Origin of the sequence: Nocardiopsis sp. YSL2, assembly GCF_030555055.1 — a bacterium.
GTDB lineage: Bacteria > Actinomycetota > Actinomycetes > Streptosporangiales > Streptosporangiaceae > Nocardiopsis.
The window spans coordinates 5,949,908-6,007,578 of record NZ_JAMOAO010000001.1 but is presented as its reverse complement, the minus strand read 5'-3'; the positions used below and the strand labels follow the sequence as shown (position 1 = coordinate 6,007,578).

Sequence of the window (57,671 nt, the reverse complement as noted above, 5' to 3'; positions counted from 1 at the left end):
TCGACCACGCAGTCCTCGATCACGCTCGACTCGGGGGAGGTGACCACCACGCCCGCCCCCGCAGTGCACGTCACCCGGCTCCCGCGCATCGCGAGCGCGCCGGTGTTGCGCACCGACACCGCCGTCCAGGCGTTGCCGTCGACCTCGCAGTCGGCCATCTCCACCTGTCCGGCCGGGATGTCGACGGCGGGGTGGTCCTTGTCCCTGCCCCGCAGGATGAGGCCGGAGAGCTTCACCGCCTCAGCACCGGAGACGACCGCGCTCTTGGCGTCCGAGCTGATCTCCACGCTGCCGCGGCCGTCGCGGGCCACCAGGGTGACCACCTTGAGCAGGATGAGGCTCTCCGCGTACCGCCCCGGCGCGATGCTGATGAGGGCTCCGCCCCGGGCCGCCTTGACCGCGTCGGTGATCGTCCTGTGCGCGTCCGGTCCCTCCGGTGCGACGGTGAGCAGTTGCCTGGCCATCGGTGACTTCCTCTTCTCGGATACCGGCCCCCGGGTGGCGGCCTGGTGGGGCGGGTCGGACCGCGGCGGCGGCCCGACCCGGTGTCGGTGCGGTCAGGAGCAGGTCGTGCGCACGGCCGAGGCGGCGACGTGGGCACTGGTGTGGTCCTGGTCGGCGAGCGGGTCCGTGCCGACGTTGGTGAGCTGGACGGTGAACTCCTCCGTCGGCGAGGTGAAACCGGTGACCTGGACCCAGGCGCCGCGCACGTCCGCCTGGGTCACCCCGAACACGGCGATCGCGTCGCCCTCGGGGCTGGAACCGGAGAAGATCTGGTAGACGGCCTCGGTCCCGGTGACCCAGAGCGGGCTCTCGTCGTCGGGCACGTGGACGTAGATCTCGCAGCGCGCGTCCGGGTAGCCGGGCGAGAACGACCAGAACGCGTACTGCCCGTCGCCGTGGTCAGGGCTACCGGAGACCGGGATCGCCTCGTAGCCGCCGTCGCACCCCTCCAGGGCGTAGCCGCCAAGGCGGGTGGCCCAGCTCGCGGTCCCCTGGGCGCTGTCCCAGCGGTTGACGCGGTCGTAGGAGGCTCCGGTGGACGCCAGGCAGCCGGGGCCGGCGAGCGCGGAGAACGGCGCGCGGGCGGTTCCGCCCGCGGCGGCGGTGGCGTCCTCCAGGATGGAACCGCCGCCCGTGTCGGCCCCGGCGCCGGGGCCGGCGCCCTCGGAGACCGTGCCCTCCTGACCGGTGGGGCCGCCGGGGGACTCCCCGGACGGTGGGCCGTCCTGCCCGCTCTGCCGGTCGCCCGTTGCGGTGCCCTGTTCCGTAGGAGGGGGCTGGTCCGCCTGTCCGTCCGATCCGGTACCGGATCCGTTCCCGGCCTCCGGGACGGTGCCGGGATCCTCCGCGGTGGCCGCGTCCGTCTCCGCGTCCGCGCCGGTCCCTGTGCCCGCCTCCGCGTCGGTGTCCGTCCCCGTGTCCGTCTCGGCACCAGTGCCCGCGTCCGCACCCGAATCCGCGTCGGTCGGGCCTTCGCCGCCGGCGTCCGCGTCGGTCCGGCCTCCCGCGTCGCGCCCCGCGTCCGCTCCCGCACCGGCTCCGGTCTCCTCGGGTCGGCCGGAACGGTCCGGTCCGGCCGAGTCGCCGTGGGCTTCGGACGTGTCGGTGCCGGCCCCGGTGTCGGCCCGGCCGTCGTCGGCCGCGGGCGGCGCGGCGGCGTCGGCCTCGCGGGGGAGTGCCTCGGGTATGTAGCCCGTCTCCTCACCGCCCTGGCCACCGGTCGTCCCGGTGCCGGGGCCCGCGCCCGCGTCGGTGGTGCCCGACCCGGACGAGCCCGCACCCGCGCTTTCGGCCGCGGAGCCGTCCGCCGACGCCTCAGCCGTGCCGGAGACCGCGCCATCGGCCGCGTTCTGGCCGGTCAGCCCCCCGGCCGAGATCGGGACGGACTGCAGGGTCAGTTCCTGGGTCCCGGCCACGAAGGCGAAGGGGGCGACCACGAGCAGAAGCCCGGCGATGGCCGCACCGGCCAGGGCGGGCTTGCCCGGCCGGTCCAGCGCGGGTTCGGCCGCGGCGGCCTCCGCGGTCGTCCCCTCGGTGACCAGGGAGTGCAGCGCGGCCCGGTGCGGAGGACGGTCCGGCGGCTCCGGGAGGGCATCGGGCACAGCGGATGCGGCCGGGGAAGCGGCCTGAGCGCCGGGCCGCGCCGCGGCAGGGGCCGCGTCAGGGGCACCGGTTCCTGCCGTGCCGGACAGGGCCGCCTGGAAGTCGGCGGCCGACACGGGGCCGGGCACGGCGGTCCCGTCGCGTCCCTGGGCAGCGTCGCTCATCGGGGATCCTTTCGGCGTGGCCGCACCGGCGCGGCGGCGATGCGGGGTCTCATCTGCGCCCCTGCGGGCCGCTCTGGGAGTCCGGGTCGCCCACGGTGGCGATCTCCTCGTTCACGTCCTCGGTCCCGCCGAGGTTCCTTGCCGTTGCGAGGAGGTTGTCGGCGGTGTCCCGGGTCGCCTTGACCAGAGCGTCCAGATAGAGGGCGAAGTTCTGCTCCATGGGGACGAAGACCTTGTCGTAGTCCTTCGCGAAGTCGTCGCCCTTGAGGGTCTTGTCGCCCCAGGGCGTGCCCAGGGGTTCCCTCGCCGCCACGAAGTCCTGTTTGAGCCTGCTGGTGAACTCGGCGGCCTCGTGGACGTTGGCGCTTCTGTGGGCCACACCCTCGGGTGAGGCGGAAAGATGGTCGTTGTCGTTCGGCACGGGTGCTGGCGCCTTTCAACCGAAGGGGTGGGGGAGGGATCGGTCCGGTCATTCCGGGGGGAGGGGCACGCCCATGCGCTCGAACATGGCGCGGGTGTCGAACCGGCCGTTCATCGCCTCGTTCGCGTCCAGACCCTCCGGCATGAAGGGCTTGTACAGCTCGGCGACGCGGTCGGACATCTTCTTCCGGGCGCGCGTGATCACGTCCAGAACCGCGTCCGCGAGTTCGGCGGGGGCCATCTCCCGGTAGTTCTGGTTGTAGAACTTCAGCTCAACGAGTTCCCCCTTCCCGTTCACCTTCGCTCCCACCAGCCTGTTCTTTGCCACGGCCTCCTCGGTTGCCGACTCCAGGCTTTCGCTTGCGCGATCGACCTCCGCCAGCGTCCTGTGAAGACGTGCCAACTCCTGTTCCGTCTCCTCCGGCATCCATGAGGTCATGGCGCACGGCTCCCTTCTTCGGCCCGCCTGGCACGGGCCGTCCGAGTACTGACTGCTTGTCGTTGCCGGTCGTCCCCCAGACGCGTTCGTCCTCGGAGAGCCACGTCGAGCGCTGGCGTTCCCGGTCGCCGCCCTGGCCGCCCGCCCCTCCCATGCCGCCGCCCATCATCGGCGGCATCATCGGCGGCATGCCGGTCTGGGCGGCGGATCCGGCCGCGCCCGCGGGTCCGCCGCCGGTCACGGCCGGTCCTGTGCCCGCTGACCCGACGGGGCCCAGGCCCGCGGTACCGCCGGGCCCTGCCCCCGCCTGCGCCTGGGGACCGCCCGCCGGGGCATCGAAGAGTGAGGAGCGGTCGGTCGTCCGGGGGTCCCCGCCTCCCGGGCCGTTCGTCCCGAGGCCGCCGTCCGGGCCGGAGCCGCCGTAGTTGAGACCGACGGGATCGGGACTCTGCAACGGCGGGATCTCGTAGGCGGGCCCGTCGGTGCCCGGACCGCCGTCGAACCCCCCGGTGATCGGTTCACCCGTGACGGGGTCGATCGGGAAGTTCAGGCCGAGGTCCGGTTCGACGGGATAGGGCTCCCCCGTGATCGGGTTGAGCGGGACGGAGGACCCGTCACCCGAGGGGTAGTCGGTGGACAGGCCCGGATCGGTCGGGCCACCGCTGCCGGTACCCGGGAGGTCGGTGAAGTCCTGCGGGGTGAGGGCTTGGCCGGTGACGGGGTCGATGGGCAGGGCCTGGCCGGTGTCGGGGTCGTAGTTGATCGGTAGGCCGGTGTCGGGGCTGTAGGGGAGTCCGGTGTCGGGGTCGACGGGGAAGGGCTGACCCGTGTCCGGGTTGATGGGCAGCCCCGTGGCCGGGTCGGATTCCAGCCGGGTGGCCTCCTGGCCGGGTGGGACGGGTTCTCCGGTGACGGGGTCGATGGGCAGGGCCTGGCCGGTGTCGGGGTCGTAGTTGATGGGCAGCCCGGTGTCGGGGTTGTAGGGGAGTCCGGTGTCGGGGTCGACGGGGAAGGGCTGACCCGTGTCCGGGTTGATGGGCAGCCCCGTGGCCGGGTCGGATTCCAGCCGGGTGGCCTCCTGGCCGGGTGGGACGGGTTCTCCGGTGACGGGGTCGATGGGCAGGGCCTGGCCGGTGTCGGGGTCGTAGTTGATGGGCAGCCCGGTGTCGGGGTTGTAGGGGAGTCCGGTGTCGGGGTCGACGGGGAAGGGCTGACCCGTCTCGGGGTCGATCGGTAGCCCCGTGGCCGGGTCGGTCTCCAGCCGGGTGGCCTCCTGGCCGGGTGGGACGGGTTCTCCGGTGACGGGGTCGATGGGCAGGGCCTGGCCGGTGTCGGGGTCGTAGTTGATGGGCAGCCCGGTGTCGGGGTTGTAGGGGAGTCCGGTGTCGGGGTCGACGGGGAAGGGCTGACCCGTGTCCGGGTCGATGGGCAGCCCCGTGGCCGGATCGAGGTCCAGGCCGCTGGACCCCGGGAAGTTCGTCCCCTGCCCCGACGGTCGCTGACGGGAGCCGCCGTCGGACCCCGTTCCCGCACCCGGCCCGTTCAGCAGGGGAGGAGGTACGAACCCGTTCCCCTGTCCGTCGCCGCCGGTACCGAAATCGGTATCCGACGGGGGAGGGACGGGGGCGCCCTGCCCGTTCGGCGGGCCGAATCCGGGGCCGTCGCCCGTACCGTCGCCGAAGGGATTCCCGAGTCCGTCGCCCCCGGCGCCGAAGTTGGTGTTCAGCGGCGGGCCGGAGCCCTCCGTACCCGGTGGGCCGTCGCCGAACAGGTTGTCGTTGCCGCCGCCCGTCTCGAAGTTGGTGTTCAGCGGGGGAGGTACGTACTCCTCGTTCCCACCCCCGGGACCGTCCCCGCCGCCGAACGGCTCCTCCATCCAGTCGGGGGTTCCGTCACCGTCGCTGTCGGTCCCGCCTTCGGGTCCGGGGCCGGGGCCGCCCTCGGGTCCGCCGCCTCCTGGGCCGTCGTCGCCGTAGAGGTCCTTCAACCAGTCGGGGACCTCGCCGTCGCCTCCACCGCCGGGGCCCTCGTCCTCGTAGAGGTCCTCCAGCCAGTCGGGGACGCCGTCGTTGTCCGCGTCGCCGCCGGTCGGTCCCCCGTTGTCGCCGGGGCCCGCGGGCGGGTCGAAGCCCGGGGGCAGACCCCCCACTGGTTCGCGGATCGGCAGCAGCCTCGTCGCGGTGCTCTGGTAGTGGCTCGACATGGTCGTGTACAGGTCGCTCGCCGCGGTGAACACCGGGTCGTAGGCGTTCTTCCAACGCAGTTTCAGCTCGGCGTTGATGTTGTTGTCGGTGATCGAGTCGCCGACGATTCCGCGCACCGGCGGGTCAGCGTGGTAGAGGATGGAGAACTGTCCGCGATCGGAGTTCCACTCCTCCGAACCGGCGGCCAGGTTGAAGTACCAGTTGTCGATCGTCTGCTTGATCGTGGCGTTGGGGCTCTGCCAGGCCTGGTTGACCGCCGTGACCAACGCGTTGATATGGGACAGGAGCGGCCCCCGCAGGTCGTTGACCCCGTTGTGGAACCGGTCGAGCTGCACGCTCAGGTCCGCCAGGCGCTGGGCCAGGTCGTAGATGCGTGCGGCGAAGACCCCGGCGGCCGATCCGCGCATCGCGCTGTCCGGGACGTCGATCCCGGCGTAGGCCTTGAGCAGGCCGGCGTCCTTGTCGCCGACGTAGTCCTGGAGGAAGTCGTCCAGGGACGCGGCATTCACGGAGACGTCCCAGATCGTGGACTGGTCGTAGGTCGTCGACGCGTTGGCTCCCGACGCCATCGCCGCCACGTCGGTCAGGCTCTTGAGGGCTTTCTGGAACTTGGCCTCGGGGGAGTCGTCGCCGGTCCAGAGCTGGTCCTGCATCTTGTAGCCCGCGTAGTCCCACCCACCGTAGGACCCGTACGACCCGTAGTAGCCCCCCGAGTACGACGTGCCCCCGTCGTAGTAGCGCCACCACCGGTCGACGTCCTTGAAGTCGAAGCCCTTGATGAAGTGGTCGTCCTGCCAGAAGTGGTATCGGCCGAGGTCGAGCCAGGGCGGGTCCAGGATCGTGTCCACCGACGGCATGGGAGGGTGGGCTCCCTCCGACCCCTCGGCATCGGCGAAGATGTTCATGATCTCGTGGAACTCCGGCACTGGCTTGTCACTCCTCCTCTGTGTCGGTCAACGTGCACTCGCGGCCCGGACGCGGCCCGGTCAGTCCTCGTCCCCGTCTTCGCCTGTGTCCTCGTCCTCGTCCGGAACGGGTCCCCCGTACGGGTTTCCGCTGCCCCCGCCTCCGGAGCCCGCAGACACCGAGGGTTCGCCGAGGATCGACAGCAGCTCCTGTGCGGTGAGGTCCTGGTCGTCCTCGAGGTTGATGAACACGTTGAGGTTCTCGTGCAGCCGGTCGGAGACCACGATGAGTTCCGACTCCAGGTCCGCCATGATCCCGTGCAGTGTGGTCAGGGACGTGTCGATCTCGGTGGCCAGGGTGTCGGAGATGGGCAGGTGGGCGCCGTTCCCGATGAGGATGAAGTGGCCTTCGGGTTCCCCCGCGTAGGCGGAGAAACGGGTGACCTCTTGGCTCACCCTCTCCTGGAGGGGCAGGAGGAAGTCCTTGTGGAACTGCTTGACCCGCTCGAAGTCGATCGCGGTGACGTCGTCGCCTCCGCCGCCGGTCCCGTCTCCGTTTCCGCCCCCGTTGCCTCCCTCGTCGTCCTCCGTGCCCTCGCCTCCGCCTTCCCCGTCGCCCGGAGCCCCGTCGTCGCCTTCGGTGTTGCCGCTGTCCTCGCCGTCGCCTTCCGGGTCTCCGCTGCCCTCGTTCTCGCCTTCGCCCTCCTCCGCTTCCTCGTCGCCTCCGTTCCCGGGCTCCTCCTCGTTCTCCTCGTCCCCACCGCCGTTTCCCTCGCCTTCGTCCTCCTCCCCCGAGCCGTCGGACTGCACGGGCGGGTTCCCGGCCCCCTGCGCGGGCCACGGTCCGGTCGTGACCCCGGACGGGTTGAGCGTCGTGGGTTCAAGGCGGTGGAACTGCTGATCGTCCTCCAGAGCCCCGCCGACGAGTGGGTCGTCGGGGCCGTCGGTCGTGGCCGCGAAGTGCGGCACCTCCGTCCGCTCCCCGGTTCGGTCGCCGCCCCCCGATTCGTGCGCTACCGGCTCCTCGCCGGTTCCCCCGCCACCGGACGAGACCGGCCCCGCGGTGACGGGAACCGATTCGACCGGAGTGGGGGTGGAGGCGGGTTCGGGGGCCGGTTCGTTCCTGGGACCGCTGCCCACCGGCCCCTCGGTGACGGGGACCGACTCGACGGGGGCGAGGGAGATGTCCGAGCCCGGCAGAGCGTCGTCCCCGGAGCCGCTGGCCGGATCCTCCTCGGTGGACTTCACCGCCTCGTGTCCCGTGGCGGGCTGGGAGGGCTGCACGGGCGTGAGCGGCTGGCCTGGCTGGAACGGTGCCGGGGTCTGGGCGGGCTGGCGCCCGGTGGGGTCGGACGAGCCGGGGCTCCAGGGCTCGGGACGCCCGTCGGGGTGGTTCGCGGACCGGTCGTCTTCGCCCGGGCGGTCCCTGTCCCCGTCGGAGGGGCTCTCCCCGCCGGGTGTCCCGTCACCGGCGTGCGCCGGGTCGCTCTCGTCGCCGGTCGGGTCGCCGACGGGCTCCTCGATCGTGATGACCCCGGTCTCGGGGTCGATCCCGACCACGCCGTCCCCGGGGTCGACGGTGATCGTGTCGGTCTGCGGGTCGATCTCGATCCGCAGGTCGCCGGCCTCGATGGTGATGACGCCGGTCTCGGGGTCCACGGTGATCTCCGCGGATCCTTCGCTCTCCGTGCCCTCCTCGGGCGACTCCTCGACCTCCGGGGTGTCGTCGGACTCCTCGTCCGGGGTCTGGGTGAGGACGGTGATGGATCCGGTCTCCGGATCGATCGTGACCGTGGCGGAGCCGTCGCTCTCGCTGTCCTCGCCGTTCCGATCGTCCCCCTCGGTCCGGCCGTCGCCCTCCGACTCGGTGCCGGCCGCCATGGGCGACTCGCTTCGCGCCACCGCCGGTTCGGCCGGGACGGTGGGCCGCAGGGCGGCCAGGTGCTCCGCCGGGACCGACGCCTCGGTGCGAACCCGTGCGTCCTCGTTGAGGCGGGCGAACACCGTGTCCCCGGAACCGTCCGGAGGGGAGGAGACGTCGCCTTCGGCGGGCGTCTGGACGCGGACGCGCTCGGCCACCACGGGCGGCTCCGCCGGGGCGTCGCGCTCCAGGACCGCGGACGACTCGGTGGGCACGTCCGAACCCCCGGTCCGGAGGGTGATCCGGCCGGTGCCCTCGTCCACGTCGACCTCGGTCCCCGCCGGGTCGATGACCACGTGTTCCGTTCGCGGATCGACCGTGACCGAGCCGTGGCGCGAACCGTTGAGGATGCTGATCAGGCCCGTCGCCGGGTCGATGGTGAGCGGTCCGCCCCCACCGTGCGGCGCCGTGCCCTCGGGCCGTCCCTGAGCGGCCAGGCGGAAGGCCTCCTCCTCCGCCTGCGCGGGCTGCTCCTCCCCGGAGGTGTACAGGACGGCGTCCCGCACGACGGCCGCGTCCTCCTCCTGAGGCGGCACGGAGCCCAGGAGGGCGGCGCGGAAGTCCAGGGGTTCGGACGGCTCGGACACGGGGGCTCCTCGGGCGCGTGCTGTCAGCGGGCTCGTTCGGTGTCACGGGACACAGGGAGGCGGGATTCGGGCGGCGACCGCGTCGTGCGGGGCCGGGGCGGGCGGAGGGGGACCGCCCGCCCCGGGGCTCGTCGCCACGGGGTGCGGCGGGCGCGGCTACATCAGCGACGCCCACTCCATCGCCTCGCGGCTGTCGGTGCCGGAGTAGTTGTTGCGGATGGTGTTCAGCGCGAACTCGGCCTTGCCCAGCAGGGTGCGCATGTCCTCGACGTTCATCCGCCAGCTGCGGACCTTGGCGTCGTAGTTGTCGGCCGTGGCGCCTTCGAGGTCGGCCTTGACGGGCTGCATCTGGGCGTCCAGGTTCTCGATGGCACGCGCGACGGTGTCGGTCTGGCGCCGCAGGGCCTGCGTCGCCTCGTCGACGTACCCGTAGCTGACGTCGAATCCGTCCATGGGGCTTCCCCTTCCGTGGGAGTCGGCTGGTGTGGTCGGCCCGGGCCGGCGGCCCGCGGGCCGCCGCCGGGTCTCAGTTCGCGCTGGTCTGGTTCGGGTTGAGGTCGGCCATCCACCGGGAGCCCTCCAGGAGGTTGGCGTCCTCGGTCGCGTGCATCGCGTTCACGGTGCCTCCGAACGTGCCGATCATCCGGTTCATGTCGTTGGTGATGAGCCGCAGCTCCTCCAGCCACCCGACCAGGGCCTCGCTGTACTTGTTGGCCGCGGCGCCGTGCCAGGAGGAGCGCAGGACGTCACGGGTGCCGTCGACCTGGGTGTAGACGTTGTTGCAGGTGGTGTGGGCCTCGTCCATCGCCTCCTTGGCGAGTCGGTTGGCCTCGTCTGTGTTGCGTGTCCTGGGATCCGGCATGGGCTGCTTCCTTCGCTCCTCGGTGTGGCGCGGCCGACCGCTTCGGCGGCGGGCGGCCCGGCGTTGGATTCACGTGGTGGTCAGGGGCACTCCGCGGTCTCGGCCCGTGCGGAGGGTGTGAGGGGACGGGCGGCGGCCTCGGGGTGCAGGACCGGCCCGGTGGGCATCAGACGGAGCAGCGGTGTGGGCACCTCCGCCGCCGCTCCGGCGGTCAGGCCGAGCCCGTCCAGGACGTCGGTGTCCGCCACGGGGAACTTGGCGGCGGCGTCGGTGACGAGGTAGTGGGTGGGGGTGTTCGTGGCGCCGTCGACCGGCCGGGCCCGCACCACGGACCCGCCTCCGGAGGGGATGCCGATCAGGTCGGGCGTCGGGCAGCCGGGGGCGATGGCGGGGACCTCCTGGACGGGCAGGGCCTGGACGGATCCGGGATCGTCCATGGTCAGGGACAGGTCACCGCCGTCGCCGAGCCGCAGGCAGGGGACCTCGCCGCCGGCCGGCCGGAGCTCGGGCGGGGCGTCGGGCGTGCGTGCGTTCCCGTCCGGGGCCGCCTCGCCGCCCGCCACCAGGTGGTCGTGCGCCTCCCCGGCGGGGATCGCGATCGGCTCCGGAGCGGTGTCGGGGTAGGCGGCCTCGCCGTGGCCGGGGTCGGCGAGCAGGAGCAGGGCCTGGGTGAGGGTCAGGGGGGCCAGGCCGTCCGGGGTCAGCAGGTAGTGCTGGTCCGGGCGGTCGGGGGTGGACACCGCGAACACCTGGCCGACCCGGCGCGGGGCGCCCGCCAGCGAGGGGCCGTCCGCTCCGGCCTGCGGCACCTCCTGGGCGGTGAGGTCGGGCGCGGTGGGTACGGCGTCCAGGAACGCGCCCGCGACCTCGTAGGCGGGGCTGGTTCCGTAGCCGAGCGCCTGGACGGCCCCGCCGTCCTCGTCCAGCCGCAGCCGGGTACCCCGCCAGAGCAGGTGGCGGTCGCCGTCGGGGCCCGCGACCAGGACCGCCTCGCCGTCGTCCGGGGGCGAGGGTTCGGGTGCCGTGCCGATGGTCAGTGCGGTCCGGGGCCGTTCGTCTGCCTGCGCGGGCAGCGCGCACAGGCGCCAGACCGCGGAGGCGAGCGCCTCGGCGCCGGGCAGTGCGTCGGGAGCCCCGGGAATGCCGACCGGCCCTCCCACGGGCACGCCCTCGAGGGAGCGCGCGGACACCAGCGAGACGTTCGCGTCCGGGCCCTGGATCAGGCGGGCGGAGGCGTAGTTGGCGACGGGTCGCAGCGTGCCGTCGGAGTACAGGTAGGAGGCGCCGCTCTCCTTGTCGATGACCAACCGGCCCTCCTGGCGCCAGGTACTGGCGCCTCCGGGGAAGATCAGGCCGAAGACGAGGAAGCCGACGCACACCAGCGCGGCGATGGCGATGCCGACGTAGGTGCCTGTCCGGGTGCGGCGCATGGGAGCGTCGACCGCGTCGGGGTCGGCCTCCAGCATCGCCGTGCCCAGGCGTCCCACGGTGAACGTGTGCGCCATGACACGGTCGCGACGTGACTGCATCTCACCCGCCGATCGAGCGCAGGGCACCGAAGGCGCCGAAGCCCGCCAGGACGAGGGAGAAGACCGCCACGCACAGCAGGAGCTGGATGATCTCGGCGGCCCTGCCCCAGTGCGGCAGCTGCCGGCGCCCGGGTACCGACCACGAGACGAGCGCCAGGACCGTGGTGACGGCCAGGAGCGCGAGCAGGGTCAGCGAGCGCGTCAGGGGGGAGGACGCCAGGGCGCCGTCCAGGGCGAGCGCGGTCAGGCCGATCCAGGCCGGCGCGACCATGGACACGCGCTGCCAGGCGCTCGCGAGGCCGCGTGTCTGCAGCAGCATGACCAGGGACACGATGACGCACATCGTCGCCGCGACCCAGCCGGTCGACACGGCCAGCGTGACCAGGCACACGGTGAGCACCGCGCCCGTCGACGCGTACAGGGCGGTCTGGAATCGGTCGGCCAGGTGCGCGCGGTCCAGGACGGCGCGCGCCGGGAAGGGCTCGATGCCCTCCTGGAGCTGTTCGGGGTTGGCGGGCAGCGGGGGCAGCCGCAGCCCGGCCATGCGGAACGCCAACTGCGGGGCGAACGTACCGGTGAGCAGGGCGAGCAGCGCGATCAGGCCCGCCACGGCGGCCACGGAGGCGCCCGGCAGGAACATCAGCGAGAGGGCACCCAGCACGACGTGCACCTCGACGGTGAACAGCCCGGTGAAGAACGGCACCGATCCGGCCACGGCCGCCAGGCCCAGCACCGTCGCCCCGGCCGCGCACATCGCCGCGGTGAGCAGGACCGCACCGAGCAGCGCCAGTCCCGGCTCGCCCGTGGGGACGGCGGCCCCGGCCACGGCCATGTACAGGGTCGCCATCGCGGCGAGTCCGGTGGCCGCCGGCAGGTCGCCCATCGCGCGGGAGGCCGCCCACGCCGACAGCAGCATCAGGACCGCCGAGGACGCGGCTGTCAGCGCGGTCAGCCCGCCGGGGCCGCCGGTGGCCAGGACCACCAGGCAGGTGAGCAGGACCAGCAGGCCCAGGCACTGCAGCAGGCCCCGGGTGAAGGCGGGGCGCCAGCGGTCGGGGCGCTCGGACATGCCCGTGGCGACCCCGTCGGTGAGGTCGTCGAAGTGGATGGGCGGGAGCTGGTCCCGGCGGGGGCGCAGGTAGAGCGTCTCCCCGTGGCACAGGCCGAGCGACCTGATGGTCTCGTCCTCCTCGAACGGCTCGTCGCCGAGCTGTTGCAGCACCCAGCCGTCGTGTTCGAGCCCGCTCTCGTCGAGGTCCTCGCCGTTGTCGCCCTCGGCGTAGAGCACGAAGGTCGGCAGCAGCTCGGACAGGGGCACCTCCGACGGTGCGGCGATCTCGAAGGACCTGCTGGGGGCGCGGATGAGGAGGCGGCACAGGTCCGCGGCGGCAGGATCGTTCATCGGATTCCCACCCATTCGGGCGACTTGTTCTGGAGTGTGAGTGACCGTAACACCGAGTGACATCCTATTGGAAGTGTGTGTGTTACGGCTCCTGCAGTTGTGATCTCGTGTGGCAACGATAGCGTTTGCTTGGCATTATGGGAACGGGTGGCCCCCGAGGGCCCATTCCGGTCACCGCGTCCAAAGGAGGCACCCGCTCCGTGAGCACGATCCTCGTCCGCCGACCGCCCCGCCGCCCCGGCCCCGACCTGCCCCAGGGCGAGATCACCCTCCAGGAGCCGCCCGAGCTGGCCGAACCGCAGTCGAGCATGTCGTCGATCTTCATGTACCTGCCGATGGCCCTGACCTCGATGGCGATGATGATGCTCTTCATCCGCCCCGGCGGCGGTGGCGGAGGCTCGTTCATGCCCTACGTCGCGGGCGGCATGATGCTCGTCGGCGCCGTGGCGATGCTCGGGGGCCAGTACCTGCGCACCCAACTGGAGCGCAGGCGCAGACTCAACGACGACCGGCGCGACTACCTGCGCTACCTCGGGCAGATGCGCTCGCGGCTGCGCGAGGTGGTCACCGAGCAGCGCGACGCCATGCTCTGGCGGGCGCCGCAGCCCGACGCCCTGTGGTCGGTCGTGCGGACCTCCCGGTTGTGGGAGCGTCGGGCCGAGGACCCCGACTTCGCCGAGGTGCGGATCGGCGTGGGAGAGCAGGCGATGGCCATGACCATCTCCCCGGTCGCCTCCAAACCGGTGGAGGACCTCGAACCCCTCACCGCGCACGCGCTGCGCCGGTTCATCCGCGCCTACGGCACCGTGGAGGACCAGCCCGTCCAGGTCTACCTGCGGGGTTACGCCCGGGTCTCGCTGCGCGGCGACACCGAGGCCTGCCGCGCCCTGGTCCGCGCCCTCGTCGGCCAGCTCACCGTCTTCCACGCCCACGACGAGATGCGCGTGGCCGTGTGCGCCTCGGACGAGACCCGCTCCGCCTGGGCGTGGACGAAGTGGCTGCCGCACACCCAGCACCACTCCGCGCGCGACGGCGCCGGATCCGCGCGCCTGCTCGGCGCCAACGCACTGGAACTGGAACGGCTCATCGGCGACGACATGGCCGATCGCCCGCGCTACGATCCCGCGGCCGTCCCGAACCGGGAGGAGCCCTACACCGTCATCGTCGTCGACGGCGGCGAGGTGCCCGTCGGCTCGCGCCTGCTCGGCGGCGGCTACCGCAACGCCGTCGTCATCGACGTGGCCGACCCCATGCCGCCCGACGACGACCCCTACACCCTCTCCCTGCGCGTCGAGGAGGACCGGCTCGTGGCCCTCTCCCAGGACCACAGCGGACGCGCCGTCGAGACCGGTCTCGGCAGGCCCGACGCCCTCAGCCCCACCCGTGCCACGAGCCTGGCCCGGCTCCTGGCCCCCTACCGGGTCAGCATGCAGGTCGAGGTCACCGAGCCGTTGACCACGGACTTCGAGCTCACCACCCTGGTCGGCGTCCCCGACCTGCACGCCCACGACACCGAGCGCATGTGGAGCGAGCTGCACCCCAAGAACCGGCTGCGCGTGCCCATCGGCATCACCGCGGAGGGCGCGCCGCTGGAGCTGGACCTCAAGGAATCCGCACTGGGCGGCATGGGGCCGCACGGCATGCTGATCGGCGCCACCGGTTCCGGCAAGAGCGAACTGCTGCGGACGCTCGTCCTTGCGCTCGCGATGACCCACTCCTCCGAGACGCTCAACTTCGTCCTCGTCGACTTCAAGGGGGGCGCCACCTTCATCGGCCTGGACGGGCTGCGGCACACCTCGGCCCTGATCACCAACCTGGCCGACGAGGCGATCCTCGTCGACCGCATGCAGGACGCCCTGCACGGCGAGCTGATCCGCCGCCAGGAACTGCTGCGCGCCGCCGGGAACTTCAGCTCCGTGCACGAGTACGAGCGGGCCCGCGAGGCCGACCCCTCCATGGACCCGCTGCCGACGCTGTTCGTGGTCGTCGACGAGTTCAGCGAGCTGCTGGCCGCCCACCGCGACTTCATGGACCTCTTCGTCATGATCGGCCGCCTGGGCCGCAGCCTGGGCGTGCACCTGCTGCTCGCCTCGCAGCGCCTGGACGAGGGCCGCACGCACCAGCTGGAGGGGCACCTGTCCTACCGGATCGCGCTGCGCACCTTCTCCGCCATCGAGAGCCGCGGCGTGCTGGGCGTCCCCGACGCCCACCAGCTCCCGTCCTCACCCGGCAACGGCTATCTCAAGACCGACACCGAGACGCTCATCCGCTTCAAGGCCGCCTACGTCTCGGGGGCCTACCGGGCGCGTCCGCGAACGGCGCGGCGCCACACCGTGGGCGGCGAGGTCGTGCCGTTCGCGGACGCGTACGTGCCCCTGACCGCCCCCGAACCCGAGGCGCCCGTCGAGGAGGAGACCGAGGAGAATCCGGACACGCTCCTGGCGGTGGCCCTGGACCGGCTGCACGGCCGCGGCCCCGCGGCCCGGGAGGTCTGGCTGCCGCCCCTGGACGTGCCGCCCCTCCTCGACGAACTGCTGCGCATGGTGGGTGTCCGCCTGCCCGAGGGCGGCCTGGCCTGGACCGACACCGGACGGCTGAAGGTCCCGCTCGGGATGGTCGACCGGCCCTTCGAGCACACCCGGCTGCCCCTCACCGCCGACCTGACGGGAGCGGGCGGCCACGTGGGCATCGCGGGCGGCCCGCAGAGCGGGAAGAGCACGCTGCTCGCCTCGCTCATCCTCGGGCTGTCCGTCCTCAACACCCCCGCCCAGGTGCAGTTCTACGGCATCGACTGCGGCGGCGGCGTGCTCCAGACACTCGGTTCCCTGCCGCACGTGGGCAGCGTCGCCGCGCGCACCGACGAGCGGCGCATCAACCGCACGATCATGGAGATGCACGAGCTGATCACCACGCGGGAGACGTTCTTCGCGGAGAACGGCATCGACTCGATGGCGACCTACCGGCGCCGCCGCGCCGCGGGCGAGTTCGCCGACCAGCCCCACGGCGACGTCTTCCTCGTCATCGACGGATGGGGCACCATCCGCCAGGACCTCACCGACCTGGTCGCCCCCATCGTCCAGCTCGTCCAGCGCGGCCTCAACTACGGGTTGCACGTCGTGGTGGCGTCCCCCCGCTGGGCCGACTTCAACACCGGCGTGCGCGACCTGATGGGCACCAGGATCGAGCTGCGGCTGGGCGATCCGGTCGACTCCATGGTGCACATGCGCGTGGCCCAGACCGTCCCCCGCGTGCCGGGCCGCGGGATCACCGACGACAAGTACCACTTCCTCACCGGCCTGCCCCGGGCCGACGGCGACGCCGACCCGGTCACGCTCTCGGTGGGGGTGGCCGAGCTCATCGAGCGGGTCCGCGACGCCTGGGACGGTCCCGAGGCGCCGCCCGTGCGCACACTGCCCAGGGTGCTGCACGCGGCGGACCTGCCCGCGCCCGAGCTGACCCCCGGCGGGGGGCTGAAGGTCGCGCTGGGCCTGGAGAGCCGTCGGATGCAGCCGTTCTGGCACGACTTCTCCGCCACGCCGCACCTGATCGTGGTCGGCGACACCGAGACCGGCAAGACCACCCTGCTCCGCCACATCACGAACGCGATCCGCGAGCACTACGGCGCCAGTACCGCCCGCGTGGTCCTGGCCGACCAGCGGCGCCAGCTCTTCGACGCCGTTCCCAAGGAGATGCAGCTCGGCTACGCGGTCTCGGCCGACAACGTCAAGGAGATGATGATCGCCGCCGCCCAGGCGATGAAGGCCCGGTTGCCCGGACCCGACATCGAACCCGAGCGCATCCGCAAGCGCGACTGGTGGACGGGGCCGGAGCTGTTCCTGGTCATCGACGACTTCGAGATGGTCTCCGGGAGCGGGCCGAGCCCGCTCTCACCGCTGCTGCCACTGCTCGCCCAGGGCGCCGAGATCGGCATGCACGTCATCCTGGTGCACGCGGCGGGCGGCTTCGCCCGGGCCTCCTCCGACCCCGTCATCCGCTCGCTCATCGACTTCAACACACCGAGCATCATGCTGTCGTGCCCGCCGTCGGAGGGCATGCTGTTCGGCAATATCCGGGCGCGCAAGATGCCCCCGGGGCGCGCGCTGTGGATCTCCCGGCGCGACCCCGTCGAGGTCCAGCTCGCCATCGCCGAAGGAGCTTCGGAGTAGGGCGGCCCGGGGCCCGGACCGGGCCGCCCACCGTTTCAGATGAGCGGGCGCGGGTCCTCCTCGGGGGTCACCCGCTCACCCGCGGAGGCCGGGCGCCAGCCCCGGGTCCGGCCGTTGCGCAGCACCGCCCCCGCGAGCGAGCACAGCACCACGACCAGCCCGGCCCCGCCCACCGCCGCCACGGTCGGGGGGACCCGCACCGATCCGCGGGGGGAGGGGTCCGGGACGAAGGGCTCGCCCGCGCCCACCGCCGCCCCCGCCTCGGCGGCGGCGACCGGATCCCCGGACAGCGCGCCCGGCGGGTCGATCCGCCCGCTGCCCACGACCGGGTCGCGCGGGCCCAGGGGAGAGCCGTAGGCGGTCGCCGTCAACCGCTCCCGGATCTCCTCCGGGCCCGCGTCCGGTTCGCGCGAGGCCAGCAGCACGGCGGTGCCCGCGGCGAAGGCGGCGGCCACACCGTCGCCTCCGGCCGTGACGTGGCCCTCCCCGCCCGGGCCCACGCTCAGAACGCGGTCCCCGGGCGCGGTGACGTCGACCCGTGCCAGCTCGCCGTCGAACCTGACCAGCGGTTCGGCCAGGACCGGCGCCCCGTCGGCGTCGTGTGCGGCCACGCTCAGCACGGCGGGGTCCTGAGCCGGGTGGCCGGGGGCCGGGCCCTCCGACGTGAGCACCGTGGCCGGGGCGACCACGAGCACGCCCGCCTCCGCCGCCGCGGCGACCGCCTCGTCCAGGGCGTCGGAGCCCTCGACGGCCGCCGTGCCCACCAGGACCACCCGCGCTTCCGCGTCGACGGCCGCGCCGAGGCCCGAGGCGAGGTCGTCCGGGGAGGCGATCCCCGTGTCCGCGTCACCGGTCGGGACGGGGACCACGGCCGCCTGGGGAGCCACCCCCACGAATCCGCTCCCCGGCACGGGCCGGGCGGCCACCACCCCTGCCAGGAAGGTCCCGTACCCGAGGCAGTCCTCGGATCCGCCGCCTGCGACGGCGCCGGCCAGCGCGGGCACCCGTCCGTCCACGCCGGTGGCCAGGACCGCGACGGACACGCCGCCGCCCCGGCTCAGCTCGTGGGCGCTGGCCAGCCCCAGGGCGGGGAAGGTCCACGGGACCCGTTCCACGACGTCGGCCCCGGGCTCGGCGCACGCGTCGTCGGCGCCCTTGAACTGGGTCACCTGGGGCAGGGCGGCGGGTTCGTCCGCCCACGCCGGGGCCGGGACGGCGGCCGGGGCCAGGAGCGGCCCGAACGCGAGCAGTGAGGCCGCGATCCCTCGCAGGCGCCGGTGAAGGCGCGCCGGGGCCGCCGCCCGCCGGGGTCGTCGTCCGCGCGGGGATCGGTGCTGGTCGGGACGCTGCTGGTCCATGCGGGATGTCTCTCCGTGGGATGTCATCGTGGTGGGGTCGTGAGGTGGTGTCCGGCTCAGGAGCGGGCGATCAGCTCCAGCGTCGCCAGGTCGGGGGCGGTCGAGGCGGCCGAGCCGGGGACGGGCGCTCCGCCGCCGGTGTCCACCGGTTCCGCCGCCGCCCGCTCCAGGGCTCGCAGCGGGCTCAGCCCCTCGCTCCTGCGCTCGACGAGCCACGAGATCCAGTGGCTCCTGACCGCCGCCCCCGCCGCCCCCGCCGCACCCGCGCGCCCGGCGGCGACGAAGGACGCGGCGTCGTCGGCCTCGGCGGCCCACAGGTACCCCAGCACGCCGCCGTAGCCGCCGTCTCGGCCGCCTCCGGCTCGACGGATCGGCAGGTAGCGCACCGGGCCCGTGGTCACCGGCGGGTAGGTGCGCCGGTCCGCGGTGAAGGGGCCCAGCGGCCCCCACGTGCGGGCGCGATCCTCTTCCGGGCGTCCCCCGTGCTCAGCCATGTGCTCGTCCCCCCTCGTCGGTTCCGGTGTCCGTTCCGGGGAACGCGACCGCCCCGCCACCGCCGGTGGCCGTCGGAACCGGCGGCGATGGCGGCAGCACCTCGGCGAAGATGTCCAGGGTCCCGTCCGGGCGCCGCTGGACGGCGGTGATGAGGTAGTCCGTGTCCCGAGCCAGGATCAGCTCCCGCTGGGTGGGGAACCGGCTGTTGCGGCCCACCCACAGGGCCCGAGTCCCCGGGGGGAGGGTGAAGTGGATCTGGACCGGATCGACATAGCCGCCCGCGTACCCGAAGACGCCCGCACCCAGAGAGGTGGAGAGGTACCCGGGCTCGTGCTGGACGGTCCCGACCAGGGTCCCGGGGTCGTCGGTGAACCCGGTGAGGAAGTCGGCGCGGCTGAGGCCGCGGTGCGTGACGATCGCCTCGGGCAGCGGACTGGAGCCGATGGCGGCGTCCAGGACACCGATCCGCGCGTGGAGGTCGGCGAGGGTGGGGAGGCGGCCGAAGAGGTCGACGAGGTAGCCGGGCAGGCCCGCCCAACCCCGCCACATCGCGAGTTCGGCGCCCGGGTCCGGCGCGGCCGTGATCTCCTCGACGACCGACCGCAGCACGGGCGGCAGGGTGTCCATCCGTGCGGCGGCGGCGAGGACGTCCTCCATGGTCGGCGTGCGGCCGCCCGCCAGCACGTACAGCTCCCACGCGTCGCCGCCCCGCCCCATCCAGTCGCGTAGGAGGGCGGGCCGCTCGCCCTCGGGGGTGCGCAGGAACTCGTTGTAGGGGCTCGACCGCCGCGTGTAGGCCACGATGGCGTCCCGCTGGTGGGGCGGCAAGTGGCCGAACGCGCCGGGATCGCGTTCGGGGTGCGAGAGGTGGACCTCGCCGTAGGCCTCCCCCTCCGCGTCGGTGCGGAAGTGGCGTACCCCGTTCTGGGCGAGGACGCCGGGCAGGGGAGGCACCGGGTGCTCGCGGTAGCCGGCGTCGGCGTCCATCGCCGGGCTCGGCCGCCAGCCGGGAGGCGGCCGCCATCCGTCCGGCACGAACTCGGCCTCGACGAACCAGAGCGGTCCGACGGGGCCGCCCTCCGCGCGCCTGCCGGGCCGCCGGTAGACGCCGTGGACGACGAAGGAGCTGTTGCGGGGGATCAGGATCTCGCGCTCACCGGAGGCGTGGGACAGCGGCGCGGCGTTGAGGCCGGGGAACCCCTGGGGGACCCGGAACATGAGGTAGAGCGGGCGGTCGTAGGGCGTGCGCGAGCCTACGGAGGTGGAGACGTAGCTCGGCTCGGTGTGGACGGTTCCGACCAGGCCGGTGAGGGTGGCGGGGTCGTTCAGGTCGATGCCGAGGTTGTCGGTGAACGCGCTGTCGACGCCCTTGTGCACGATGAGCGGGACGGGGAGCGGTGAGTCGGCGATGGCGCGGTCCACGCCTCGCACCAGTGAGGTGAAGTCGTCGCGCCGGTACACGCCGACGTTGCCGTGGCGCAGGCCCGCGTGGGCCAGGGTGTAGTCGGCTCCGGTGTAGTCGGAGACGGCTTCGGCGGAGGCGGGATCGGAGACCCTGGGCAGGTGGGTGTCCGCCCAGTGTGCGGCTTCGTCGTCATCGGCGAAGCGCAGGGCGTGGGCCATGCCGACGCCTCCGGGTTCGTGCGGCCCGCCGTGCCAGACGGGCGCCGGGTCGAGGTCGTGGCGGACGTCGTCGTCGCCGGTCAGGACCTCGCCGTCGCCGCTGTCCTCACTGGAGCCGTCATCGGCGTCGTCGCCCATGTCCGACGTGTCATCCGAGTCCGTGTCATGGCCGGTGTGCCAGGGTCCGGGCCGGGGCGTGAAGGCCGACATGACCATGAGGTCGTCGGTCGTGGCCGGGTGCGGCCGTGCGAGGGGCGGGGCCTGGTTCCCGCCGCCGGTCTCGGTGGCGGGTGCGGGTGCGGGTGGGAGCCCTCCCTCGCCGTCGCGGGGGACCGTGCGCCACTCGGGGGGCGGGGTCCAGCCGTCCGGCACGATCTCGGCCTCGACCACCCAGTGGTCGTTGTCGTAGAGGTCGTCGAGAACGTGACGGACGTCGTGGACGACGAACGTGGACCCGCGCCGCAGGACCACGTCAGGGCCGTCGCCGGGCCGTCGGCCCGCGGTGTTGAGCGCGGGATGGCCCTGGGGCACCTTGACGATGACATCGATCGGATGGCGGAAGTCGAGGGGCTGTTCCCCGGTGGTGGCGGCGACGTATCCGGGGTCGGTGTAGGTCCGCCCGATCAGGGCGCGCATCGTGTCCGGGTCGGCGGGGGAGACGCCCAGGCGTTCGGCGAACCCGGTGTCCGCTCGGTGGTGCAGGATCAGCGGGTCGGGTGTCGTCGAGCGGTCGATCAGGGCGTCGAGGGTGTCGACGGCCTCGCGCGTGCGCGCGGGAGCGTGCTCGGGCGGGGTCCCGTTGCGCAGCGCGTCGTTCACGGCGGTCTCGCCGCCGCCCCCGGCGACGTCGCGGACGACGGCTGCTTCCGCCCCGGTCATCGCGGGCGGCTGCATCAGGAGCGACAGGTATATCGTGCCCTGGTCGTGTCCGTCGAGGGTCTGGCCGTCGCGCATGCCCTGGGGGTGGGCGCCCTCGCCCCAGGCCGGGGGCGGCGGCCAGGCGGAGGCGGATCGGGACGGGCTGGTGCCGGTCGTCGGAGACCGGTCGGTGGCCTCCTGCCCCCGCGCGTCCCGCTCCACGTGCCGACTGGTCGCTGCCTGGTCCGGAGTCTCGGTGGCCGGGTGCTCCTCGGTCGTGCTCGTGGTCGGGACGTACTCGGGGAAGGGCAGGTCCGGGAGCACGTTGGGGTCGTAGGGCCGTTTGGGGTCCAGGTCGAACGGCCATGGGGAGGACTTCGGCCCGAAGGGGAGGTTCGGTGTGAAGGGCGGGGAGAGGCCGTCCAAGGAGGGGAAGGCGTCGTCGCTCTGAGCGGGGGCGGCGTCGCGGAGCGACCGGCCGGTGCCGTCGTGCCGCGTGTCGGGGGGCGGTGGAGCGCCCTGACCGGGTCCGCCCCCCGGGCCGGCGCCGCCGCCCGTCCCGCGCGCGGATCCACCGCTGCCGCCGCTCCTGTCGTCCCGGTCGTTGGAGTCGTCGGTGGAGTCGTCCGCCGACTCCGTGGGCGGGGTCCAGCCGTCGGGAACGATCTCGACGTCGACGGACCACGTCTTGAGGCCGTACTGGTCGTCGGGCAGCCGGGTGACGTCGTGGACGAGGTACGTCGCGTCGCGCCGGATCATCACCTCGTGCTCGTTGCGGTTGGTCACGCCCGGGACGTCCATCACGTTGAGCGCGGGATACCCCTGGGGCACCCTGATGGACAGTTGGATCCGCCGCTCGGGATAGAGCGGCTGGTGCGCCATGGCGGCGGACCCGTAGCCGGGGTCGTTGAACGTGCGTCCGACGAGCGACACCATGCCGTCGACGGAGTTCGGCGACGCGTCCAACTGCGCGGGAAGCGTGTCGACGCTCCGGTAGAGCAGGATCGGCTCGGGGGCGCGGGACCGGTCCAACGCCCCGTCCAGGTTCCGCACGGCGTCCCGCATGCTCGGCGTGGCGCGCTCCTGGGTGACCCCCGAACGCAGCTCGGAGTTGATCACGTAACTGCCCTCGGCCGTGTAGTACCGGACGTAGGCGCTCTCCGTCCCGTTCAACGCGGGCGGGGGCATCCGCCGCGTCAGGTACGTCGCGGAGCCCTCGTAGGTGTCGAAGGTCCGCGCTCCCGGCATGCCCTCGGGGCCCCTGCCCCCACCCCAGGCGGGCGGTGGCGGCCATCCCCGGGCGGGCTCGGACCGGCCGGCCGAGGACCCCGACGCGTCCCCGTGCCCCGTCGTCTCCGTCGACCCGGAGGGTCCGTCGGGGTTCGGGGTGAAGGCGGACATGACGATCGGGTGGGTCAGGTGTGACACGTCGGCGCGCGGTGGACCCGTCCGGGGGCCGACGTTGCCGGCGTTCGGGCCGGCGCCGTCGCCCGCCGCTTGCTCGCTTCCGTCCGGGATCCGGGGCCCTGAGCCGGAGTCGTGGGGATCCCACTCGGTCGAGGGGTCCAGAAGCCGCTCCCACCGCTCCGAGAGCCGGTCGGCGTCCTGCCGCGCCCGCTCGGCCCGCTGTTCGAGGCCCTCCGCGTCGGTGCGAATCCTGGTGGCCTCGTCGCGCGCGTCGTTCAGGGCCGTCCGGCTCGCGGCGAGGCCGCTCTCGGCGGTCCTGAGCTGCTGGGCCAGCGCGTCGAGCTTCTGCTGCGCGGCGGTGAGGTCCCTCTCGGCGCCTCCCAGCCGGGTGTCGAGGCCACGGGCCTTCTCCTGGAGCCCGGCTGCGTGCCCGGCGGCCGACTCGGCGTTCTTCTCGGCGGTGTCGAGCAGGTCGCGCAGCTCGTCGGCGCGGGTCTGCGCGGAGGCCGCGGCCTCCTCCGCCCGGGTGGCCGACGTCCGGAGGTCGTCGGCACGCTCGCGGAGTTCCTGGACCGTGTCCTCGGTCCCGGTGTCCCCGCCCTGGCGGAGGGCGAGCTCGGCTGTGCGCCGGTCGAGTTCGGCCCGGGTGTCCGCGAGGTTCCGGGCGGCGGCTTCGGAGACCTCCCGGGCACGGTCGGCGGCGTCCTGGAGGTCGCGCGCGGACCGGTCGGGGCGGGTGGCCTCCTGTGGCCAGGCGCTGACGGAGTCGGCGTTCGCGGCGTCCTCGACCCCCTCCTCCTGACGGGTGTCGTAGCGGTCGCGTTCGGCCCGGGCTTTCTCGACGGCCCTTCCGTGCTCGTCGTGGGCGTCCTGGGCTGCGGTCTCCAACGACCGGATCCGGTCACGGAGTTCGCGGACCGTCTGTGCGAGCTCGGCGGTCTCCGCCGCGTATCGGGCCTGCTCGGCCCGGGTCCGGGCGTCGTCGGCGGCGGACCGCTGCTCCGCGTGCTGTGTGCCGAGGGCGGCGGCGGTGCCGGCGGCGTCCCGGGCGGCCGTCGCGGCGGCATCGGCGGCTTCGTGGGCGCGCGTGACCTGGGGCTTGAGCTGGGCCCGCTTCAGCTCGGCGGTGTCGCGCTCCTCCCGGGCGGGCGGGAGGTCCCGTTCCTCCAGGCGCTGGACGTCCCGTTCCAGCCGGGCCACGTCCGCCTCGGCCCGTCGCTCCTGTTCCAGGACGTTCGGGAGTGCCGATCTGAGGTCCCGGGCCTCGGCGCGCAGGTCGGCGGAGAGCTTCTGCAGGCGCCGCGACTCGTCCGACGCGCGCTCCGCCTCGGCCCGGCGCTCCGGTGACAGGTCGTCCTGTGTGCCGGGGGAGCGGTGCTGACGGCTGCCGGGCTCCACATTGAGCAGAGAGCGGAAGGTGTCCGCGAGGGGCCCGCCGCCGCGTGGTCCGATGCCCGTCGTGTCGACGGGTTCGGCGGACTCGGTGATCGTGGGGAGGGCGCGGACGTGCGCCTTCCCCTTCCCCTTGCCGTCCCTCGGAGCCGGGACGGTGATGTCGCGGGGGTCCTCGACGAGCTTCCGGGTCCGGTCGAGGGTGGCCGTCCAGCGGTCGATGCCGGCGTTGAACTCGGTCAGGGCCTGGTCGTACCCGGCCTTCTGCGCGTCGTAGCGCTGCCGGGCGGCGTCGGCGTCGGTGCCGTTGACGGCCTCGTCGGCGAGCTGTTCCAGGGGGCCGCGCGCGTCCGCGTAGGCCTTCTCGGCGTCGGCGAAGGCCTGACGCGCCTCGTGCAGCGCGTCGAACGACGGCCGGAGCTGGTCGGCCTGGGCGCGGGTGATGACGCCCATCTCGATCGCGTCGGCCTCGGACACCCATCCGGAGAGCCGGGTGGAGGTGTCCCCGAGCTGCCAGCGCGCGGGCCGGTTCCCCGACGGTCCCGTCTCGGCGCCGGTGCCGCGGACCTTGTTCATCCAGGACGTGGACCGCGGAAGTTTCGACGCGGCTCCGACGGCCCACGTGGTGTCGAACTCGACCAGGTAGGCGGGGCCCTGCCGGAGGCGGTCGGACCGCGGGTAGCGCTTGACCGGCTGGTCGGAGCCGTGGCTCGAGCCGTCCGTGCGGGAGGAGGCGTGGCCCGGGGCGCCGCCGGTGTAGATGCCCTCGTGGCCGTCGTAGTCGTGCGCCGCCTCGGTGCTCAGCCCCACCGGGCGGAGCACGTCCGCGCTGCCGCCGGTGGTGGAGGACCGTCCGCGGTTGCGGCCGTCGGCACCGCCGTGGGTGAGGTTGTCGCTGATCCGGGTGCCGGGGACGACGTCCAGGATGGTGGGGTGGGACAGGTCCGGGAGCGCCTTGACGCTCCAGTCGGTGCGCCCGATGGACAGCAACCGGACGCCGTCGTCGTTGCGCGAGGCACCCGGGTACAGGGCCTGGAGAGCGACGTCGCCGAGGGCGTGGTCGATCGCGTTGGACCGGGGGTCGAGTTTCAGTTCGTCGGCGACGTGGGAGCGGGCGTCGTTGATCGCCTGCGGGGTGTAGGCGCCGTCCCGCACCGCGTCGGCGGGGGGTGTCCAGCCCAGGGACTTGGCGAGCACGACCGCCGCGGTGTCCCGGACCGCCTTGCCGTGGTCCTCCAGCGCGATCGGGAGGATGACGATGTCGTCCGAGGCGGGCACGCTGCCCGGGGCGGCGTTGCGGGTGTTCGCCGCCCAGGTGCGCATCATGTCGTTCAGCGACGCGTACGGGGTGCTCACGGGATGCTCGGGCGCCGGCGGGTCCTGGTGGCCCTGGTTCTGCTCCCGGTCCTGGCCCTGTTCCCGGCCTTGGTCCCGCTGCGCGTCCGTGCGTGGAGCCGTGGTGCCCTGCGCGTCGGTGTCCGCGGCGCCGTCGCGCCCGTGCGTGCGGGAGGGGCCGGCCTTCGGAACCGAGTGGTCGGTGACCGCGCCGTCCGTGGCCGTGTCGGTGGAGGGCGGCGGGGCGAGGGCCAGGTAGGAGAACGGGAACAGCGTCTCGATCTCACCGCCGTCACCACGGCCGGTGAAGGTGGTGCGGCGTGACCCGCCGCCACTGTCGGAACCGTCCCGGCTCTCGGAGGTGTCCGTCGCGGGAGTGCCGAGTTCCAGTGTCAGCGTCAGCTCGGTGTCCTGGGTGATCTTGGCGTAGGGGACGTGCATCTGGATCTCGACCGTGTGGTTCGCCGAGTCCGAGGCGCCCCTGCTCGTGCTCTCGCCCGATCCCGTGTTCACCCCGGCGTTGGGCGCCACGAACAGCGGGCGGCTGCCGGGCTGGTCCTCGGGGCCGCTCTGGTCGCCCTGGTAGCCGGTCGGCTGGAGCAGTGTGACGTCCGCGCCCGTGCTGCGGGACGTGCCGCGACCCTCCCCGTGCCCGTCGGTGTCCGTCCAGGTCCGCGACTCGATGTAGTCGCCCGCGAAGCCCACGTACTCCGTACGCGTCCCGGTGGTGCTCAGGTCCACGTAGACCTTGGCGTCGGTGGACGTGTGCACGGGCTGCCCGATCGGACGGACCCGTACCGGGACCGGCGCCGACTTCGCGGGGTTGTTGCCCAGTTGCGTGGTGAGGGTGTGCAGGAGCTGTTCGCGGCTGTTGCCGGTCAGCTCCAGGCCGTCGCCCGCCAGGTGGTCGACGAGGCTCTGGATGGCGGCGTTGGGGTCGGCGGGGCGCATCTGCCGCCCGGTGTTCTCGAAGCCCGGCCGCACCGACAGGCCGGAGGGCTTCTTCGGGTTCGGCTGGGAACCGAGCACGGGACCGTCGTCGCTGTCCGACACCGCGTCCTGGACCAGGTTGGAGTTGTGGGCGTCGTGGGCGTGCACGTACCCGGAGACCAGGTTCTGCACGGGGACCCGCCAGCCGCGGTAGCGGATGTTCCACGGCAGGGTGGGGCCGATGCTCCAGTTCTTCTTGAACTCGATGGCCTGCGTGATGTCGCCCGACCCGCGGAACGCGTAGGACCGCGCGACCTGCGGGATGAACAGCACGGACGAGGAGAAGCCGTGCTGGTGGGAGGTGGAGCGGTTCACGCTGTAGGGCGTGAAGCCGAACGAGGGGCCGCCGACGGGGATCGGCCGGATCGCCTCGCTGGGCAGGGAGTCGTCCGTGCCCGCGCGGTTGGGGTTGTCGGTGGCCCCCGATCCGAGCCGGGCCGACCAGGACGTGGAGCGGGAGTCGCTCGTGGACAGGTTGACCTGGGTTCCGCCGCTCCACCAGATCTGCGCGCTCACCGGGAGGAAGTCAGTGATCGCGTCGACGTTGACCTGGGTCGCGATGGTCGCTCGGACGTCGTGCGGCGAGAGGAACCCGCCGCTCATGTCCTGTCTGGTCCGCGCCCCCGCCGGAGAGGCGGCGCTGGGGTCGGTCGCGAGGGACTCTCCCGACAGCCGGTTCTCGAACTGGGGGCGGGAGGAGGGGGTGTCGGTGAGCAGGTGCTCCAGCTTGCGGCTGTAGCCGTGGTGGAAGCGGCTGTCGCGGGCGGTGCCGAAGGCGCCGTAGGTCTGCTCGACCAGGCCCGGCCGGTTCGGACCGCCGCCCAGGTCGGTGTTGACCCGCTCGATGGTGCCGCCGTGCTTGATGATCTCCTTGGCCCGGTGCTCGGCCAGCGACGGCGGACCGGTCCTGGCGCTCGAGGTGACCGACGGCCCGGCCACCGGCTGGTCGGGGACGAAGCCCCGGCGGATGATGTCACGCGCCTGGTCGGAGGAGAGCGCGGTCGGTGGCGCCGGCAGCGGGGGTGGTCCGGAGCGGGTCGGGGGCGACTGCACCTTGGGCGTGGTCAGGGTGGTCCGGGTGTCCAGGCCCGCGCCGAGCAGCGGGATGCCGCGCTCGCGGATCGGGCGGCCGTCGCGGACCTGCCCGAGGTCGTCGTGTTCGTGCAGGCGGGCGTCGAACCTGGTGTCGGCGGTCCACACGTCGTTGCCGCCGGAGAGCATCACCCGGTCCTCGGTGGAGTGGGTGATGCCCTGGCCGGTGCCGTGGCTGATGCCGGACGAGCGGGTGACCGAGGCGGAAGGGGTGCCGAACTTCGCCGGAACGCCGCGCGCGTCCGCTCCGGCGTCCTCGCGGACGTTCATACCCACGCTGGTGGTGACGGCGTGCGTCCGCGAGCGATTCGACGCACGGCTGAGTCCGGACGCGCCGTTGACCCTGGTGCCGGAGCTGCTTTCTGATTCCGTCCGGTGGCGCAGGGGGCCGATGCCGGCGGTGATGCGCACGGTCACCGTGTCCGGGCGCGTGAGTTCCTTGCCCTTGACGGTGGAGGGCAGGTCGATGCCGGCGGGCTCGGTCAGGCGGACGGGTATGCCGTCCCGGGTGAGATCGCCGGAGTTGCTCTTCAGGCTGGACTCGGAGACCGCGTCCAGGATGCGCATGGTGTTCTCACGTGCGACGTCCTGGTCACGGCGCAGACCCGTGTGCTCACGGGGGGAGCGGTCGAAGTAGGGGGCGTCGGTGTTGCCGGGGCGGTGCGCGTAGTTGCCGCGGTCGCGCGCCAGTTCCGGGATCACCAGGCCCGGGCGCTCCTGGGCGATGCCGGTCAGGATCTGGTGGCCCAACTCCTCGTGGACGGAACGGCCGCCGGGGCTCGCGGACGCGTCGGCGGCGGTGTTCGACGTGTCCGCGGTGGTCGGCGGCCAGCCGAACGTCCGGATGTCCGCGCCGCTCAGGTCCGTGACGCGGTCGCCGCGCAGGTTGGGGAACGGGGGGACCTTGGCCGGGGAACCGGTCCCGCCGACCGTGCCTCGTGCCGGGGTGGCGCTCTGATCACCGGTGTCCTGGGCCGGGGTGGCCTCCTCGCCCGTGTCCCGGGCCCGGCCACCGTTCTCGTCGTCGGGCTTCCGGGTCGGTGCGGCGCCGCCGCGCTCACCCGAGGCGTCCGGAGCGGTCTCCGTGCGGTCGTCGGTCGCGTTCACCTGGTGCCGCAGCGCCTGGGCGTCCTCCGCATTGAGGATGTCGACGGAACGGCCGTGGAAGTGGTGGGTCTCGGACTCGCCCTCGAACCGCACGTAGTAGTCGCGTTCGACGTCGTAGGCGCCGTACCGGGGGTGGCCGTGCGTGAACGTGCTGGACGTCGCGGACTGGCTGCGCGTGTCGCTGGTGTTGGAGCCGACCGAGAACGCGTACTCGACGAACGGGGCGTCCAGCCGGATGCTGCGGTCGCCCGGCAGGTCGATGTGCAGACCGAACCCGCCACCGACCGTGCCCGTGATCCCGGAACTGCGGTTCACCGAGGAGGACGTCCCCTTGGTCGAGGTGTTGTTCCGCAGCAGGTCCACCAGCGGAGGCGAGTGGTCCTTGCGGGTGTAGGAGGTGGGCACGGACCACAGCTTCATGATCCGCTGGCTGCCGTCGGGCGCGGAGACGCGGATGTTCGACGGTGTGTTGGTGATCTGCGGCAGCAGGTTCTGGATCTGGTCGGGGTGGAAGGCGCGCTCGATCGACGCGCGGAAGTCGTCGAGTCGCTGCCGCCGTCGGTCGGAACCGCCGGGCAGGTGCTCGCTCACCCATTGGGAGACGCTCGTGTCGGGGTCCACCAGCATGTGGTCGGCGATCCACGGGCCCAGATCGGTGGCGCCGGGGCCGTCGGTGCGCCCGCCCGTCCCGTCGCCGTTCGAGCCGGGGTCGACCGGGACGATGCGGCCGACCGAGATGGGGTGGCCGACCCCCGGATGGTGCACGGCCGCGCGCGGCGGCTGACCGGGGGCGGGGGTGGGCCCCGTGTGCAGCCGGATGCTCTGGGGCATGTCGGGGTGGGCGACCACCTCGCCGGGCAGGTTGAGGACCAGACCGTTGCCGGATCGACCGCTGCTGGTGTGCGGGACGGGAGCGGGGGCCGGGCCTCCGGCCTGGGTGCCGCTCACCGGCGGGGCCGCCGGTGGAGTGACGGTCAGGTCCATGTCCAGGTCGGCGGCGTAGAGCTCGGGTGGCGCCAACTGCCAGATCTCGGTGTCGCTGTTGGCGGAGTTGGAGGCCCCGTGGTCCGTGCCGCGCACACCGGTGCCGAAGCGTCCACCGAGGGAGGCCAGGGGGCCCGCTCTGGCCACACCGATGTCGGCCACGTAGACCGGGCTGGCGGTGAACTTGCCACCCACGGACTTGTTCCCGGCGCGGGAGCCGCTGTCGTGGGAGTTGACGCCGATCCCCGCGTTCTGGGTGCGCAGGAACCTGGTCTCGGTGCCGTCGCCCAGGGGACGGGTCGGGACATGCCGGAAGTCGCCGTCGCTGGGGTTCAGGGACAGGGCGGCCGTCCACGTCCCGTTCGGCCCCTGGACCTCCACGGTGTGCCCGCCGGGAGCGAGGAACGGACGCGGCCCGTGTGCCCGGAAGACCTCCTCGAACGCGTCCATGATCCGCCGGCGGTCGGGGGCGGCCAGGCCGTCCACGCCGCGGAGGGTGTCCCCGACGAACGTGTCGACGTTCTCGGCGGCGGCCATGTGCGGACCGACCAGGGTGGACGCCGTCAGATAGTCGAGCCGGTAGGTGTCCCCGGAACGGTCCGGCGTGAAGCTGCCCGCGTACTCGGTCCGGCCGGGTGGGGGCGGTGGTGCCTCGCCGGTCGGGTGCGTGTGCGACGGAGCGGCCTCGTCGTGTCCTCGGGTCGTGTCCACGGGCGGAGGCGCCTGGTGGGTGCTCGTCTGCGGGAGCGGGTTCGGCGGAGACGGGGTGTGGTCCGACGTCGTGGGGTTCGCCGAAGCCACCGGGGGAGGTGCCGTGTCGCTGGTGTGCTGGACGTTCCCGTCGAGGCTCGTCGTCGGCACGGCCGTCGAAGACGGCTGGTTCGACTGCTGCCTCTGGCCCTCCGCAGGAGCGCTGCGGGTGGGATGCTGCCTCGTCGTGTCCTGCGGGGTGGTGGGTTGCTGGGTCGTGCTGCCCTGGTGGGAGCCCGGGGCCGGGGTCGGGATCGTGGTCGCGTGCGTGACGGAGGGCGCGTTCTCGTCGTCGGTGGTCTCCGCAGCGGGGTCGACCGTGATCTCGTGGACGGCGAGGACCTGGAGGTCGTCGACCATCCACGGAAGGGGCGACTGGGGGAGGCCCAGACCCGCCTTCGGGTCGAGGACGCTCAGATCCGGGGTGAGGAAGGACCCCTTGGGGTTGAGGAGGCTGGAGAGATCGAAGGGTGAGGGAGGGGGCGCGAACGACGTGGCATCGTCGTCCGTGTGTGACGTGTCGGTGGAGTCGTAGAGGTCGGCGAGCGGCCAGTCGACGTCCGTGTCGGAGTCCGGGGCGGCCTCCTCGCCGCCGGATCGGGCGGGCGTCCCGGACGTGGGGGAGGTGGCGGTGTCGTCGGGTGCCCGGGAGGGGGAGTCCTGATCGACGTCGGCGCGAACCGGCGTGTCCGTGTCGACCGGGGTGGGCTGGTCGGCGGCCCCGGGCGCGGGGTTCGAGGCCGAGTCGGTGGTGAGCTCGGAGGTGAAGGGCGAGAGGTAGGGGTTGTCGCCCGGCGGCGCCTCCACCGAGGTCGGAGCGTCCCCCGGGACGGACACCTGGGCCTCTCCCGAACCGCGCGTGCCCGTCGTGTCGTCACGGCGGACCGCGCCGCTGTCGTCGGCCGGGCCACGGTCGGCGTCTTCGCCTCTCCGGTCGCCCGCGTCCCCGGCCACACCGGTGTCACGTGTGCCCGTGGCGCCGTCGTCCCTGGAGCCGCGACCCTCATCGCTGCGTCCGGTGCCCGCGCTCGTGTCGTCGGTCTCGTTCCCGCCTCGGTTCCTCGTCCCGCCATTGGTCACCGAGTCGCGGTCGTCCCCCCTCCCGGGATCGCCGGAAGCGCTGGTGTCGACGGAGCCACGGTCGTCACCGCTGCCACGACGGTCCGAATCGCTGTCGTGGCCGGAGCCGCGGTCCGACCCGTCCCGACTCGTGTCGTCGGTCGCACCGCCGTCCGTGAGGGCGTCGTCCGATGCGCTGGCGGACGGGTTTCCGGTGGAGGTCGGTGGCGGAGCGGTGAGGGGCGGCGGCAGGTTCGGACCGCCGCGCAACGAGTCGATGCCCTTGACGGAGGCGTCCGTCACCACCGTCTGCGTCGTTGCGTTGCTGGCACCCGCGCTGGCGGAGAACCCGGAGGCCTTCCACTCGCCCTGGAGCGCCGTGTTGGACAGGCCCTCGCCGAGATAGCCCTCCAGTGCCCCGGTGCTCGCGCCCAGGCCGAGGTTCCGGGCATAGGGGCCCGCCCCGCTGTTGATGTCGCGGAGGCCCTTCGACAGCGTGTCCGGCACCGTGTCGGCGAGATGGTCGCGAACGGCGGGAGGCAGTGAGTCCCCCAGGGCCCGGGACAGGTGGGTGGACAGGTCGTCGCTCGGCCAGTTCCGGGCGAAGGCGTCGGCGTAGTCGTTGCCCAGGTTCCTGGCGGCCGACGATCCCAGCTCGTCTGCGAAACGGCGCTCGAACAGATCGGCGAAGTCCTGGCGTAGCTGGTCCCTGTTGGCGGTGTTGGGCCAGCTCCCGATCCCGGGGACGTCGCCCTGCTTGTAGGGGACGGTGAGTTCGTCGTTGTGCCGGGTGAAGAGGTCGGTCAGGTCGTCGTTGAGACCGGAGGCGGGCGGGTCCGGCTCCGGATCGGGTCTGGGGTTGGTGACGGACGGCGCGTCGTCCGGAACAGGGTCCTGTCTGGGTGTGGTGATCGGCGGCGGGTCCGGGAGGTCCTTGAGATCGAGCAGGTTCTGGTTGATGAGCTTGTTGACCGGACCGTTGAGCAGGAGGTCGACCCCGCCCGAGAGGCCGGCGGAGAGGAGTCCTTCGATGACGGCACCGAGGTGGGCGCTTGTGGTGAGGTCGTGGTCCCATTCGGTGCGGGTGCCGTTGGCGATCTGGATGCGCTGGATGATGCTGTCCAGGCTGGCGAAGATCTGGCTGATGATCTGGTGGCCGGGGACGGTGAGGAGGAACCAGGACAGGATGCGGCGGATGAGCAGGCTGCGGATGGCTTTGAAGACGGGGATCATCTTCAGTGAGGCGCCGAAGGTCCAGTAGGCGGAGGCGATGGCCCAGGCGATCTCGAGGAGGAGTTGGACGAGTTGGCCGATGACCATCATGGCCATGTATTCGGCGTTGGCGGCGGCTTTGCGGAGTTCGCGGCCCATGTCGGCGGCGATCTGTCCGGCTGCGCCGATGTAGTCGTTGTCTCCGGTGGTGAACTGGGCGACGGAGCGGTCGAAGTAGTCGGCGGCCTGTCCGGAGAAGTCGGTGCGCACGCGTCGGCGGATGTGGGTGAGCAGGTCGGTGAGGTGGTGGGTGATCTGGGTGCCGGTGGTTTCGTAGAGTTCGGCGGTGGCGCGTAGGGCTCGGGGGTCGGCGGTGGGCATGACGATGCCGGTGAGGGTGGCCAGGGTGTATCTGGCGGTGTTGTCCATGTTGTGGCTGAGTGGCACGCGGGGTCACCTCCTTGGCCGGTTCCCGCTGCGCGCCAAAGCACGAACACGCCTGCGTCCGCTCGTGTCGTGCCCGGTCGGTGGCCGCGTTCCGGGCGTGGACGAACGTAACACTGAGACCCCCGAATGTGGAAGTGCTTGGAAATACCTGTTTGCTTACCTTCGTATGCATGGTGTTGGTTGCGCTCGCCCGAGAGGTGTCCTCTGAGTCCTCGGGCCCGGGTACGACGTGAGCACGGCACGGTCAGCTTCCCGGTCGCCCGGTCACCGACCACGCGCCCATCGCCGATCTGGCCCACCGAATCGCGGACCCCGGGAATCGGCTGCGAAAACGATTCGGCGACGGCTCGCCGACGGCCTCGACGTGGCACTGACCATCGCATTTCGCGGTCCGCGCTCATCTGCGCAGAGATCTCAGGCGCGCGTCGGCGCACTTCTTCCAACGGGCTTCGGTGTCCTCCGTTGCGGGCTGAATGTGAAGCGTGATAAAAGATGGCATCCGGACCGATCCGCGGGTTTCCGTATTGGTCGGTGTCCGGTGGGGAGTTCTCCCGCATGACTCCCTTGCTGCCGATCGAGGGAAAGTGGGAGGCCGGCATGTCCGTTCGCACTGGTGTCGCGAGTGTCCTCCGAAGCGGCCATGGCAGCGTGTCGTCCTCCCTTGAGTCCGCCTCCGAGCCCGCGCCGACGGCCCCGGCGGCCGGTAGGGCCACGGAGGAGGGGCGGATCGCCAAGGCGGCGCTCACCGAACTCCCCGACGGCGGCGTGGTGATCCTGGACGCGGGCACCGTCACCGAACGCCTCGCCGCGTACCTGCCGGTCGACCGCGGCTACACGGTGGTCACCAACTCCGTGTCCGTGGCCTCGATCCTCGCCGCGCGCACCGACATCGCCGTGCACCTCATCGGCGGACGCCTCGACCGACGTGCGGGCGCCGCCCCGGCCACGAGCCGGGAACTGGACGGCCTCAGTGCGGACGTGGCCTTCGTCGTCCCAGGAGGCGTCTCCTTCGACCGCGGTCTGACCAGCACCGATCCCGTCCAGGGCCGGAGCAAGCGAACGATGATGGACGCCGCGGACACCGTCGTGGCCCTCGCCGACCACACCCGCATCGAGGCCGACCGCATGTCCCGCTTCGCCTGCCTGGACGACATCGACTGCCTCGTCACCGGCGACGAACTGGACCCGGAACCGGCGGCGCGACTGGGCACGCGCCTGCACCGCCTGCTGCGCGTCTGACCGCGCACGCGACCACGCCTGGCCGCTCTCCCACCCGTGCGCACGGCGTCGTGTCCGCTCTCGTGCCCGCGTACTGGTCCCACTGTGTGTGCTTCCCACACCGAGCCGGGTCCTCACGTGGGACGCTTTCCCTGGGCGGTTCCGACCATGTCACGCGTTCCCACGGCGCTGGTCCGTGTTCTTGTGCGTGCCGGGCCTCCGCACTACCATCGACCCACATCACACTGAAACACAGGTGATACCACATGTACGCCGAAGAGCGTCAGAAGCTCATCCTTGAGCGTGCCCGCCGCGAGGGGAGGGTCGACGTCGCCACACTCGCCGCCGAGTACGACGTCACCTACGAGACCATCCGACGGGACCTGATGGCTCTGGAACGGCACGCCGTCCTGCGCCGGGTGCACGGCGGCGCCATCCCCGTGGAGCGGCTCGGCTTCGAGCCCACGCTGAGCCAGCGCGACACCGTCATGACCAAGGAGAAGGACCGGATCGCCAAGGCGGCGCTGGCCGAGCTCCCCCAGGAGGGCGCCATCCTCCTCGACGCCGGGTCCACCACCGGTCGTCTCGCCGAGCAGATCCCGGCCGACCGCGAGCTGACCGTCGTCACCAACTCCGCTCCCATCGCACTGAGCCTGGTGCCGCGCGCCAACATCAACGTCATGATGCTCGGGGGGCGCCTGCGCACGCGTACGCAGGCCACCGTGGAGGGGTGGGCCCTCCATGCGCTGGAGGAGACCTACGTCGACGTCGCCTTCATGGCCACCAACGGTGTTTCGGCCGAACGCGGACTCACCACTCCCGATCCGGCCGAGGCCCAGGTCAAGCGGGCGATGATCCGGTCCGCACGCCGATCCGTTCTGCTGGCCGACCACACCAAGGTGGGCAACGACCACTTCTCCCGCTTCGCCGCGCTCGACGAGATCAGCTGCGTCATCACCGACACCGGCCTGGCCGACGGCCTCGCTCAGGAGCTCGCCGCGATCGGTCCGCGCGTCACCACGGTCTGAGGGGTCGCGCGCGAGAGGCCTCGAACGGCGGAAGGCGGGGCAGCGGTTCGGAGAAGGAATCCATCCCCCCTTTCCGATACTGAATTCCGGTGCGCGGCCGATCGGCCACGCGCGCATTCCCGTGAGTCATCATTCGGATCCCTTTCCTTCGGGGCGTCGCGGAAGGGGGAACCGTGCACGCCGCGCTGATTCGATGAGCTGTTCCCGCACCCCGTCGACGTCCCGTTCGAAGGGCGCGAACGAGGAATCCGCTCATGAGCGCGGAGCGGGAACAGCCGACCCCTCTCGGGTGGGCGCGGGCTCGCCGCCGGAACCGCGTGGGTCACCGCGCCAGTCGGCGGGTGGTGTCCATCCGTCGGGGACGACCTCGGCCTCGACCACCCAGTGGTCGTTCTCGTACAACTCGTCGCGGACCGGGCGGACGCCGTGGACCACGAAGGTCGTGCCCCGGCGCAGCACCACGTCCGGACCGCCGCCGGGGAGCGCCCGTGACAGGTCCGAGGTGTTGAGGGCGGGATAGCCCCGGGGGACCCTGATGACGATGGTGACGGGGCCGCCGAAGCCGGGCGCGGGCTCGTCGGTGGCCGTCGCGGTGAATCCGGGATCGGTGTAGGTGCGTCCGACCAGGCCGAGCATGGCGCCGGGGTCGGTGAGGGAGGCGTGCAGCCGGTGGGCGAAGGAGGCCCCCGCGCTCTGGTGCAGGATCAGCGCATCGGGTGTCGCCGAACGGGCGGTCATGGTGTCCAGTGCGTCCACGGTCCGGCGTGTGCGCTCGGGTGTGTCGCCGGGACCGGTGCCGCCGCGGAGCGCGTCGTTGACCGCGGTGCCGTTGTCGGCGGCGAAGCCGCGGACGAGCGACGTCTCCGAGGCGGTCATCCCGGGTGAAGGCATGAGGAGTGGCAGGTACATCGCGCCCTGGCCGGGGCCGTCGAGGACCTGGCCGTCGCGCATCCCCTGGGGGCGGACGCCCTCGCCCCAGGCCGGGCGCGGTGGCCATGCGGTGTCCCGGCCGGCGTCCAGCCCCTCCACGCCGGGGTTGCCGGACGCGGCTCCGTCGGCGTCCCGGAGCCGGTCGGCGTCGGCCCGGTACCGCGCGGCCTTGTGCTCCAGGTCCGCGGCGGTGGTGTCGAGTTCGGTGAGGTGGTTCCCGGCCTCTGCCAGTGTGTTCCGCGCGGTGTCGAGTCCGTCCTCGGCCTCCGTCAACCGATCGGTCAGTGTGTCGACCCTCGCCCGCGCTGCGGCGGCGTCGGAGGTCGCCCGCACCCATCGGTTCTCCTGGTCCCCGGCGTCCCGGTCGAGCTCCGCCGCGTGCGCGGCGGCCGTCCCGGCGGTACGCACGGCCGTCTCGCTCCTGCTCCTGGCCTCTTCGGCTCGGGCATGGGCGGTGTCGCGGGCGCGTTCGGCCTCCTCGACCTCCCGCTCCAGGTCCGCGACCCGGTCTCGGAGGTCCTCGACCGACTGTCCGGCCCGGGCGCTCTCGGCCTGGCGCGCGGTGAGGTCGCGGGTGAGCCGGTCGAGTTCGGCCTGCACCTGCGAGCGCTCCGTGGCCGTCCGCTCGGTGGAGTCCTCCTGTCCGATGGAGCCCTCGTGCTCGGCTGCCCCGCTCTGCTCGCGCGAGTCCTTCGGCCGGGTCGAGTCACTCTGTCCGGTGGAGTCCCCTTGACCGGGGGTGCCTCCCACCTCGGGAGCACTCTGCCGACCGGCGGAGTCCTGCGGGAATCGGTCGGACGCGCCGGGGCGGGTGTTCTCCGGTCGCTCGTCGCCAAGGGTGCCGCGGGGCGCGGCCTGGCCAGGGCGCCCGTCCGCGTCGGCCCCGTGGGCGCGACCCGGATCGGCCGTGGTGTCGTCGGTCTGCCCGGCCCCGGCTTCGAGACCGGCCAGCCGCGAGGTGAGGTCATCGATGTCCGACCAGAGACGGGAGATCTCCCCGCGCAGGTCGTCGAGTCCGCTCTCGGCGCGGGCGAGTTCGGCGGACACGGCCCCCGTCTCCTCGCCGAGGCGTGCCGCGGCTCTCCCGGCCTCGTCGGCCCTGGCGCGCAGGTCCTGGTACCGCTCGGCGAGGGAGGCCGCGTCCTCGGCCGCCCGGTCGGCGGTCGCGGCGGCGCTGTCGGCGGCTGCGCGGGCGGAGTCGAATCCGACCCGGGCGCGGACGCGTGCGAGGTCGGCGCTGTCGGATTCCCGCCGAGCGGCCGGAAGCTCGTGCTCCTCCAGCCGGGCGACCTCACGCTCCCGGGCCGAGACCTCCGCGTGGAGGCGCTCGATCCGCTCCTGCAAGGCGGGGATCTCCCCACGGATCCGGTCCGCCCGGTTCCGCAGTTCCGCCGCCGTGTCCCTCAGGTCGGCCTGCTCGGTCGCGGGCCGTTCCGCGGCGTGGCGCACCTCGCCCATTCGCACCTCGCCCATCCGCGCGTCGGTCCGGTCCACGTCCTGGACGGCGTCGCGCGTGTTCGTGCCGGTGGTCGGCCTGGCGGCCGGGGCGGACGCCGTGGTGTCACCGGTGGTCTCGGTCGCGGGAGCGGTCCGGACGGTGTCCTCGGGGAACGCCGTGTTCACTCGGGCGCGGAACCTGTCGGTGAAGCTCTGCTGCGGCTCCGCCGCTGCGGGCGTGGCCGCCGCGGTGGCCGGGTCGTCGGCGGCGGTCCGGCCGAGAGCCGTGTCGCGCGCCGCGTTCAGCGACGCCACCCAGGATTCCATCGCCTGGTCGAACGCGGTACGCCGCTCCTCGTAGGTGCGCTCCAGCTCCCGGTACCGGTCCCTGAGACCCGCGTCGTCCGGCGCGGCCGCGTACTCCGCCGCCGCCGACTCCAGGGGCAGCCGTGACTCCAGGTATGTCTTCTCCGCGCTGTTGAGAACCTTCTGCGCGTCCTCCAGCCTCGCGCGGTCGGCGGCCATCCCGTTGGCGTGGGCCTGGCCGATGATCCCCATCCGCACGGCGTCGCCCTGGGCGATCCACGCGGTGGTCCTGGTGGTCGCGTCCCCGAGCTGCCAGCGGGCGGGCCGGGTGACGGGACGGCCGAACAGGCCGCGCACCTTGTCTCCGACGTAGCCCGCGGCCCGGGAGAAGGCGGAGCCGCGCAGCTCCGACCTGGCGCCGATCCCCCACGTGGTGTCGAACTCCACCAGCAGGAGGGGGCCGATGCGGGCGCGCTGGGAATGGGGTGGAAGCTGTGAGCCCACACCCTGACCGACGCTTCCCCCCGACTTCGAGGTGCCGGCGCCGCCCGCTCCGCCGTAGTGGATCCCGGTGCGGGGGTGGGGCGGCAGGTCGGGCTGCTCGCCGCGCCCGGAGGCGGTGACGTCGGACGTGGTGGTGGACGAGGTCCCGTGCGCCATGGTCGATCCGGTCGAGTTCCCCTCGACGCCGGAGTCGGTGATCCGGCCGCTGGGCGCGATGTCCAGGACACGTGCCGAGGCGGGGTCGGGCAGGGCCCTGAGGCTCCAGGTGGTCCTGCCCATGCGGGGCAGCTCGGTGTCCCGGTCCGCGGCCTCCGGGTGCAGGGCCTTGAGCGCCAGGTGTCCCAGGGCCTGGTCGATCGCGTTGTACCGGGAACCGAACCCGAGCGCGGCGGCGTTGTGGGCGCGGGCGGCGCGTATCGCCCCGGACGTGTACTGGCCGTTGCGGACGGCGTCCGGGGGAGGGGACCAGCCCAGCGATCTGGCCACCACGATGTGGGCGGTGTCCCGGACCTGCTGTCCGCGGTCGCCGATCGCCGCGGGGACGATGAGTCCGTCGCCGGAGTGGGCGCGACGGTCGCCGCCGTTGGCCTCGCTCCACTGGCGCATCATGTCGTGCAACGACGCGTGGGTGCCGTTGACGGGGTGCTCCGGGGCGGCCTCGTGCCCGCGTCCGTCGTTCGACGACGTGCGTGGCGGGTCGGGTGTGCCGCCGTCGCCGGTGTTCGTGCCGGTGCCCGTGTCCGTGCCGTCCCCGCCGGCGAAGTCGAGGTAGGAGATCGGGTAGAGGGCGTCCACCCGGCCGCCGTCGCCGCTGCCGCTGAAGTCCCTGCGCTCTCCGCCGCCGGGCTGCTCGCCCAACGCCCTGGTGAGCAGCGGCTGGCGTTCGGAGATCTCCAGGTCGAGGTGCAGCCGGCTGTCGTGGCTCAGCTTGGCGTAGGGGGTGTCGACGGACAGGTCGAGCCTGCGCGACCGCGACTCCTGTTCGGCCGATCCGGTGGAGCGGGTGCTCGCCTGCGAAGCGCCGGCCGCGGGGACGAGGAGGTGCGGGCGGCTCTCCGGACTCTGCTGGTCGGGCTGGTCGTCGCCCGGGTAGGGGAGCGGCTGCCGGACACCGCCCAGGACACCGGCGGAGGTGGTGTCGGCCTTCGCGCGGCTGTGCGTCTCGGCGCTGCGCCAGGTCTGCCGGAACTTGAACTCGTTGGAGCCGCCGAGGTACTCCACGGCGGGGCGGGTGAGGTCGAGCCGGACGCGGACGGTGGCGTCCACGGCGGGCGGCGCGGTGGTCGGTGAGCTGAGGTGGCCGACCGAGTGGTCGATGGGGCGGATCCTCACCGGCAGCGGCACCGAGGTGTCGGTCGCGCTGCCCAGGTTCGAGTCCAGGGCGTGCAGCAGGCCTTCACGGCTGCCGGCGGTGAGTTCCCAGCCCTGGGACGCGAGGTCGTCCGCGAGCGCCCGCAGCGCCGGGGCGGAGTCGGCGGGGCGCACCCGCTTGCCCGTGTCCTCCAGCCCGGGGCGCACGCGCACGCCCCCGGGTGTCCTCGGCTCGGGCTGGGGCTCCCGCACCAGCTCCCCGTTCCGTTCGACGACCCGGTCGTCCACGAGTCCCGCCCGGTGGGCGTCGCGGATGTGGACCAGACCCGTCACCAGGTCGGAGACGCGGGCGGTCCAGCCGCGGAACCGCGCACTCCAGGGGATGGTCGGCCCGATGCTCCAGTTCTTGAGGAACTCCGTGGCCTGCCGGACGGTTCCCGAGCCGGTGAAGGAGTACGCCATCGGCAGTTTGGACGAGAAAGCGGTGGCCTCGGCGTACTTCTCGCCGGCCTTGTGTCCCCGCGAGCCGTTGAACAGGCCCTGTGAGCCCTGGGGGCCGATCACGCCGATGGGCCTCAGCCCGTCGCCGTAGGTGAGCGGCTGGTCGGGGGAGGGGCCCTGGTCGGGGCGGGGGTTGTCGTTGACACGGACCTGGCCCGCGACGACCACGTCGCCGGACCAGGTCCTGCCCGTGCTGACGGACAGGTCGGCGCTGGTCGTACCGCCTCGTTCGATCATCGCCTCGGACGGCTCGAACCTGTCGATGGAGGTGACGTCCAGCTCCGTCGACACCGTGGCGCGTACGTCGTGGGGGGACCACAGTCCGCCGCTCATCTCCGCGCGGACACGGCTGCCGTTGGGTGAGGACGAGAGCACCTCGGACGAGAGCGCGTCCGGGAAGAGCCGCCGGTTGCCCTCGCCGCGGACGAGGAAGTGCTCCAGCTTGCGCCGGTAGCCGTCGTGCAGGTCGAACCGGCGCCTGACGGCGGAGAACCCCTGGTAGGTCTCGTCCACCAGGCTGGTGGTCCGGGTCCGCCCCTCCTCGCTTCTGACACGGAACCGGGTGCTGGAGTGCTGCACGGTGGTCGGCAGGTTCCTGATCCGCTCGGCTCGTCGCTCGCCCGTGGTCCGGGGTACGGGCACGGGCCCGGGTGCGGCGGTGTCCGGGTCGCCGGACCCGGCACGGGGTGCGGACCGGGCCCAGCGCCAGGGGTCGCGGCGCCGCTGGACGGAAACCGGGTCGGGGGTGGTGTTCCCCCGGATGACGCGCCGCGCGTCGACGGTCGGGAGCGGCCGGATGTCGGAGATGACGGGGGTGGCGTCCGGGGTGTCGCCGGTGCCCTCGTGCGGGCGGCCCGGCGGGGTCTCCAGCGTCAGCCGGGCCGGGAAGCCGGCGTCGAGCAGGGGGATGCCGCGCTCGCGCAGCGGGGGCGCCTCGCCGCGGACCAGCCCGCTGTCGTCGAACTCGTAGAGACGGGCGTGCAGGGTCGCCCGCGAGTGCCAGACGTCGGAGCCCTCGGGGAAGAAGACGATGTCGTTGACCCCGTGCGAGAATCCCTGGCCCTGGCCGGTGTGCGTCGTGCGGCTGACCGGCACCGTGACCGAGGGCGTGCCCGCCACCGGCGGCTGGCCGTGGACGTCGTCGGCGCCGGTCGGCCGGGCGTACAGCCCGACCCTCGTGGCCAGTGTGTGGCGGTTCTGCGAGCCCGTGTCGGTGGAGCGGCCGGCGGAGCCGCCGAACTCGCCGCCGGTGCCGCGCACGGTCGGCCGCACGTACGCCAGCCGCTCGAAGTCGGCGAAGAGCCGCACCCTGACGAACTTCGGCCGCAGGACCTTCTCGTCTACCCGGAAGAGGGAGCCCAGGTTGATCGACGCCGGTTCGATCAGGTCGACGGGGATGCCCTCGCGGCCGCCGAGGTCGTTGAGCCCGCCCCGGAGGGAGGACTCGGAGATGGCCTTGAGTACCTGGAGCGTGTTGTAGCGGGCGATGTCGTGGTCGCGGCGCAGCGGGCGGTGTTCACGGGGGGAGCGGTCGAAGTAGCCCGTCACCTCCTGGTCCGGCCGCGGCCGTCGCGCGTAGTCCTTTCTTGAGCTGGACAGGTCCGGCAGCACGAGCCCCGGGCGCCGCCGCGCCAGTCCGCTCAGCACCTGGTGGGCCAACGCGTCGTAGACACCGCGCCGCGGCTCCCCGTCCGAGCCCCGGAACCGGCTGCCGTCCGGCCAGCTGAACGTGCGCGGGACAGCCCCGGTGAAGTCGGTCGGGTGCGGTCCGGCCAGGTTCGCGAACGGCGGTCGCCGGTGTCCGGTCGGGGCCGCGGGGACGGTGGACGACTCGCCCGACGGGCCCTGCGCGGTGCCGCCGCCGGTCCGCGCGCCGGACGGCTCCTCCCCGTCGATGATCCGGGCGTCCTCCACGGTGAGGATCTCGACGGTGTCGCCGGTGAAGCGGTACACCTGCGGCTCGCCGTCGAACCGGACGTAGTAGTTGCGGTGGACGTCGTAGGCGGCGGAGGCGGTCGCGCCGTGGGTCGTCCGGTTGACCGACCCGGAGACCGACCGGGACTCCTGCTGGTTGGCCTGGTGGTTCAGGGAGTACTCGAGGAAGGGTGCCTCGACGCGCACCGACGACTGCCCCGGGATGTCGGCGGCCATTCCGGCGCCGACGGCGAATCCGGCGACGTCGTTCTTCCTCAGGGTCGTCTTGACCCCCTTGTCGGAGACGTTGCCCTTGATGTTGGCCTTGTTGTTGCCCTCGACGGAGGGTGTGTGGCCCTTGCGCGTGTAGTCGGTGGGCACCGACCACATGGTCATGACGCGGGAGTCGCCGGAGATGTCGATGAACTCGAACGGGACGGGGGCGTTGGTCATCATCGGCAGCCGGTTGCGCACGGCGTCGGGGGCGAGGTCCCGCGAGGTGTCCTGGCGGATCCGCTCCCGCCGCCGGTCGCGCCTGTCCAGGAACGACGGCGTCAGTCGATCGCGCACCGCGTCCCGCGTGCGCGGCGGGGCGTCGGCGCGGGTGAGGTGGTCGTTGACCCAGTCCGCCAGTGACCGGGGCCCGCCGTCGCCGGCGAGGGTGATCGGTCCGACCTTGATCGGGTGGCCCCGGCCCGCGCGCGGGTCGAGGGGTCTGCGTCCGTCACCGCCCGCGTCCCGCCCCTCGCTTCGCCCGTCGTCCTGCGGGGTGAAGGGGTCGTACACGCGGATGGTCTCCGGGCCGTCACTGGGGACGACGCCGCCGGGGACGACCAGGACCAGGCCGTTGTCCGCCCGCGCGGTCGCGGTCCGCGGCGCGCCGCCCCCGGACCCGTCGGCGGGGGCGATCCGCATGGACATGTCGAGGTCGGCGACGTAGACCTCCGGTCGGCCCTTGAGCTCGACGTTGGAGGGGAGGTCGGTGGTGTGGGAGGCGGACTGCCCCGTGCTCCGCACACGGGTCCCGAGGAAGACCCGCAGGCTCACGCGCGGCCCGACGCTGTTGCCGTTCACCGAGGCCACGTGCAGCGGGCTGACCAGGAAGCTCAGGTTGACGGTCCGCTCTCCGCCGTGCGTTGCGCCTGCTTCGGCGGAGACCGGCTCCCCGACGGTGTCGGTCGTCTTGAGCTTGGAGTCCTTGGAACCGCTCGCCGGGCTGGTCGGTACGTGGAAGAAGTCCCCGGTCGAGGGGCGCAGCGACACCTCGACCGTCCGGGCGCGGCCGTCCTGGCCGGTGACCGTGAAGGGGTGTCCGCCGTCCTGGAAGAAGACGCCCATGTCCCGGCCCGCCTGTGCCTCCACCTGCGCGCGAAGGTCGGTCCGCGCGGCTGTGTCGAGACCGTTGGACGGGTCGGCGGCGGTGCCGTCGACGAAGGACCGCAGGTGCTCGGCGAGGACCATGTCGGCGGGCGTCAGGTGGGAGTCCAGCAGGTAGCCCAGGTCGTAGGGCGCGGTGGAGCGGTCCGGGAGGAGGGTCCCCTGGTAGGTGTCCGGAGGCGGCGGAGCCACAGGTGGGAGAGGCGGCGCTTGGGGCGGCTCGGGCGCGGCTTCCGGCGGGGCTTCGGGTGGAGGCGGTGTGGCGTTCTCCTGTGCGGGGGTGCCGGGACTCTCCCTGACGCTGGGGTCGGAGGAGGGCGTGGTGCCGGGGCGGTCGCGCGACGGACCGGCTCCGTCCGGGTCGCCCGTATCGGTCCGCGGCGTCGGGTCGGGGGCGGGGATCGCCGTCCTGGAGGACTCCGCCCGCGGTGGTGCCTTGCCGCTGTCGGGCGGGTCCGCGTCCTGGCCGGGGGTCTGCGTCGGCGGGGGCGGCGTCGCCTCCGGGGGACGTGGCCGCTCGGCGCCCGTGGGGGCCGCCGTGCCCTGGGGGTCCTCCGGAACCGGAGGCCGGTCGGACGGCTGCCGCCCTCGGCCCGAGTCGGTCCGGCCGTCCGCCCGGTCCTGCCCGGTACCGGGCGTTCCCTGGGAGGTGGATCCCTGTGACACGGGCCCCGAACCGGGGACCGGAGCCGGACCGCCGATCACCTGGTCGGCGTTCCCGTGGCTCCCGCTCAACGGCAGCAGGGGGATTCCGGGAGTCCGGATCTCCGGTAGGGCGAAGACCTGGAGGTCGTGGGTGGGCCAGGGCAGGGATGAGGTGGGGAGGGGGAGGTCGGTTTTGGGGTCGAGGGATCCGGGTCCGTGGAGGATCGGGTGCTTGGGGTGGAGGAGGTCGAAGGGGGTGAGCGGGGGCTGCCAGGGGTGTGCGGGGGTGGTGTCGTGGGTGGGCTCGGGGGTGTCGTAGAGGTCGCCGAGCGGCCAGTCGACGTCCGGACCGGGGCTCAGCTCGCCGCCGGCCCCCGTGGGGATGTCCCTGTCCTGCCCGGGTGCGTCGTCCGAGGCGGCATGCGTCGCACTGACGAGTTCCTCGGTGAAGCTGCTGACGTAGGGGTTGTCGCCCGGCGTGGCCTCACCCGTACGAGCGGTGCCGTCGGGAGTCGGCGCTGACTCGGAGTCGTTCCCGGTCGAGGGCGTGGGCCGGTCTTCGTCGATCTCCGGGGAGCCGCCCTCGCTCTGGGGTCTGGAGCCGGAACCCCCCTCGACCCCGGAGCCGCGGCCGACGCCGTTCACGTGGTCCGAGCCTTCGGATCCGCTCATGCCGCGACCACCGGCGTCTTCCGGATGCTCGTCGGAGTCACGGCCGGAGCTGTGGTTCCCGCTCCGGCCGTTTCCGCCTCCATCGTCGTTCCCCCCGGCACTGCCGGTTTCGGCCGGAGGGCCGACCTGGTCCGTCGCCGGGGTGTTGGTGGTGGGCGGGGGTGTGGTCGGGGGCGGGGGTAGGTCGGGTCCGTTGCGGAGGTGGTCGATGCCAGTGAGGGCGGTGGTGGTGATGGTGGTTTGTGCGGTGGCTTGGGTGGCGCCTGCGCTGGCGGAGAAGCCGGAGGCTTTCCAGCCTTGTCCGAAGAGTGCGTTGGTGAGGCCTTCGCCGAGGTAGCCCTCGGTGGCGCCGGTGGCGGCGCCGAGGGTGAGGTTCTGTGCTTGGGTGCTGGCTTTGGTGTGGAACTGGCGCAGGTTGGTGGTGAGGGTGTTGGGGATGGTGGTGGCGAGGTGGTCGCGCAGAGCGGGTGGGAGTGTGTCGCCCAGGGCTTTGTGCAGGTGGGTGGGCAGGTCGGGGTTGGTCCAGTGTTTGGCGAGGGTGTCGGCGTAGTTGTGGCCGAGGCTGCGGGCGTGGGTGGTGCCCAGGGTGGGGCCGAAGTGGCGTTGGAAGAGGTCGGCGAGGTCGTGGCGGAGTTGGTCGCGGCTGGTGTTGTTGGCCCAGCCGGTCATGCCGGGGACGTCGTTGGGGGTGTACGGGGTGGCCATCTCGTCGGTGTGGCGGGCGAGCACGTCCGCGAGGTCCTCGTTCAGCCCGGGCCCGGGCCCTGTTGCTGTCCCTGGTCCGGGGGTTGGTCGGGGGTTGGTTCTGGGTGTGGTGATGGGTGGTGGGTCGGGGAGGGTTTCGATGGTGTCGAGGTTGGTGCGGATGAGGGTGCGGATCTGGGAGGACAGGAGTCCTTCGACTCCGGCGGACAGGCCGGCGGAGAGGAGTCCTTCGATGACGGCACCGAGGTGGGCGCTTGTGGTGAGGTCGTGGTCCCATTCGGTGCGGGTGCCGTTGGCGATCTGGATGCGCTGGATGATGCTGTCCAGGCTGGCGAAGATCTGGCTGATGATCTGGTGGCCGGGGACGGTGAGGAGGAACCAGGACAGGATGCGGCGGATGAGCAGGCTGCGGATGGCTTTGAAGACGGGGATCATCTTCAGTGAGGCGCCGAAGGTCCAGTAGGCGGAGGCGATGGCCCAGGCGATCTCGAGGAGGAGTTGGACGAGTTGGCCGATGACCATCATGGCCATGTATTCGGCGTTGGCGGCGGCTTTGCGGAGTTCGCGGCCCATGTCGGCGGCGATCTGTCCGGCTGCGCCGATGTAGTCGTTGTCTCCGGTGGTGAACTGGGCGACGGAGCGGTCGAAGTAGTCGGCGGCCTGTCCGGAGAAGTCGGTGCGCACGCGTCGGCGGATGTGGGTGAGCAGGTCGGTGAGGTGGTGGGTGATCTGGGTGCCGGTGGTTTCGTAGAGTTCGGCGGTGGCGCGTAGGGCTCGGGGGTCGGCGGTGGGCATGACGATGCCGGTGAGGGTGGCCAGGGTGTATCTGGCGGTGTTGTCCATGTTGTGGCTGAGTGGCACGCGGGGTCACCTCCTTGGCCGGTTCCCGCCACGCATCACGGCGCCGACACGAATCCGCCCACGCTTGTCGGCCCGGGCGCCGGTTGTGCGCTCGGGGCTCCAGGCCGGACGAAAATAGCACCACGGGGCCCGGTTATGGAACGGCTCGGGAAGCCTCTTTTCCGGGGGGATCGATTTTCCTGTGTGTGCGGCGATCAGTATGCGCTCTGAACAGGTGTTTCGCAGGATGGAACCGTGGTGCGTGTGTCTTAGGAAATGTAGGTCACACTACCCTTCATTGTGTGCCCGTCGCGCATCGTGATAGAAGGTTGGCGCTGATTCCACAGGCGCAATCCTGCATTAATTATTTGTTCACCATAAAGACTCCCGGTCGACGGATGCTTTCGGTTTTCCGGTCGAGGGATGAATGGGAGGCTGGCATGTCCGTTCGAGCTCGTACCCGTGGCGCCGTCGCACGCGGGCCGGAGGCGGACCGGGGCGTGCCCCTCGACGGGCCGGTTCCGGGGTCTGTGTCCGGGGTCGCGGTGGGTGGCGTGGCTGCGGAGGAGGAGCGGATCGCTGCGGCCGCGCTGGCGGAGGTTCCCGCGGGTGGTGTGGTGGTGCTGGACGCGGGCACGGTGACCGAGCGTCTGGCCGCTCGTCTACCGGTCGGTCTGGGGTGCACGGTGGTCACCAATTCGGTGTCGGTGGCCTCGGTTCTGGCCGCGCGCACCGATATCGCCCTGCACCTGATCGGCGGGCGTTTGGACCGGCGGGCCGGGGCGGCCGTGGCCACGGGGCGGGAGGTGGCGGGCGTGGACGCCGATGTCGCCTTCGTCGTTCCCGCGGGTGTGTCCTTCGATCGCGGTCTGAGCAGCATCGACCCCGTCCAGGGGCGGAGTAAGAGGACTCTGATGGACGCGGCGCGCTCCGTTGTGGTCCTGGCCGGTCACGCCCGTGTCGACGATGACCGCATGACCCGCTTCGCCGCCCTCCACGAGGCCGACTGCCTCATCACCGGCACGGAACTGGACGCGGGATCGGCCGCACGCCTGGCCACGCGCGTCCAACGGCTGCTCCGGGTCTGAGCACCGGTTCGCGGGCGCCCTCCTGGCCTGGCGGGCGCCGAGGTCGCGGTGGTCTCGCGCCCCTCGCGGCATAGAGACATCGGATGATCCCCTGTGTTTCGCACCCCTCATGTGGTTTCGTGTGTGCTTGCGTGCGCGGTGGCCCGAGGGTAAAAGAGTCCGCGCATCTCTGTGAACAAAGGGTTTGACGAGGACGCAGGGGACTTGTTCAGGGTCAGACCCTGCTATAAAGTCAATCAAAACCAATGAAGACCACATGATCCACAAGGGGTGTGGTCGCAGGTGCGGACCGTTCCGAGGCCGTCCGCCGCTCTGCGGGCGAGGTCGGGCCGGACAGGACCGCTCCCGTCCGAGGGCCCGTTCCGCCCCACCCCCGCAGGAGCGGACGCCGACCCCGGCGCGGGGACACGGCCGGAACCGGTCGGCCTCGTCGGCCGTCCCCGCCACACCCCGCCCCCGCCCCGCCGCCCGAGACCACGGCGGCGGACCCCCACTGAACGGAGCGCGACCGTGATGAGATCCAGGGTCTCCACCGCCTCCCGAGGCGCAGCGGCCGCGGGGTGCCTCGTCGCACTGCTGCTGCCCACCGCGTGCGCGACCGCCGCCGAGGACGCCCCCGCGGTGCCCGAGCTGTCCCCGACCGCCTCGACCGGCCGGGCCGAGGACGAGGAGGCCGCCGCGCTCGCCGCCTACACGGGTATGTGGGAGGCGGTGGTCACCGCGTCCCACGACGGGGCCGACCGCTCCGCCGAACTCGAACGCCACGCGGTCGACGGCGCCCTCGCCCTCATGACGCAGGCGCTGGAGGACGCGCGCGAGGCCGGATCCGACATCTCCGGTGAGCCCGTCCTCGACCCCGAGGTGGTGGTCGAGTCCTCCGACAGCGCCCAGGTCACCGACTGCCTCGACGACTCCTCATGGCGCCTGTCCGCGCAGTCCGCACCCGCCGGACCGCGCCGAGTGGACGCCGGACTTGTACACGACGGACTCGCCTGGCGCGTGTCCGACCTTCGGATCTGGGAGCCGGGAACATGCTGAAACGGACAGGTACGGCCGCGGTCGCGGTCCTGGTGGGCGTTCTGGTCGCCCCGCCCCCCGCCGGCGCCGACCCGGGATCCTTCCTGGGCCAGGTCGAGTGCGGCAGTACCGGCGGCCCCGGGTGCGCGGTCCTGCTCCGCTGGTGGCAGACGCAGGGGGGCGGCCCTGGCACTCCCGGTTCCGGGGGAGCGGGGGGAACGGGTTCCGGGACGACCGAGCCCGGCCCCTACGACTCGGTCGACTGGAGCGCGATCGACTGGGAGAACGCGGTGGACTGGGACGCCGTGGACTGGGAAGCCATCGACTGGGACGCGGTCGACTACGACGGCGAGGGCGAACCGCCCACCGACCCCGTGACCCTCATCCAGGAGTCCATCGCCTCCTTCGACCTCCCCGCGCCGCGCATCAGCACCTCACCCGCCTCCGACGGCCTCGTGCTCGTCCACACCCCGGTGTGGCTGTGGGTCGAGGAGGAGGACTGGGCCGACGCGGTCGCCACGGCCGAGGTCCCAGGCTGGTCGCTGTCAATCACCGCGACCCCCTCCGGGACGCACTGGACCATGGGCGACGGTACGGAGATCGTCTGTGAGGGGCCCGGCACCCCTTACGACCCGGCCGTCCATGATCCCGAGGCCGAGTCGCCCGACTGCGGCCACGTCTACACCCGGGCCTCCAGCGGCCAGGACGACGGCGCCTACACCGTCACCGCGGCCATCAACTGGGAGGTCGCCTGGGAGTTCTCCAACGGAACGAACGGCACGCTCGACACCGCGGCGACGTCCTCCGAGGTCGCCGTGACGGTCGAGGAAGCACAAGGACTGGTCTCCGGCTCCGGCCGATGACCGTGGAAGGCACTGGAGACACGATGGTGGGCACAAGCACCGGCCCCACGAGCCGCACCCGACCGAGCCCGGCGCCGCCGGTGCGGCTCCTGGGCAGCGGCCCCCGGCGATGGCGCTGGCTGGTCCTGGGCCTGGCCCTGGCCACGACCGGCGCCCTGGCGGGCGTCACCGCCGTCGAAGGGCTCGACCAGCGCCAGGGCGTCCTGGTCGCCGAGGGCGACCTGCCCGCCGGACACGTGGTGGGCGCCGGCGACCTCAGGGTCGTCCGTATGACCGTGGCCGACGGGGTCTCCGTCATCGGGGAGCAGGAGCTGGAGCAGGTCATCGGCCGCCCGCTGACCGTCCCTGTGGCCGACGGCTCCGTGCTGCCCGGCACGGCGCTCGGCCCCGACGCGGCCTACCCCGCCGCCGAGGAGGCAGTGGTGGGCGCCGCGCTTCAGCCCGGGCGCTACCCCGCCTCCCTGCAGCCCGGATCGGCGGTCTCCGTCGTGGTGTTCGCCGAGGACGCCGGGGGCGAGGGCGCGGACGGCGGGTCCGAGGCCTACCCCGCCCGGGTCCAGAGCGTGGAGCCCTCCGCCACCGACGGCTCGGTGATCGTCGAACTCGCCGTCTCCGCCCTGGACGCCGCCCGGATCTCCGCCGCCGCCGCGACCGAGAGCGTCGCCGTCGTGCAGGTCCCGCCCAGGGGAGGCGCCTGATGTCCCGGACCGTGGCCCTGTTCTCGCTCGGCGGCGCGCCCGGTGTCACCCTGGCGGCCACGGCTCTGGCCGCCGTCTGGCCCGAGGAGTCCGGCGCCGTGCTGGTCGAGGCCGACGCCTCGGGCGGCGACGTCGGCGCCTGGCGCACGCTCCAGACCTCACCGGGTCTGACCGACCTCGCGGCCGCCCTGCGCCACGGCGCGGACGGCGGGTACCGCGCGGGCCCCGCCGAGCACGCCCAGACGCTCCCCGGGGGGCTCCCCGTCTGCCCCGCGCCGGCCTCGCCCGACCGCGCGGACGGTGCCGTCCGCCTGCTCGCCCAGAACACCGCCTCGCTCGCCGCCGCGCCCGGGGCGGTGACCGTCCTCGACCTCGGGCGGCTCGCCCCCCGCACCGCCACCGCCCACCTGGCCGCGCACGCCGACACCGCGCTCCTGTTGGCCCGGGACGACCTGGCCCAGCTGCGCCGGGTCCAGGAGTCCGCGGCCTACCTCTTCGAGCTCGTACCGGGGCTGCGGACCGTCATCACCGGCGGCCGGGGCTCCACCGCCGAGATCGCCGAGGCCGTGGGCGTACCCGTGTGGGGCCGGCTCCCCGAGGACCGCCGCAGCGCCGCCTTCCTCCGCGGCGAGAAGGGCCTGCGCCGCCCCGAGCGCCGCCCCCTCTTCCGCGCGGCGGCGTCGCTGTCCCACGCACTCGTCCACGACGCGGCGTCGCCGCGCGAGCACACGGAGGTCGCTGTATGAGCAGGATCGACGAGATGTTCGAGAAGCACCCCACCCAGCCCCTCGACCTCGACCCCGGCGCCGCCGAACGCGAGGACCAGTGGGTGGAGTGGACGGCCGCCGAGGCCACCCGCCGACTCAGCGAGCTGCTGCGCGAGAACGCCCAGATCGGTGCCGCCGACTACCGGCGCGAGGCCGAGCGCGTCATCGCCCGCATCCTCGACGAGGCCGCCAGCGAAGCCCTGTCCGCGGGCCGCCCCGTCCTGTCCCCGGCCGCCGAGGCGGGCATCTCCCGCCGCGCCATCGCCCAGGTCTGCGGCCTCGGCCCCCTCCAGCCGCTGCTCGACGACCCCGAGATCGAGAACATCAACGTCAACGGCTCCAGCGTGTGGGTCCGCTACGCCGACGGACGCCGCGAGCAGCGGCCGCCGCTGTTCGACGACCCGGAGAGCCTCATCGCCCTGGTCCGGCGTATCGCCGCCGAGTCGGCCACCGGCGAGCGCCGCTTCGACCCCGGCGCCCCGATCCTGGACATGCCGATGCCCGGAGGCGAGCGGCTCAACGCCGTCATGGAGGTCGCCCGCCAGCCGTCCGTGTCCATCCGCCGCCACCGCCACAGCCGCACCTCCCTGGAACGGCTGCGCAAGCTCGGTACCCTGGACCCCTTCCTGGTCCGGCTGCTGCGCGCCGCCGTGCTCGCCCGGCGCAACACGGTCATCACCGGCGGCACCGGCGCGGGCAAGACCACCCTGCTGCGCGCCCTGGCCTCGGAGATCCCCACCACCGAGCGGCTCGTCACCATCGAGGACGTCTTCGAGCTCGGGCTGGACCGCGACACCGACGCCCACCCCGACTGCGTCGCCCTCCAGGCCCGGCCCGCCAACATCGAGGGCGTCGGCGAGATCACCATCGCCGACCTCGTGCGCGCCGCCCTGCGCATGTCCCCCGACCGGGTCATCGTCGGCGAGACGCGCGGACAGGAGACCGTCCCCCTGCTCAACGCGATGAGCCAGGGCAACGACGGCAGCCTCACCACGCTGCACGCCGCCGACTCCTCGGGCGCCTTCACCAAGCTGGGCGCCTACGCCGCCCAGTCGGCCGAACGCCTGCCCCTGGAGGCCACCGCCTCCCTGGTGGCCGCGGCCGTCCACCTGGTCGTGCACGTCTCGGCCGTCCCGACCGGCGGCCGCAGGGTGACCAGCGTCCGCGAGGTCGTGGGCGCCGAGGGGCAGAACGTCGTCTCCAACGAGATCTACCGCCGGGCCCGCACGGGCGAGCGCCTGCCCGCGGCGCCGCCCAGCCCCGACACCCTGGACGCCCTGGTCGACGCCGGGTTCGACGCCGGACTGCTGCACACCGACGTCAGCATGGGGGGAGCGTTCACGTGACCGCGACCCTCCTCGTCGCCATGTGCGGCGCCTTCACCGGGGCCGGGGTGTGGATCGCCCTCGCCTCACTGTTCCCGCCCCGGAACGGAGTGCGCCCCGCGCGCCTGCGCGCCGCGCTGACCGACCGGCACCGGCCCGTCCGCCTCGCCGCCTCGGCGGGCGTCGGCGCCCTCGTCTGGTTCGTCACCGGATGGCCGGTCGCCGGGGTCCTGCTCGCGGCGGGGGCCTGGTGGGCGCCCGTCCTGCTCGGACCCGACCGGCACCACGAACGGCAGGTCGCCGGAATCGAGGCGGTCGCGGCGTGGACGGAGATGCTGCGCGACCTGATGGCCGGTGCCGCCGGACTGCACCAGGCCATCACCGCCACCATCCCCATCGCCCCCGAACCGGTGCGCGCCGACGTCGTCCGCCTCTCCGACGCGCTGCGCCAGGGAACACCGCCCCAGGCCGCGCTGCGGCGGTTCGCCGACGACGTCGACAACCCCACCGCCGACCTGGTCGCGGCGGCGCTGAGCAGCGCGACGTCACGGCATGCCACCGACCTGGGCGTTCTCCTGGGCAGCCTGGCCGAAGCCGCCCGCGAGCAGGCCGCGATGCTGGTGCGCGCGGCGGCCGGGCGTGCGCGCGTGCGCACCTCCACCCGCATCATCATCGCGGTGACCCTGGGGATGGCCGTGGTCATGCTGCTGTTCAGCCCCGACTACCTGGACCCCTTCGACGGCGTCGTCGGCCAGTCCGTGCTCGCCGTTATCGGCGCCCTGTGGGCCGTGGCACTGGCGTGGCTGGTCCGGCTCTCGCGGCCCAAGCTCGGCCCCCGCGTACTCTCCGCGGGCGCGCCCCGTGAGACGGAGGTGGCGGCGTGATCCCCGACTCGATCCTGTCGGCCGCCGCGGCCGGGGCCCTCGTCGGCCTGGGCCTGTGGCTGCTGCTGGCCGTGCGCTTCGCCGGCCCCACCCTCGCCGAGCGCCTCGCCGCCCGGCCGCCCGTCCCGACGGCTCCGATCCGCGACCGGAGCACCGGTCCGCTCGCGCGCCTGGGCGCGCTCGGTGTGCCGCTCCTGGCCGGGCTCGGTCTGCCCCGCACCCGCACACTGCGCGAGCTGGAGATCTGCGAACGCGACCCGGCGGCCTTTCTGGCCGAGAAGGCCACCGGAGCGCTCCTGGCCGTGACCGTGCCGCCCCTCCTGGGGTTGCTCCTCGGAGTGGCGGACGTGGCGCTGCCGACCGGCTACGCCGCTCTGGCATGGGGCGTGTTCGCGCTCGTGGTCTGGTTCGCACCCGACCTGGCCCTGCGGGACGAGGCGCGCAAGCGCCGCGAGCGCATGCGGCACACCCTGGCCGCGTTCGCCGACCTCGTCGTGGTCTCCCTCGCCGGCGGCGCGGGCGTCAACGGGGCCCTGACCGACGCCGGGTCCGCGGGTGACGGCTGGGCCATGGTCCGCATCCGCGAGGCCCTGCGCGACGCGGCACTGCGGCGCCGACCCCCCTGGACGGCGCTGCGCGACCTGGGCGAGCGCTACGACACCCCCGAGTTCGACGAACTCGCCGCGAGCCTGCAGCTCGCGGGTGCCGATGGCGCCCGCATCCGCTCCTCGCTCGCCGCCAAGGCCAAGACCCTGCGTACGCAGTTCCTCGCCGAACTCGACGCCGACGCCCAGTCCGACACCGAACGGATGAGCCTGCCCGTCGTCCTGCTCTTCGCCGGTTTCCTCGTCCTCCTCGGCTACCCCGCCCTCAGCCACGTCCTGTTCAGCCTCTGACACCGATCCGACCCCTGGGAGTCCCCCGATGAAGCGCATCACCTCCTACCTCCGCACCCGTCTCGGCCTTCCGCGCGACGACCACGGCTACTCCACCGAGACGGTCGTGGTGATCGCTCTGCTGGTGGTGATGGCCGCCACGGTGGTGGGCATCATCGCCAAGAACGTGGAGACCTACGCCAACAGCATCACCCTGGGCTGAGCGTTGGCCTCCCCCGACGACGACCAGGGCAGCGCGGAACTCGCGATCGCCACTCCGCTGCTCCTGCTCCTGATGCTCTTCGTCCTCCAGACGGCGCTGTGGATGCACGGCGACCACCTGGCCGCCGCCATCGCACGCCAGTCCGCCGAGGCCGCCCGCACCGCCGACGGAGCGGGCGGCCAGGCCGGTGCCGAGGCGGTCGCCGACGAGCTCGGCGGCTCGCTGCTGGTGGAGCGCACCGTCACCGTCGATCGCGGCGAGACCGAGGTCCGGGCCGTGGTGGAGGCGAGCGTCACCTCCCTCATCCCCGGACTGACCTGGCCGGTGCACCAGGAGCTGTCCGTGCCGGTGGAGCGCTTCGTGCCACCGGAGGCCCAGACAGGAGCACAGCCGTGAAGAAGCAGCGCTCGGACGACCGGGGCGCCGCGTCGGTGGAGCTGGCACTGCTCACCCCGATGCTGATCGCCTTCGCCCTGCTGATGATCCTCGCCGGGCGTGTGGTGGGCGCCGGCTCCATCGCCGACGAGGCCGCGCACGCCGCCGCGCGCGCGGCCTCGCTGGAGCGGTCCGTCCCGGCGGCCGAGGCCGGTGCGACGGACATCGCCGCTCGGAGCCTGGCCGCATCCGGGCTGATCTGCTCGGACCACATCCTGGCCCTGGACCACGGCGGCCTCCGGCCGGGCGGCACCGTGACGGCGGTGCTGGACTGCCGGGTCGGCCTGGACGACCTGTCCGGCCTCGGCGTGCCCGGCAGCGTCACGATCCAGGGCAGCTCGACCGTGGCCGTGGACACCTTCCGGGGGCAGCCGTGAGCGACATCCGGTCCGACGACGGCCAGGCGACGGCGTTCGTCATCGTCCTGGTCACCGCGTTCGTGTTCTGCCTCGGCCTGGTCTTCGACGGCGGCGGTCTGCTGCGCAGCCACACCCAGGCACTCGCGCTCTCCCAGGAGGCCGCGCGGGTGGGGACACAGCAGTTGGACTGGGCCGCCTATCGGGAGGGCGGGGACACGGTGCGGCTGGACCCCGCCGCCGCGGCCGCCGCCGCACAGGGCTTCCTCGCCGCCTCCGGTGCCACGGGCAGTGTCACCGTGGACGGCGACACCGTGACCGTGACGGCCCGGGTCCCCTACACCTTCACCCTGCTGCCCCTGGGCACCACCACGACCGAGTCCACCGCCAGCGCCCGCCCGTACACGCAGCCCACCCCCTAGACGTTCAGTGAGGCGGCCATGTCACGATTCCGCAAGCCGAGCGCGATCGCCCTCGCGTCGGCGGTCCTGCTCGGGATTCCCTACGTGCTCGTGTGGCACCTGTCGTGGCCGCAGCTCGACCTGTCGTGGTCGGGCACCCTGGTCCACCTGCGCGGCCTGCGGCTGCCGCCCGGACTGGGCACTGCGCTCCTGATCGTCGTGCTGTGGGCACTGTGGGGCCTGTACCTGGCGGGCCTCGTGGTCGAGGGTGCGGCGCGCGTGCGGGGCACTCCCGGCCTGTTCCGGCCGCTGGGCCCGTTGCAGGTCGTCGCGGCCACCGCCGTCGGCGCGAGCGTGGTCACGCCGACCTACGCGCTGGCCGACACCGTCACCGGTGAGGAGGCGCCCGGGCAGGGGGACAGCGCTCCAGCGTCCGCGCCGGACGCAGAGGAGGGGCCCCGCAGTGTCGAGCGCGAACGCGTCGTCGCGGGGTTCGCGACCGGGTCGGCGGACCTGACCGAGGGGATGAGCGCGGACCTGGCCCCGGTGGTGGAGCTCCTGCGCGAGTACGGCGACCCCGACGTGCCCGTCCTGGTCACCGGGCACACCGATCCGACGGGGGACGCCCAGACCAACCTGGAGCTCTCCGAGCGCAGGGCCCAGGCGGTCGCCGACCACCTCGCCGCCGAGCTCGGCGACGCCGCCCCGGAGACGACGGTCGAGGGGGCCGGCTCGCGTCAGCAGCGCGAGGGCGACCACGCGGACCAGCGCAGGGTCGAGCTCGTCTACACGGTCCGGACCGGGCCGCCGGAGCAGGCGCCCGCGAGCGCTGAGGAACCCGAGGACACGGCGGGGGAGGATGTCGCGGCGAACGGGGGCGACGCGACAGGGGACACGGAGGCCGAGGAGCAGGTCGCGCTCGCCTCCGCGTCGCAGCGGGACGGGGAGGAGGAGCCCGAACGCGTCATCGTGATGGAGGTGCCCGACCACGCGGTCACCGTCTCCGCGGCGTTCGCGGGGGTGCTCGGCGGCTACGTCCTGGCGCGGGGAGGCGTGCGCCTGCCCCGGGCGGTCCTGTCGCTGCCGCGTCGGCGGACGCAGCCCCTCGCCCTGCCGCCCGTCCCTCCCCGCCCCACGCCCCAGGACGAGATCGACGACCGTGTGAGCGTGGAACTGGGACACGTGCCCGGGATCGGCCTGACGGGCGCGGGCATGAAGGGCGCGGCCCGTCGACTGCTGGTCAACGCGCTCGTCGCCCCGGATTCTGGGGTTGCGCGCGTGCTGATCACCGAGGAGGACACCGGGTGGCTCATCGGTGATCAGGGTAGGGAGCTGCTCGGTGAGCGCCCCTGCCCGCCCGTGCGGATGGTCGACGGGATGGCGGAAGCGCTCGCGGTACTCCAGCGCGAGTTGCACCGGACCTCCGGAGAGGCGCTGCGCACGGACGAACGCGCTCCGCTGGTCCTCGTCGCACGGCCCGTCCCGGAACACGAGTCGGCCCTGTCCGCGCTGCTGCTGCACGGCCAGCACCGCGGCATCAGCGCGGTCCTGCTGGGCCGGTGGCCGCTCGGCGGGAGCTGTGTGATCGAGGAGGACGGCCTCATCACAGAGACGAGTACGCCGCTCGCCACGATCTTCCACCACTCCTGGCCGGGGAGCGACAGCGACGAGGTGCTGCGGGCGATCCGCGTTCACCGCGACCGGCCCGTGGCGGACGCACGGCCCGCGGCGGCGGCCGAACCCGCCCCGGAGCCCGCGCCGCGTCGGACGGCTGCCGAGGCGGTGGCCCTGTCCGGCTTCTGGGACACCCTGGCCGGGAATGACGACCCCGAACCGAACGCCTTCTGGGAGGGCGTTCCCGAACTCGGCGTGACCGAGGAGACCGCAGCCGGGCCCGATGGGGACGAGGTCATGACCGCTTCCGAAGCCGACGACCGGCCCGCCGAAGCCGGGCCGGGGAAGGAGGAGCCGGAGGGTCGGGTCGGGAAGCACGATCCCGACAAGGACGAGGCCCCGTCCGTGCCAGCGGAGGTGCCGACGGACACCGATCCTTCTCCGTGGCGTGAGTCGGCCGCAGAGGCCGTTGTGCAGGACGAGCCTGCCCCGACCGCGGGTCGGGGTACCGGTTCGCGGGCGTCCGCCTCTGCGGAGCGGTCGGCGGCCCAGGTGCGGGCCACGACGCAGGCCCAGACACAGGCGCAGGTCGCGGCGGCACCAGAGGAGGCCGCGGCCTCCAGGCCGCTGCCCGCCAAGCCGAGGAAGGCGGGCCGGGGCAGGACGTGGCGCCCCAAGGAGAAGACCTGACGCCGGTCTCGGGCGCTACTCCAGGTCCAGCGGAGGGACGTCGTCCAGGATGCCCGTCGCCGACTCGTGCAGGTAGCGGGCCACCAGGCGGACGGGGCGCCAGGCCCAGTTGCCGGTACGCCCGGCCAGGTAGACCTGGCGCACCCCGCCCACCTCGCCCAGGGGCGCGTGCGCCACACCGCGCCGCGTCTCCGCCGTGAGCCGGGGCACCACCCCCACGCCCGACCGGGCCG

Annotated in this window: 31 protein-coding genes (2 of these 31 running past the window's edge); 16 read left to right on the top strand and 15 right to left on the bottom strand. The window is 73.1% G+C overall.

Translation table 11 applies throughout. From position 1 onward, the window contains the following. From M1P99_RS26495 to eccD, 10 genes are all read right to left on the bottom strand, one after another. Positions 1 to 464, bottom strand: the start of a protein-coding gene (locus M1P99_RS26495) for a right-handed parallel beta-helix repeat-containing protein (RefSeq protein ID WP_304455310.1). The gene continues 2,857 nt to the left of window position 1, outside the view; the window shows 464 of its 3,321 coding nt (coding positions 1-464); the start codon lies at positions 462 to 464; its stop codon lies off the left edge, out of view. 93 nt (positions 465 to 557) lie between these two features. Next, positions 558 to 2,270 carry a hypothetical protein gene (locus tag M1P99_RS26490; protein WP_304455309.1) on the bottom strand — a complete coding sequence of 571 codons (1,713 nt, stop codon included), beginning with the start codon at positions 2,268 to 2,270 and terminating at the stop codon, positions 558 to 560. A 49-nt stretch (positions 2,271 to 2,319) separates the two neighbouring features. Beyond that, positions 2,320 to 2,691, bottom strand: coding sequence for a hypothetical protein (locus tag M1P99_RS26485; protein ID WP_304455308.1), 372 nt, complete (start codon positions 2,689 to 2,691; stop codon positions 2,320 to 2,322). A gap of 48 nt (positions 2,692 to 2,739) precedes the next feature. Beyond that, on the bottom strand, positions 2,740 to 3,018 hold the full coding sequence (locus tag M1P99_RS26480) for a YbaB/EbfC family nucleoid-associated protein (protein WP_304455307.1): 279 nt from the start codon (positions 3,016 to 3,018) through the stop codon (positions 2,740 to 2,742). Continuing rightward, positions 2,963 to 6,259 carry a hypothetical protein gene (locus M1P99_RS26475; protein ID WP_304455306.1) on the bottom strand — a complete coding sequence of 1,099 codons (3,297 nt, stop codon included), beginning with the start codon at positions 6,257 to 6,259 and terminating at the stop codon, positions 2,963 to 2,965. The genes M1P99_RS26480 and M1P99_RS26475 overlap by 56 nt, the downstream gene beginning before the upstream one ends. A 60-nt stretch (positions 6,260 to 6,319) precedes the next feature. Continuing rightward, positions 6,320 to 8,746: a hypothetical protein gene (locus M1P99_RS26470; RefSeq protein ID WP_304455305.1), complete on the bottom strand. Its 2,427-nt coding sequence runs from the start codon at positions 8,744 to 8,746 to the stop codon at positions 6,320 to 6,322. A gap of 156 nt (positions 8,747 to 8,902) precedes the next feature. Beyond that, positions 8,903 to 9,199 carry a WXG100 family type VII secretion target gene (locus M1P99_RS26465; protein WP_304455304.1) on the bottom strand — a complete coding sequence of 99 codons (297 nt, stop codon included), beginning with the start codon at positions 9,197 to 9,199 and terminating at the stop codon, positions 8,903 to 8,905. 73 nt (positions 9,200 to 9,272) lie between these two features. Continuing rightward, a complete protein-coding gene (locus M1P99_RS26460; protein ID WP_304455303.1) occupies positions 9,273 to 9,608 on the bottom strand; it encodes a WXG100 family type VII secretion target in 336 nt (111 codons plus the stop codon). 80 nt (positions 9,609 to 9,688) lie between these two features. Then, a complete protein-coding gene (gene eccB / locus M1P99_RS26455) occupies positions 9,689 to 11,137 on the bottom strand; it encodes a type VII secretion protein EccB (protein WP_304455302.1) in 1,449 nt (482 codons plus the stop codon). Position 11,138: 1 nt separating this feature from the next. Then, on the bottom strand, positions 11,139 to 12,539 hold the full coding sequence (gene eccD / locus M1P99_RS26450) for a type VII secretion integral membrane protein EccD (RefSeq protein ID WP_304455301.1): 1,401 nt from the start codon (positions 12,537 to 12,539) through the stop codon (positions 11,139 to 11,141). 200 nt (positions 12,540 to 12,739) lie between these two features. Here eccD and eccCa point away from each other — a divergent pair, with 200 nt between their 5' ends. Beyond that, on the top strand, positions 12,740 to 16,705 hold the full coding sequence (eccCa, locus tag M1P99_RS26445) for a type VII secretion protein EccCa (RefSeq protein ID WP_304455300.1): 3,966 nt from the start codon (positions 12,740 to 12,742) through the stop codon (positions 16,703 to 16,705). A gap of 35 nt (positions 16,706 to 16,740) precedes the next feature. On the opposite strand, the gene M1P99_RS26440 is transcribed toward eccCa, so the two are convergent. From M1P99_RS26440 to M1P99_RS26430, 3 genes are read right to left on the bottom strand one after another with little or no spacing between them, the layout of a single operon-like run. Then, entirely contained in the window at positions 16,741 to 18,063 is a 1,323-nt protein-coding gene (locus M1P99_RS26440) for a S8 family serine peptidase (RefSeq protein WP_304455299.1), read from the bottom strand. 56 nt (positions 18,064 to 18,119) lie between these two features. Then, positions 18,120 to 18,557 (bottom strand): hypothetical protein, encoded by a 438-nt coding sequence (locus tag M1P99_RS26435; RefSeq protein ID WP_304455298.1) that lies wholly within the window; start codon positions 18,555 to 18,557, stop codon positions 18,120 to 18,122. Beyond that, positions 18,550 to 32,814, bottom strand: a complete 14,265-nt coding sequence (locus tag M1P99_RS26430; protein ID WP_304455297.1) for an ADP-ribosyltransferase — start codon at positions 32,812 to 32,814, stop codon at positions 18,550 to 18,552. The genes M1P99_RS26435 and M1P99_RS26430 overlap by 8 nt, the downstream gene beginning before the upstream one ends. A 648-nt stretch (positions 32,815 to 33,462) precedes the next feature. Between M1P99_RS26430 and M1P99_RS26425 the strand changes: the two genes are divergently transcribed. Both M1P99_RS26425 and M1P99_RS26420 read left to right on the top strand, forming a co-directional pair. Continuing rightward, positions 33,463 to 34,053 (top strand): DeoR/GlpR family DNA-binding transcription regulator, encoded by a 591-nt coding sequence (locus M1P99_RS26425; RefSeq protein ID WP_304455296.1) that lies wholly within the window; start codon positions 33,463 to 33,465, stop codon positions 34,051 to 34,053. Positions 34,054 to 34,298: 245 nt separating this feature from the next. Next, positions 34,299 to 35,060, top strand: a complete 762-nt coding sequence (locus tag M1P99_RS26420) for a DeoR/GlpR family DNA-binding transcription regulator (RefSeq protein ID WP_304455295.1) — start codon at positions 34,299 to 34,301, stop codon at positions 35,058 to 35,060. A gap of 252 nt (positions 35,061 to 35,312) precedes the next feature. On the opposite strand, the gene M1P99_RS26415 is transcribed toward M1P99_RS26420, so the two are convergent. Next, positions 35,313 to 46,223 (bottom strand): hypothetical protein, encoded by a 10,911-nt coding sequence (locus M1P99_RS26415; protein ID WP_304455294.1) that lies wholly within the window; start codon positions 46,221 to 46,223, stop codon positions 35,313 to 35,315. A 533-nt stretch (positions 46,224 to 46,756) separates the two neighbouring features. Here M1P99_RS26415 and M1P99_RS26410 point away from each other — a divergent pair. From M1P99_RS26410 to M1P99_RS26350, 13 genes are all read left to right on the top strand, one after another. Then, positions 46,757 to 47,290: a DeoR family transcriptional regulator gene (locus M1P99_RS26410; protein ID WP_304455293.1), complete on the top strand. Its 534-nt coding sequence runs from the start codon at positions 46,757 to 46,759 to the stop codon at positions 47,288 to 47,290. Between the two features lie 513 nt (positions 47,291 to 47,803). Then, positions 47,804 to 48,328 carry a hypothetical protein gene (locus M1P99_RS26405; protein ID WP_304455292.1) on the top strand — a complete coding sequence of 175 codons (525 nt, stop codon included), beginning with the start codon at positions 47,804 to 47,806 and terminating at the stop codon, positions 48,326 to 48,328. Next, complete coding sequence (locus tag M1P99_RS26400; RefSeq protein ID WP_304455291.1) at positions 48,322 to 49,170, top strand: hypothetical protein; 849 nt, start codon at positions 48,322 to 48,324, stop codon at positions 49,168 to 49,170. Before M1P99_RS26405 ends, M1P99_RS26400 begins: the two co-directional genes overlap by 7 nt. Before the next feature lie 23 nt (positions 49,171 to 49,193). Beyond that, complete coding sequence (locus M1P99_RS26395) at positions 49,194 to 49,868, top strand: SAF domain-containing protein (protein WP_304455290.1); 675 nt, start codon at positions 49,194 to 49,196, stop codon at positions 49,866 to 49,868. After that, on the top strand, positions 49,868 to 50,614 hold the full coding sequence (locus tag M1P99_RS26390) for a hypothetical protein (RefSeq protein ID WP_304455289.1): 747 nt from the start codon (positions 49,868 to 49,870) through the stop codon (positions 50,612 to 50,614). Before M1P99_RS26395 ends, M1P99_RS26390 begins: the two co-directional genes overlap by 1 nt. Further along, a complete protein-coding gene (locus tag M1P99_RS26385) occupies positions 50,611 to 51,981 on the top strand; it encodes a CpaF family protein (RefSeq protein ID WP_304455288.1) in 1,371 nt (456 codons plus the stop codon). The genes M1P99_RS26390 and M1P99_RS26385 overlap by 4 nt, the downstream gene beginning before the upstream one ends. 20 nt (positions 51,982 to 52,001) lie before the next feature. Continuing rightward, positions 52,002 to 52,844 (top strand): type II secretion system F family protein, encoded by an 843-nt coding sequence (locus M1P99_RS26380; RefSeq protein ID WP_304455835.1) that lies wholly within the window; start codon positions 52,002 to 52,004, stop codon positions 52,842 to 52,844. Beyond that, entirely contained in the window at positions 52,841 to 53,740 is a 900-nt protein-coding gene (locus M1P99_RS26375; RefSeq protein ID WP_304455287.1) for a type II secretion system F family protein, read from the top strand. The genes M1P99_RS26380 and M1P99_RS26375 overlap by 4 nt, the downstream gene beginning before the upstream one ends. 28 nt (positions 53,741 to 53,768) lie before the next feature. Then, on the top strand, positions 53,769 to 53,942 hold the full coding sequence (locus M1P99_RS26370; RefSeq protein ID WP_304455286.1) for a hypothetical protein: 174 nt from the start codon (positions 53,769 to 53,771) through the stop codon (positions 53,940 to 53,942). 3 nt (positions 53,943 to 53,945) lie between these two features. Further along, the gene (locus M1P99_RS26365) at positions 53,946 to 54,338 is read left to right on the top strand and encodes a TadE/TadG family type IV pilus assembly protein (protein WP_304455285.1); all 393 of its coding nucleotides are present in this window, start codon (positions 53,946 to 53,948) and stop codon (positions 54,336 to 54,338) included. After that, the gene (locus M1P99_RS26360) at positions 54,335 to 54,754 is read left to right on the top strand and encodes a TadE family protein (protein ID WP_304455284.1); all 420 of its coding nucleotides are present in this window, start codon (positions 54,335 to 54,337) and stop codon (positions 54,752 to 54,754) included. The genes M1P99_RS26365 and M1P99_RS26360 overlap by 4 nt, the downstream gene beginning before the upstream one ends. Beyond that, complete coding sequence (locus M1P99_RS26355) at positions 54,751 to 55,155, top strand: pilus assembly protein TadG-related protein (RefSeq protein ID WP_304455283.1); 405 nt, start codon at positions 54,751 to 54,753, stop codon at positions 55,153 to 55,155. The genes M1P99_RS26360 and M1P99_RS26355 overlap by 4 nt, the downstream gene beginning before the upstream one ends. Before the next feature lie 18 nt (positions 55,156 to 55,173). Next, positions 55,174 to 57,438: an OmpA family protein gene (locus tag M1P99_RS26350; RefSeq protein WP_304455282.1), complete on the top strand. Its 2,265-nt coding sequence runs from the start codon at positions 55,174 to 55,176 to the stop codon at positions 57,436 to 57,438. A 15-nt stretch (positions 57,439 to 57,453) separates the two neighbouring features. On the opposite strand, the gene M1P99_RS26345 is transcribed toward M1P99_RS26350, so the two are convergent. Beyond that, positions 57,454 to 57,671: the final stretch of a LysR family transcriptional regulator gene (locus tag M1P99_RS26345; RefSeq protein ID WP_304455281.1), read on the bottom strand. 706 nt of this gene lie beyond the right edge of the window; the window shows 218 of its 924 coding nt (coding positions 707-924); its start codon lies beyond the right edge, outside the window; its stop codon occupies positions 57,454 to 57,456.

Excerpts from the sequence above, each read along its gene's own strand:
- M1P99_RS26490 (WP_304455309.1), bottom strand. The coding sequence starts at position 2,270 with ATGAGCGACGCTGCCCAGGGACGCGACGGGACCGCCGTGCCCGGCCCC.
- M1P99_RS26465 (WP_304455304.1), bottom strand. The coding sequence starts at position 9,199 with ATGGACGGATTCGACGTCAGCTACGGGTACGTCGACGAGGCGACGCAG.
- M1P99_RS26460 (WP_304455303.1), bottom strand. The coding sequence starts at position 9,608 with ATGCCGGATCCCAGGACACGCAACACAGACGAGGCCAACCGACTCGCC.
- eccB (WP_304455302.1), bottom strand. The coding sequence starts at position 11,137 with ATGCAGTCACGTCGCGACCGTGTCATGGCGCACACGTTCACCGTGGGA.
- eccD (WP_304455301.1), bottom strand. The coding sequence starts at position 12,539 with ATGAACGATCCTGCCGCCGCGGACCTGTGCCGCCTCCTCATCCGCGCC.
- M1P99_RS26440 (WP_304455299.1), bottom strand. The coding sequence starts at position 18,063 with ATGGACCAGCAGCGTCCCGACCAGCACCGATCCCCGCGCGGACGACGA.
- M1P99_RS26435 (WP_304455298.1), bottom strand. The coding sequence starts at position 18,557 with ATGGCTGAGCACGGGGGACGCCCGGAAGAGGATCGCGCCCGCACGTGG.
- M1P99_RS26420 (WP_304455295.1), top strand. The coding sequence starts at position 34,299 with ATGTACGCCGAAGAGCGTCAGAAGCTCATCCTTGAGCGTGCCCGCCGC.
- M1P99_RS26405 (WP_304455292.1), top strand. The coding sequence starts at position 47,804 with ATGAGATCCAGGGTCTCCACCGCCTCCCGAGGCGCAGCGGCCGCGGGG.
- M1P99_RS26400 (WP_304455291.1), top strand. The coding sequence starts at position 48,322 with ATGCTGAAACGGACAGGTACGGCCGCGGTCGCGGTCCTGGTGGGCGTT.
- M1P99_RS26395 (WP_304455290.1), top strand. The coding sequence starts at position 49,194 with ATGGTGGGCACAAGCACCGGCCCCACGAGCCGCACCCGACCGAGCCCG.
- M1P99_RS26390 (WP_304455289.1), top strand. The coding sequence starts at position 49,868 with ATGTCCCGGACCGTGGCCCTGTTCTCGCTCGGCGGCGCGCCCGGTGTC.
- M1P99_RS26385 (WP_304455288.1), top strand. The coding sequence starts at position 50,611 with ATGAGCAGGATCGACGAGATGTTCGAGAAGCACCCCACCCAGCCCCTC.
- M1P99_RS26380 (WP_304455835.1), top strand. The coding sequence starts at position 52,002 with ATGTGCGGCGCCTTCACCGGGGCCGGGGTGTGGATCGCCCTCGCCTCA.
- M1P99_RS26370 (WP_304455286.1), top strand. The coding sequence starts at position 53,769 with ATGAAGCGCATCACCTCCTACCTCCGCACCCGTCTCGGCCTTCCGCGC.
- M1P99_RS26350 (WP_304455282.1), top strand. The coding sequence starts at position 55,174 with ATGTCACGATTCCGCAAGCCGAGCGCGATCGCCCTCGCGTCGGCGGTC.